55 protein-coding genes (1 of these 55 running past the window's edge) are annotated in these 57,671 nt (G+C 41.7%); 11 read left to right on the top strand and 44 right to left on the bottom strand.

Annotation, left to right across the window (positions count from 1 at the left end; genetic code table 11):
• From ACTNBF_RS09955 to ACTNBF_RS09935, 5 genes are all read right to left on the bottom strand, one after another.
• Window positions 1-1,413: the 5' portion of an N-6 DNA methylase gene (locus tag ACTNBF_RS09955; RefSeq protein WP_441089188.1), read on the bottom strand. The gene continues 444 nt to the left of window position 1, outside the view; the window shows 1,413 of its 1,857 coding nt (coding positions 1-1,413); its start codon is at window positions 1,411-1,413; the stop codon falls past the left edge of the window.
• 84 nt (window positions 1,414-1,497) lie between these two features.
• Window positions 1,498-4,119: a DEAD/DEAH box helicase gene (locus ACTNBF_RS09950; RefSeq protein WP_441089187.1), complete on the bottom strand. Its 2,622-nt coding sequence runs from the start codon at window positions 4,117-4,119 to the stop codon at window positions 1,498-1,500.
• Window positions 4,119-5,042: a HamA C-terminal domain-containing protein gene (locus tag ACTNBF_RS09945; protein ID WP_441044072.1), complete on the bottom strand. Its 924-nt coding sequence runs from the start codon at window positions 5,040-5,042 to the stop codon at window positions 4,119-4,121. The genes ACTNBF_RS09950 and ACTNBF_RS09945 overlap by 1 nt, the downstream gene beginning before the upstream one ends.
• A 21-nt stretch (window positions 5,043-5,063) precedes the next feature.
• A complete protein-coding gene (locus tag ACTNBF_RS09940) occupies window positions 5,064-5,273 on the bottom strand; it encodes a helix-turn-helix domain-containing protein (protein WP_441089186.1) in 210 nt (69 codons plus the stop codon).
• A gap of 2 nt (window positions 5,274-5,275) precedes the next feature.
• Entirely contained in the window at window positions 5,276-6,115 is an 840-nt protein-coding gene (locus ACTNBF_RS09935; RefSeq protein ID WP_441089185.1) for an NBR1-Ig-like domain-containing protein, read from the bottom strand.
• Between the two features lie 263 nt (window positions 6,116-6,378).
• On the opposite strand from ACTNBF_RS09935, the gene ACTNBF_RS09930 reads away from it, so the two are divergent.
• Together ACTNBF_RS09930 and ACTNBF_RS09925 are read left to right on the top strand one after the other, a co-directional pair.
• Window positions 6,379-6,567 carry a hypothetical protein gene (locus ACTNBF_RS09930; RefSeq protein ID WP_441089184.1) on the top strand — a complete coding sequence of 63 codons (189 nt, stop codon included), beginning with the start codon at window positions 6,379-6,381 and terminating at the stop codon, window positions 6,565-6,567.
• Window positions 6,568-6,824: 257 nt separating this feature from the next.
• On the top strand, window positions 6,825-7,433 hold the full coding sequence (locus tag ACTNBF_RS09925; RefSeq protein WP_441089183.1) for a helix-turn-helix domain-containing protein: 609 nt from the start codon (window positions 6,825-6,827) through the stop codon (window positions 7,431-7,433).
• Between the two features lie 340 nt (window positions 7,434-7,773).
• On the opposite strand, the gene ACTNBF_RS09920 is transcribed toward ACTNBF_RS09925, so the two are convergent.
• From ACTNBF_RS09920 to ACTNBF_RS09900, 5 genes are all read right to left on the bottom strand, one after another.
• Window positions 7,774-8,073, bottom strand: coding sequence for a SymE family type I addiction module toxin (locus tag ACTNBF_RS09920; RefSeq protein ID WP_106788984.1), 300 nt, complete (start codon window positions 8,071-8,073; stop codon window positions 7,774-7,776).
• 177 nt (window positions 8,074-8,250) lie between these two features.
• Window positions 8,251-8,442: a hypothetical protein gene (locus ACTNBF_RS09915; protein ID WP_441089182.1), complete on the bottom strand. Its 192-nt coding sequence runs from the start codon at window positions 8,440-8,442 to the stop codon at window positions 8,251-8,253.
• A gap of 56 nt (window positions 8,443-8,498) precedes the next feature.
• Window positions 8,499-10,199: a recombinase family protein gene (locus ACTNBF_RS09910; RefSeq protein WP_441089181.1), complete on the bottom strand. Its 1,701-nt coding sequence runs from the start codon at window positions 10,197-10,199 to the stop codon at window positions 8,499-8,501.
• Between the two features lie 147 nt (window positions 10,200-10,346).
• Window positions 10,347-11,666, bottom strand: a complete 1,320-nt coding sequence (locus tag ACTNBF_RS09905; protein WP_441089180.1) for a caspase family protein — start codon at window positions 11,664-11,666, stop codon at window positions 10,347-10,349.
• Between the two features lie 191 nt (window positions 11,667-11,857).
• Window positions 11,858-12,010, bottom strand: a complete 153-nt coding sequence (locus tag ACTNBF_RS09900; RefSeq protein ID WP_441089179.1) for a hypothetical protein — start codon at window positions 12,008-12,010, stop codon at window positions 11,858-11,860.
• A gap of 430 nt (window positions 12,011-12,440) precedes the next feature.
• Between ACTNBF_RS09900 and ACTNBF_RS09895 the strand changes: the two genes are divergently transcribed.
• Window positions 12,441-14,771 (top strand): tetratricopeptide repeat protein, encoded by a 2,331-nt coding sequence (locus ACTNBF_RS09895; RefSeq protein WP_441089178.1) that lies wholly within the window; start codon window positions 12,441-12,443, stop codon window positions 14,769-14,771.
• A 178-nt stretch (window positions 14,772-14,949) separates the two neighbouring features.
• Window positions 14,950-15,354 (top strand): Abi family protein, encoded by a 405-nt coding sequence (locus ACTNBF_RS09890; protein ID WP_441089177.1) that lies wholly within the window; start codon window positions 14,950-14,952, stop codon window positions 15,352-15,354.
• A gap of 205 nt (window positions 15,355-15,559) precedes the next feature.
• Here ACTNBF_RS09890 and ACTNBF_RS09885 read toward each other — a convergent pair whose 3' ends face one another.
• The 16 genes from ACTNBF_RS09885 to pcrA form a co-directional block, all read right to left on the bottom strand.
• Complete coding sequence (locus tag ACTNBF_RS09885) at window positions 15,560-16,018, bottom strand: hypothetical protein (protein WP_441089176.1); 459 nt, start codon at window positions 16,016-16,018, stop codon at window positions 15,560-15,562.
• A gap of 134 nt (window positions 16,019-16,152) precedes the next feature.
• Window positions 16,153-17,439, bottom strand: coding sequence for a hypothetical protein (locus ACTNBF_RS09880; RefSeq protein ID WP_441089175.1), 1,287 nt, complete (start codon window positions 17,437-17,439; stop codon window positions 16,153-16,155).
• Between the two features lies 1 nt (window position 17,440).
• Window positions 17,441-19,783 carry an ATP-binding cassette domain-containing protein gene (locus tag ACTNBF_RS09875; RefSeq protein WP_441089174.1) on the bottom strand — a complete coding sequence of 781 codons (2,343 nt, stop codon included), beginning with the start codon at window positions 19,781-19,783 and terminating at the stop codon, window positions 17,441-17,443.
• A 55-nt stretch (window positions 19,784-19,838) separates the two neighbouring features.
• The gene (locus tag ACTNBF_RS09870) at window positions 19,839-21,938 is read right to left on the bottom strand and encodes a protein kinase domain-containing protein (RefSeq protein ID WP_441089173.1); all 2,100 of its coding nucleotides are present in this window, start codon (window positions 21,936-21,938) and stop codon (window positions 19,839-19,841) included.
• The gene (locus ACTNBF_RS09865) at window positions 21,928-22,740 is read right to left on the bottom strand and encodes a PP2C family protein-serine/threonine phosphatase (RefSeq protein ID WP_441089171.1); all 813 of its coding nucleotides are present in this window, start codon (window positions 22,738-22,740) and stop codon (window positions 21,928-21,930) included. The genes ACTNBF_RS09870 and ACTNBF_RS09865 overlap by 11 nt, the downstream gene beginning before the upstream one ends.
• Window positions 22,741-22,889: 149 nt before the next feature.
• Entirely contained in the window at window positions 22,890-23,222 is a 333-nt protein-coding gene (locus ACTNBF_RS09860; protein ID WP_441089170.1) for a hypothetical protein, read from the bottom strand.
• 428 nt (window positions 23,223-23,650) lie between these two features.
• Entirely contained in the window at window positions 23,651-24,268 is a 618-nt protein-coding gene (locus tag ACTNBF_RS09855) for a recombinase family protein (RefSeq protein WP_441089169.1), read from the bottom strand.
• A gap of 104 nt (window positions 24,269-24,372) precedes the next feature.
• Window positions 24,373-25,728 carry a relaxase/mobilization nuclease domain-containing protein gene (locus tag ACTNBF_RS09850; RefSeq protein ID WP_441089168.1) on the bottom strand — a complete coding sequence of 452 codons (1,356 nt, stop codon included), beginning with the start codon at window positions 25,726-25,728 and terminating at the stop codon, window positions 24,373-24,375.
• Window positions 25,728-26,081 carry a plasmid mobilization relaxosome protein MobC gene (gene mobC / locus ACTNBF_RS09845; RefSeq protein WP_441089167.1) on the bottom strand — a complete coding sequence of 118 codons (354 nt, stop codon included), beginning with the start codon at window positions 26,079-26,081 and terminating at the stop codon, window positions 25,728-25,730. The genes ACTNBF_RS09850 and mobC overlap by 1 nt, the downstream gene beginning before the upstream one ends.
• 710 nt (window positions 26,082-26,791) lie before the next feature.
• Window positions 26,792-27,256, bottom strand: a complete 465-nt coding sequence (locus ACTNBF_RS09840) for a hypothetical protein (protein WP_441089166.1) — start codon at window positions 27,254-27,256, stop codon at window positions 26,792-26,794.
• A 10-nt stretch (window positions 27,257-27,266) separates the two neighbouring features.
• Window positions 27,267-28,223: a ParM/StbA family protein gene (locus tag ACTNBF_RS09835; RefSeq protein WP_441089165.1), complete on the bottom strand. Its 957-nt coding sequence runs from the start codon at window positions 28,221-28,223 to the stop codon at window positions 27,267-27,269.
• A gap of 15 nt (window positions 28,224-28,238) precedes the next feature.
• Window positions 28,239-28,616, bottom strand: coding sequence for a TnpV protein (locus ACTNBF_RS09830; RefSeq protein WP_441089164.1), 378 nt, complete (start codon window positions 28,614-28,616; stop codon window positions 28,239-28,241).
• Window positions 28,617-28,628: 12 nt separating this feature from the next.
• The gene (locus tag ACTNBF_RS09825; protein WP_441089163.1) at window positions 28,629-29,597 is read right to left on the bottom strand and encodes a ParB/RepB/Spo0J family partition protein; all 969 of its coding nucleotides are present in this window, start codon (window positions 29,595-29,597) and stop codon (window positions 28,629-28,631) included.
• A gap of 425 nt (window positions 29,598-30,022) precedes the next feature.
• Window positions 30,023-31,426: a 23S rRNA (uracil(1939)-C(5))-methyltransferase RlmD gene (rlmD, locus tag ACTNBF_RS09820; RefSeq protein ID WP_441089162.1), complete on the bottom strand. Its 1,404-nt coding sequence runs from the start codon at window positions 31,424-31,426 to the stop codon at window positions 30,023-30,025.
• A gap of 146 nt (window positions 31,427-31,572) precedes the next feature.
• Window positions 31,573-31,821: a DUF4366 domain-containing protein gene (locus tag ACTNBF_RS09815; RefSeq protein ID WP_427808535.1), complete on the bottom strand. Its 249-nt coding sequence runs from the start codon at window positions 31,819-31,821 to the stop codon at window positions 31,573-31,575.
• 135 nt (window positions 31,822-31,956) lie between these two features.
• Entirely contained in the window at window positions 31,957-34,188 is a 2,232-nt protein-coding gene (pcrA, locus tag ACTNBF_RS09810) for a DNA helicase PcrA (RefSeq protein ID WP_441089160.1), read from the bottom strand.
• 219 nt (window positions 34,189-34,407) lie between these two features.
• On the opposite strand from pcrA, the gene ACTNBF_RS09805 reads away from it, so the two are divergent.
• A complete protein-coding gene (locus ACTNBF_RS09805) occupies window positions 34,408-34,716 on the top strand; it encodes a YerC/YecD family TrpR-related protein (protein ID WP_427808531.1) in 309 nt (102 codons plus the stop codon).
• A 41-nt stretch (window positions 34,717-34,757) separates the two neighbouring features.
• Here the strand turns inward: ACTNBF_RS09805 and ACTNBF_RS09800 are convergent, their stop codons facing one another.
• Together ACTNBF_RS09800 and ACTNBF_RS09795 are read right to left on the bottom strand one after the other, a co-directional pair.
• The gene (locus tag ACTNBF_RS09800; protein WP_441089159.1) at window positions 34,758-35,375 is read right to left on the bottom strand and encodes a DUF1836 domain-containing protein; all 618 of its coding nucleotides are present in this window, start codon (window positions 35,373-35,375) and stop codon (window positions 34,758-34,760) included.
• Between the two features lie 39 nt (window positions 35,376-35,414).
• Window positions 35,415-36,128, bottom strand: a complete 714-nt coding sequence (locus ACTNBF_RS09795) for a phosphatase (RefSeq protein WP_427819682.1) — start codon at window positions 36,126-36,128, stop codon at window positions 35,415-35,417.
• 134 nt (window positions 36,129-36,262) lie between these two features.
• Here ACTNBF_RS09795 and ACTNBF_RS09790 point away from each other — a divergent pair, with 134 nt between their 5' ends.
• Window positions 36,263-36,460, top strand: coding sequence for a hypothetical protein (locus tag ACTNBF_RS09790; RefSeq protein WP_427808525.1), 198 nt, complete (start codon window positions 36,263-36,265; stop codon window positions 36,458-36,460).
• Window positions 36,461-36,566: 106 nt separating this feature from the next.
• Window positions 36,567-38,369, top strand: coding sequence for a glycoside hydrolase family 2 protein (locus ACTNBF_RS09785; RefSeq protein ID WP_441089158.1), 1,803 nt, complete (start codon window positions 36,567-36,569; stop codon window positions 38,367-38,369).
• 61 nt (window positions 38,370-38,430) lie between these two features.
• Here the strand turns inward: ACTNBF_RS09785 and glgB are convergent, their stop codons facing one another.
• The 7 genes from glgB to ACTNBF_RS09750 all read right to left on the bottom strand — a co-directional run bounded on the left by glgB (window position 38,431) and on the right by ACTNBF_RS09750 (window position 45,281).
• Complete coding sequence (gene glgB / locus ACTNBF_RS09780; RefSeq protein ID WP_441028068.1) at window positions 38,431-40,218, bottom strand: 1,4-alpha-glucan branching protein GlgB; 1,788 nt, start codon at window positions 40,216-40,218, stop codon at window positions 38,431-38,433.
• A gap of 120 nt (window positions 40,219-40,338) precedes the next feature.
• Complete coding sequence (locus ACTNBF_RS09775) at window positions 40,339-40,968, bottom strand: DUF4317 family protein (protein WP_427819684.1); 630 nt, start codon at window positions 40,966-40,968, stop codon at window positions 40,339-40,341.
• A gap of 212 nt (window positions 40,969-41,180) precedes the next feature.
• Entirely contained in the window at window positions 41,181-41,654 is a 474-nt protein-coding gene (locus ACTNBF_RS09770; protein ID WP_441028066.1) for a DUF6773 family protein, read from the bottom strand.
• A complete protein-coding gene (locus tag ACTNBF_RS09765; protein WP_441024431.1) occupies window positions 41,635-41,856 on the bottom strand; it encodes a helix-turn-helix transcriptional regulator in 222 nt (73 codons plus the stop codon). The genes ACTNBF_RS09770 and ACTNBF_RS09765 overlap by 20 nt, the downstream gene beginning before the upstream one ends.
• A gap of 560 nt (window positions 41,857-42,416) precedes the next feature.
• Window positions 42,417-42,722, bottom strand: coding sequence for a GHKL domain-containing protein (locus tag ACTNBF_RS09760; RefSeq protein ID WP_441089157.1), 306 nt, complete (start codon window positions 42,720-42,722; stop codon window positions 42,417-42,419).
• Complete coding sequence (locus tag ACTNBF_RS09755; RefSeq protein ID WP_441024429.1) at window positions 42,691-43,518, bottom strand: hypothetical protein; 828 nt, start codon at window positions 43,516-43,518, stop codon at window positions 42,691-42,693. Before ACTNBF_RS09755 ends, ACTNBF_RS09760 begins: the two co-directional genes overlap by 32 nt.
• Before the next feature lie 227 nt (window positions 43,519-43,745).
• Window positions 43,746-45,281 carry a sodium:solute symporter family protein gene (locus ACTNBF_RS09750; RefSeq protein ID WP_427808515.1) on the bottom strand — a complete coding sequence of 512 codons (1,536 nt, stop codon included), beginning with the start codon at window positions 45,279-45,281 and terminating at the stop codon, window positions 43,746-43,748.
• Between the two features lie 296 nt (window positions 45,282-45,577).
• On the opposite strand from ACTNBF_RS09750, the gene ACTNBF_RS09745 reads away from it, so the two are divergent.
• Both ACTNBF_RS09745 and ACTNBF_RS09740 read left to right on the top strand, forming a co-directional pair.
• Window positions 45,578-46,768, top strand: coding sequence for a pyridoxal phosphate-dependent aminotransferase (locus ACTNBF_RS09745; RefSeq protein ID WP_427808513.1), 1,191 nt, complete (start codon window positions 45,578-45,580; stop codon window positions 46,766-46,768).
• 43 nt (window positions 46,769-46,811) lie between these two features.
• Window positions 46,812-47,624, top strand: a complete 813-nt coding sequence (locus ACTNBF_RS09740; RefSeq protein WP_441089156.1) for an amidohydrolase family protein — start codon at window positions 46,812-46,814, stop codon at window positions 47,622-47,624.
• Window positions 47,625-47,678: 54 nt separating this feature from the next.
• Here the strand turns inward: ACTNBF_RS09740 and ACTNBF_RS09735 are convergent, their stop codons facing one another.
• The 5 genes from ACTNBF_RS09735 to ACTNBF_RS09715 are packed head-to-tail and all read right to left on the bottom strand — an operon-like array spanning window position 47,679 to window position 52,100.
• A complete protein-coding gene (locus ACTNBF_RS09735) occupies window positions 47,679-48,104 on the bottom strand; it encodes an ACT domain-containing protein (RefSeq protein WP_427805671.1) in 426 nt (141 codons plus the stop codon).
• A gap of 19 nt (window positions 48,105-48,123) precedes the next feature.
• Window positions 48,124-49,431: a phenylacetate--CoA ligase family protein gene (locus ACTNBF_RS09730; protein ID WP_427819687.1), complete on the bottom strand. Its 1,308-nt coding sequence runs from the start codon at window positions 49,429-49,431 to the stop codon at window positions 48,124-48,126.
• A 27-nt stretch (window positions 49,432-49,458) separates the two neighbouring features.
• Entirely contained in the window at window positions 49,459-50,025 is a 567-nt protein-coding gene (locus ACTNBF_RS09725) for an indolepyruvate oxidoreductase subunit beta (protein ID WP_427805669.1), read from the bottom strand.
• A 4-nt stretch (window positions 50,026-50,029) separates the two neighbouring features.
• Complete coding sequence (gene iorA, locus ACTNBF_RS09720; protein ID WP_427805668.1) at window positions 50,030-51,805, bottom strand: indolepyruvate ferredoxin oxidoreductase subunit alpha; 1,776 nt, start codon at window positions 51,803-51,805, stop codon at window positions 50,030-50,032.
• Complete coding sequence (locus ACTNBF_RS09715; RefSeq protein ID WP_427805667.1) at window positions 51,786-52,100, bottom strand: YerC/YecD family TrpR-related protein; 315 nt, start codon at window positions 52,098-52,100, stop codon at window positions 51,786-51,788. The genes iorA and ACTNBF_RS09715 overlap by 20 nt, the downstream gene beginning before the upstream one ends.
• A 222-nt stretch (window positions 52,101-52,322) precedes the next feature.
• Here ACTNBF_RS09715 and ACTNBF_RS09710 point away from each other — a divergent pair, with 222 nt between their 5' ends.
• Window positions 52,323-53,957: a class I adenylate-forming enzyme family protein gene (locus tag ACTNBF_RS09710; protein ID WP_427805666.1), complete on the top strand. Its 1,635-nt coding sequence runs from the start codon at window positions 52,323-52,325 to the stop codon at window positions 53,955-53,957.
• A 97-nt stretch (window positions 53,958-54,054) separates the two neighbouring features.
• Here ACTNBF_RS09710 and ACTNBF_RS09705 read toward each other — a convergent pair whose 3' ends face one another.
• Window positions 54,055-54,477, bottom strand: coding sequence for a hypothetical protein (locus ACTNBF_RS09705; protein ID WP_427819688.1), 423 nt, complete (start codon window positions 54,475-54,477; stop codon window positions 54,055-54,057).
• Window positions 54,474-55,997 (bottom strand): Y-family DNA polymerase, encoded by a 1,524-nt coding sequence (locus ACTNBF_RS09700; protein WP_441089155.1) that lies wholly within the window; start codon window positions 55,995-55,997, stop codon window positions 54,474-54,476. The genes ACTNBF_RS09705 and ACTNBF_RS09700 overlap by 4 nt, the downstream gene beginning before the upstream one ends.
• Window positions 55,998-56,165: 168 nt before the next feature.
• Here ACTNBF_RS09700 and ACTNBF_RS09695 point away from each other — a divergent pair, with 168 nt between their 5' ends.
• Window positions 56,166-56,444: a hypothetical protein gene (locus ACTNBF_RS09695; RefSeq protein ID WP_427805663.1), complete on the top strand. Its 279-nt coding sequence runs from the start codon at window positions 56,166-56,168 to the stop codon at window positions 56,442-56,444.
• A 294-nt stretch (window positions 56,445-56,738) separates the two neighbouring features.
• Here the strand turns inward: ACTNBF_RS09695 and ACTNBF_RS09690 are convergent, their stop codons facing one another.
• Window positions 56,739-56,945 carry a hypothetical protein gene (locus tag ACTNBF_RS09690; RefSeq protein WP_427805662.1) on the bottom strand — a complete coding sequence of 69 codons (207 nt, stop codon included), beginning with the start codon at window positions 56,943-56,945 and terminating at the stop codon, window positions 56,739-56,741.
• On the bottom strand, window positions 56,932-57,324 hold the full coding sequence (locus ACTNBF_RS09685; RefSeq protein WP_427805661.1) for a helix-turn-helix domain-containing protein: 393 nt from the start codon (window positions 57,322-57,324) through the stop codon (window positions 56,932-56,934). Before ACTNBF_RS09685 ends, ACTNBF_RS09690 begins: the two co-directional genes overlap by 14 nt.
• Window positions 57,325-57,671: the final 347 nt, after the last annotated feature.

Here is a 57,671-nt window from a genome sequence, read left to right as displayed (position 1 = left end):
AAGGATCTCCTCAAAATCACCATCTCCCAAAACAGAATGGTATTCCTCAATAAGCTGCTGGTACTTGTCAGTTTCTCCACGATACAGCCACACAATGGCATTCATGTTTTTCAGCTGCCAGTCGCTCCATTCATTAAGGGTACGATCTACAACCGTGAAATAATTTCTGGCATCGATAAACAACACCTTGTCTTTAAGGTCTTCTGCCTTTCCCTTGTCGAAAAACCACAAACTGCAAGGCAGGCTCTTAGTGTAGAAGAAATTATTACCAACGCTGATCATGACATCCACATGACCGGTCTTGACTAGCTGCTCTCTGATATCCTTATCTTTTCCCTGGCTGTCTGTTGCTGAAGAAGCCATAACAAAACCGGCTCTTCCAGTCTCGTTAAGATAGGCATAGAAATAAGAGATCCACAGATAGTTTGCATTGCCGATTTCATTCGCCTTGTTCACGCCCGGCAAACCGAACGGTAATCTTCCCGCATTCTGAGCAGCCTCTGCTTTTACCTTGTCCACATTGAACGGCGGATTTGCCATCACATAATCACAGCATCCCACAAGATTATGGGCATCATTATAGAAAGTGTTGGCTTCATTTCCGGACTTGATCACACCGGTCAACCCATGAACCGCCATATTCATAAGGCAGAGCTGAGCATTATACTCTACCTTTTCCTGTCCATAGAACGTCATAGCTTTATTAGCAGACATTCCCTTACTATTAACGAAATCGCCGGACTGTACGAACATACCACCGCTTCCGCAAGCAATATCCGCCAGCACCCCGGAAGTCGGTTCCAGAATATTTACGATCATCTTTACGAGCGATTTCGGTGTAAAGAACACACCGTCATCAGAAGCTACTGCCGGAGCAAACTTGCTGAGGAAGTATTCATAGATACGTCCAATTACATCGCCGCCCACATCATCAAGAGCATTATTGTTAAAGATACGTAGTAACTCAGCCAGCAGATCATCAGCAAAATTGGTATATTCTTTCGGAAGAACGCCGGCCAACTGTTCAGACTGAGCCTCAACCAGCTCTATCGCATGGTTCACGACCTCTCCCAGGCTGTTCATCTGCTGCCCATTTTCAGCAATGATATTCGCTGCCTTAATATCCTCCGGCAGATTAACAAGATATGAATACTGTGCTTCCTTCGGAAGATACAGTGCACTCTTCTCTGCGAAGTCAGAAGCTTCTACAGGCATCACACGACCATTCCTGACCGGTCTGTCCTTCAGGATCTCTTCCTCCACCTTCTTAAATCTGCTATATGCATATCTCAGGAACAGCAACCCCAGTACCGGCATACAGTACTGCTGAGAAGTCAGCTTTGATCCCTGGCGTAATAGATCCGCAGCTTCCCAAAGGTCTGTCTCCAACTTTTTAATGCTCTTGTTGTCCATTCTCTTTCCTCCAACTGTTTGTCTCTGCGGAGCTTACACTCCTTCATTTTCATTCTATTCTTTATGCTGTCCTAAAAAACGGACTCATTCCTGATTCTTCAGATACAACTCCGGCATACTGATTTCTATCAGCTGTGCCTCTCTCTGTACCGTCGTCTTTTTACAGTCCAGTAAAGATCTTCTCAGTCTTTGACCGTCCAGTGTATCCTTTACATATTTGTTCCTGTTATCAGTAATGTATGTAGCAGCCTCTCTTGAAAAGCCGTTACGCTGCAGCATAATCGTCAGCGGATTAACTGAGCCGTACTCAACATACTCATACCAATCATTCCCAAAAGCCTCTTGCCCTATGAAATCCTTATAGGCTGATGAAAATGCCATAAAGTAATTGGAGAAGCTGAACAGGATCACATCATTTATTTCACTGAGCACATCAGCCGCAATCTGATTATTATGCTCAGGGCAATCCCTGTAATCTTCCCTTGAATGATCCGGCATGTACACCTTCTGTCCACTTGTCTTTTTATACTCTATAGAGTCCTTAATCATTTCCTGAATACTCATTCCTTTGAACCACTTAGACAGTGATACAGCATGCCGTTTCAGGACAGGATGTTCTCCGTTATCATCCTTATTGCCAATCAAGGAACGTTCATATTTCTCCCAGTTAAAGATTTCGCCCAGCTTTTCCAGGAAGCCCATCAGCTCGGCATTGGAAACATATCCATAAGCATTTACTTTTGGATATCGCAGTCCCTCTTTAATTGCCAGATAAAGTCGTTCTGACTGATCAAGCGTAACATTAAGGTCCTCCAGTGATTGTTCCTTCCCTTCAAAAGCTGTCTTGATCTTACTGACCGCTTCTTCTGTAAGATAATCCCCGAACTCTTTTCGGATTCTGCTGTCCTTGTTATTCAGAATACTTCTGAGTAACATGACAGCAATTTTCCTCATCAGGGAATACTCATTCTGGTTCTGAGTGCTTGTCTTATCAAGCTCCATATTCCCTTGAATCAAGCTCTCAACGATTTTCTTTTTCTGATGCTTTGTCAATGCTCTGCTGACGGACAACTCCTGTTCCGGCACAGCCTTCTGAAGCATCTCAACATACTTCTGTGAATCAGCATCTTTTTCCAATGTCATCAGATATACGTTGCCGTACAGGTTGTATTGAATCCTTCCAACACGTCCAAGCAGATTCTTAAACGAAACCTCATCCAGCTCATTTCTGCCGTTCATGTAGTGTGTTACGAACAGATTGTCCGCAGGAAGGTTTACGCCCTCCAAAAGCGTACTGGTGCATACGATGGTGTGGATCTTCTTTTCCTGCCGGAAAAGCTCTTCCACTCTCAGCCTGAGTGCTGCAGGAAGGTATCCCATGTGATAGGCAATACCTTTCTTTATTGTCTTTGCCAGATAATAATCGTCATACACTACATCCTTTATCTCATCGGAAAGTGCATCGAGATCAGGATCATTTAATGGTGGCATCATGTCTGCCAGTCTCTGGGCATACTCTGTCACTCTTGCTTTGGAATGACAATAAATCAGGTTCTTAGATCCTTCACCAAGCTTTCTGATCAGATCATAAAATCCCTCATTTGGGTCCAGCTTCGCAGCATACGTCAGACACCTGCGTATTGAGTCGTAGTATTTGACTTCACCCCTGTTAATATCCACCAGTATTTTCATCTGGCTCACCGGCGTGTAATTGGTGGACAACTTGTTTTTTTCCACTTCTACACTATCCGGGATCAGCTGAAGATATATTTCCGGATTCGGTATATTCGGCGAAGCGAATATAAACTTCGGCTTCGTCTGCCTTGCGCTCAGTTTTTCCACTACGGAATAGTAGAACGCACTTCTCGAATCCTTAGAGGATATCTTATGTGCCTCATCTATAAAAATATAGTCCAGTGGCATATTACTGTATAACGTCAGCAGATATGCCATTCTCTCCGGTGTCATGATGAAAATGAAGTGATGATAATCCTTCAGCACAACTGCACCGGCAGAAGTGACTATTCTATAATCTTTTTCTGTAAAAAAGCCTTTCAGCGCTTTCGTAAGCTCGCTCGTAACCTCATTGATCAGAGCTTTCGTCGGTACTAGTATCGCAAAATTTGATCCCTTGTCAGCCATAACCTGATTCCGGATAAATGTCTGCATCACAAATGATTTTCCCATTGATGTCGGACCCGAATAGCTGAAGCTCTGATCATTAAAATGATCGTATACCTGTTTTTGCGATCTGAAGAAATGCTTTTCCTCATCCCCTGGCACCTCAAGGTATTCCTTCATCAACTCCGAATATAGCCTTTCAAACAAGGAACTTCCCTTGTAATCCGGAGACAAAATATCTCTTCCTCGGAAATTCGCTGTATTCGTAAGTACAGATCCGGCATAAAACGACACATCCTCATCATTAGGAAAAAGAAAATCCAGTATGGTCACTATTTCCTGTGCCAGAGACTTATGGATCTCCGAATCATCTGAGAATACCGATTTTGAAAGAATATCCGCGAATCTCAATGTGTCTATCTTTTCGGTTTCTGTGGGAATGTCCTGCCCTTTGCCAAACCTCCTGATCGTATAGCAACGCAAAATCTTATCGTACAGCTCTTTCAGATAGTCGTTATCTAGGATGTCCTTGTATATAGCATCTGCCAGCCGCAGCGGCTTATCCGCTTCTGTAATATCCGGCATTAGTCGTCACCTCCAAGCAGCCTGTCCATAATCTCTTTCTTGTCTTCCAATGCCTTATTTAATGGCAGCACATACACATAGAAAGAGCTACGGCTCAGGTTTAAGCTGTTAATTTTGTCCACGATATACTGAACATGATTTTGTATATCGAGAACCATCTTATCCTGAACTGCTTTTCGGTACTGATCATTCGTGTATTGATTAGGATCCAGACCTATGGTGTATCCGATAAACATACCATAGGCGTTATCTACTGGTATTCTTGTTTTGCTGGGGAGCAGTATTTCTTTCAACCTCGCAGTAGTATCTTCATCAAAAGAGCGTCCCATCACAGTGCTGTCTACGACCTGCCGTTCTTTTCTCTGGCCATTAGACACTGCTGCAATTTCTTCAAAAGCCTTATCAATAGCATCCTGAATATCATCTATAATACCGGATGCGCCATATACCAGCTGATACGCAGGGGTCCCAGCACTTCCAACGGATAAAAGATGTACCCCTTCGCTTTGTGCTTTGTAGGTACCTCCGGCTGTTACCTGCTCATACTTACTCAAAATCTTTGGAGCTTCCAGAACGTGTTCAAAGAAGCAATAGTCAAGGATTTCTCCAAGTTCACTTCCGGTTCCCTTTTCTCCTGGATTGCCAGTCTTTATCAGTTTTCTTACTGCCTTAAGCGCGACCGTCCTGTCTTTTCCGGCATCGACCAGCTCATCCAGCTCAGCTCTCGAAAATACATACATCCCCAGATTATCTTCCAGGAATTCCACAAGCGGATCGTAATTAAACTGATTTGTTTCAATATCAAGGCAGAACAACTTAAGGTCATTACGATTCAAGAGATTCAGTGTCTCCTGATGGGTGACCTCTTCAAAAACGGTATCAAATTTTTGGTTTAAAGTTCGACTTAAAACCTGATCCGCCATTGCAATTCTCCGCCTTTCACATTAATCTTCTGCACTCGAATTATTATCGGCAGCCTCTCCGGATTTTACCCATTCATCTACTTCCGACAACTTGAATTTCCATAGCCTCCCCATCTTATAAGCAGGCATATTCTTTTTAGCAATCCACTGTAGGATGGTTTCTCTCCCTACGCCCAGATGCTCCTGAACTTCTTTCAGTGTTGACCATTTTTCAATTGTGTTGTCACTCATCACTATGCCTCCGTTGACTCCCGTGACTTATTAGCTACTGTAACTGTAAATTCAAACAACCATTTCTCACTCGGAAAACAATCATTCCCCGATGAATCTTCCATTTTCCACGTACTTGTAAAAGTGTTCTCGTTTCCTCTTGCGTCAACCTGTATTATGACTTCTGCCGTTTCACCAGGATCGGTATCTGGTACATCTATCTCATACACATCTGTCTTAATAGACTGGCTCTCTTTCGTCAGACATACAAGCCGTCGATCCCTCCAAGGTACTTTTCCGTCATTTCTTATCAGCCACACATGATCAAACTTTTCGTAAAACCCCTTGTCATAGTGCCGGGATCTCTGCCCATTCACTATCCACGCTCGGTCTCCTGAATGATACGGTGCTGCTATAACAGTCTTGATGTCAGCTCCATCTCTAAGTTTCCTATATGACGATGCAACAATATCATCCGCCGCATGATCCGCACCTCCGACCTCAACCAAACCGAAAAACTGGGCAGCCAGAGCTTTACACAAGCAGTCCAAATCTATTGATTTGTCAGCAACTTTGAAGGCATTCGCAATGGTTGATACCTTCTTTTTATCTATATGGGTTAAAAAATAATTTGCAAGCTCTTCAATCCGATATGGTCTGGGAAAGCCATCAATCATGTCATCTGTAATAGGCTTCGATCCATTGCATATTTTCTTCGCATAATCCTCATCTGATGAACTTGGAAAACGATCATATCCAGAAGCTTTAAATACCTCTCTCATGAACCGCCCCTGACTCATGGATGACCCAAAGCTCTTTTTTACCGTATCAGAATAGGCTTTTATCACAATCACATTACTCATCTCCGAAAAGTCCCTTTATTTCAAGGCTTTGCCCCGCTGAAAGTCCCTTTTTGGCTTGGTATCCTTAAACCATCAGATGAAAAGAGGAAAGGATAAGCGAAAGGGTACAAAAACTCAAAATATATTTTACCATAATCGCTTCCATAAATCAATGTTTTTGGCGGTCTTTGGTTATAAATCGACTCAAACAGACTTTTCATTTGAAATCGTCTGCTAACGTTGGGCCCAGCAGATTGAGCGGACAGAATTTGGAGGTAAAGTACATGTTCTGTTCTCACGAAGATTTGCTCATCAGCATTCAGGATGCAGCCAATCAAGTCGTAAACGAATACGGAGAAGATGTAGCAAAATCCGTATTCCAAAGATTCGGAGCCACTTGTGCAGAAGATCTTGATCCAAGCGACTATGAAGCAGCTTTCAGCGAACTGTACCTGATGGCAAACGACAACTAAGGCAAACAGGAAGACGTTCCTGCAAGTCATCCGTCCCGAGCATGACAGAATAAAGGCTCTTCACACTGAAAACGCTACCTTTAGCGCTGAAGGAGGTTCTGCCGGTTTCAGTGTGAAGTAACAAGTAAACACCAGCCTTAAGCAGAACAGCTGGCTATTCAAGCAAAACAGGAGGAATACCTGTATGAATGGCCGACTGATTAAGACAACAGAATATCGCCATGCGGTTTCCTCCGCGTCAAACAGGAGGAAATCTCATGACGAACAAAGACAAAGATCAAGTATTAATTCCGATGGTCACCACCATCGAAGCTGCACTGGATTATGGATTCTCCATGAAGGATATCCGCATGTGGAGAATTGGTAACCGCATGTGTACCGTCATTCTCGTTCCCGGAACCAAGGAGCAGTACGATTCGTATCTCAGCTCTTTTTCCAAGGAATTCAAGGCTGAGGATCGCGATAAGCGCTGCCAGATCAGTGACGGCAAAGGACATGCTATCCGCTGCCCTGAAAGCAATAAGTGCAACGACTGCCCTTTCTATCACTCTCTTGACAAGAAAGGCTACGGAACTCTGACCTTTAGCGATCTGACCTGGTCAAATGAAGACGGCGTCGAAGAAGCTTATGAGCCGGTTGCACCCGAAGGTTATGGCAGTGCCGAACGTTACTTGGAACTTCTTCAGGAGCTTATGGGCTATGTCGGAGCAATCTGTCCGGAATATGCCCCGGTAGTTAAACTGCTTTCAGACGGTCTCTCACGCCGCGAAATCGCTAAGGAGCTCGGAGTGCCGAAGTCCACAGTGATCGACTGGGTAAGGAAGATTCAGGTGCTTACACTCAAATTTATGGAGGATATCATCTAAACTCATCCTCTGACAAAAAGACAGGGAGCACATTACCGGCATCGGTAGTGTGCTCCCCTATTTTACTTATGACCTCTTACAGTGATCTGATAGACATCATGATTTTTGATAGACTTGACCGCCTGTCGCAATGTCCGTGCCCGCCCATGCTGATGGTACGGATGCTGATAGCGGTGTTTGTGAAAGATAATGCACGACCCGTCACTCGAATAACCGGTGCTGTGTAAATACCAATAGTGACCGGTACACTTTGACTGGATTGTGAGATCGTATGGATCCATGACAATCATCCTAAAGTATTCAGTGTCGATCGCCTGTAGCTCTTCAGTGGTAAACATCTTCACCACCTCGCTCCCTGTTCTGCCACCATCTGAGCTCGAATTTTGACCTTCTCCGCCTCGTATCTCTTCTGTAAGGCTTTCATCTCCCTGTCCATGAACTCAGCCTCAGCGGCCTTCACAGCAGCTCTCTCGGCATCCTGGGCGATTACTATCTTACCATCCTCGCAGGTGACGGAAATATAATCCCCAACGTCAAAACCAGCCTCCTTCAACCACTTACCCTTCAGCATGATGGTAGGTGTCTCCCGGTACTTGTATCCGCTCTGCCCATAGACCTTAATACTTCTTTTCTTCGACATAATGATTTCCTCCTTCGGTTTACTCTGATTTTCGATTTAATACTCTGTTTACCCGACATATTCAGATCGCTCTCATACGCACCACCGCCTTTCCTGCTCCGGAGAAAAAGAAAAGAGCTACCAATGCTTTTTCGCATCAGTAGCTCTTACTGTTGGTTCCGTATGATATTATGATGGTTATTTCTTGTCCTGCTCTTTCTGGGCATCCTTGATTCTGTAGTAGTCTTCCATCTTCAGATTCAGGTGCACATATGAGTCAGGTTTTCGGTTGCTCAAGAGGCACACAGTCTCCACATGTGTCGTCACTCTCTGGTGAACACATTTCCACCACCACGTCTGCGCCAGATGAACACATTTTTGTGCTATCATTTTTTGTAGTTATTTCATCATTATTATCAACAATCACTGCCAGCTTTTTCTCCATCTTATGACACCATCTTGCCTTTCTCTGAATTCTTTTTCTCTTTAAAATGTTCTTTTGCATTTGGTACAACACCCGACTGATTTCCCTTTAATACAAAAGTCAGTTTATACGGATCTGCTGTTCCATCTTCGTTGTAACCACCGACTAATACTCTGTCTATGATACTTTCAAAGACCACTCTGTCAAATTCATCCAGAATCTCTTCATTTTCCAGTGTCAGACGAAGTTCCGCCATTCGCTTTCCTACATCTTTTTGCTTGTTGATACTCTCGTCTAATAATTGTTTCTTTCCATCAAGTACATGAAGTTTTCGATTAAATTCAATCATTTTATCATCGTAAACTTCTTTTGTTATTGTACCATCAATCAGCATATCTGTCATTCTGCTTTTTTTGCTTTTCAAAGAAGAAATATCTTTATCAAGTTGCTGTCTTCTGCGAACATCCTCTTCATTCGTAAGAGAACTTTCCACCGCTTCCATAACAACTTCTAACACATCTTCAAAATTCCCAGCCAGCAGACCAAAAGCTTCTATAAATGCTCCCTCCAAAATCGCTTCATCAATCGCCTTACAATACGGACAATTCTTGATTCCATTCTTCGTAGCATTCATACATTGCCATACTGGCTTTTCATAATCAGAACGGCTGTGTCTGGTTCGTCTCGTCAGCTTATGCCCACAAAAAGCACATTCACACATACTGCTAAACGCATACTGTCTGGTATATCGTTCCCGATTGCCTGTAGTTTCCACTACGATATTCTTATTTCTTTTCAGACGGATTCTTTCCGCTTCATCCCAAACCTCTCTGGAAACAATGGCTTCGTGATGATTACGAATATAATACTGCTCCTCCTCTCCCTTATTTGCCAGTCTGCGCTTGGAAATCGGATCTGTGGTAAATGTTTTTCCAAGAAGAATATCTCCCTTGTACTTTTCATTTTTAATAATCCCCATCACTCCATGAGTGTGCCAACTGACCTCACCTTTTTTGTTCCTCTTGCCCATTTCCACCAATCTCTTTGCAATGGTCGTAGTTCCATATCCCTGCAAATACATATCATAGATAAAACGAACAATTTCTGCTTCTTCCTCGTTGACCGTTAAGGTCTTATCCTCAGGATGATAATCATAACCAAGACAACCATTAAAACCAATCATCTCTCCTCGCTTCATTTTCATTTTAAGTCCCATCTTCACATTCTGTGATAAGGATTCCACTTCCTGCTGTGCCATCGAACTTAAAATAGTAAGAAGCATCTCTCCGTTCATATCCATTGTATTGATATTTTCCTTTTCAAAGAAAATGGCAATATTACGTTCTCTAAGCATTCGCACATAGGAAAGTGTATCCAGCGTATTTCTTGCAAATCGTGAAATAGATTTTGTCAGAATCAAGTCAATTTCTCCATTCTGGCACTTCTGTATCATTGACTGAAATCCCTCACGCTTATCTACCTTTGTTCCTGTTATCGCCTCATCAGCGAAAATACCAGCATTGACCCAATCCTTGTTGGTACGAATCTTATCTTCGTAATAAAGTTTCTGTGATTCAAAACTTCCAAGCTGATCATCGTCATCTGTCGATACACGACAATACGCAGCCACTCTGATCCTTTCTACTTTTAATGCTTCTCCTCTTACCCTACCCCTACTGTTCGGTGCAGTTCTTGTTGCTTCTAAAACTTCTACTCTACCCATAGGCATCCTCCTTTAAAATCTTCATTCATATAAAAATGTCAGCTATACAAAAGATATTTCCTTTGTACGCTGACATTATATCGTCTTTTTAAATTGTTAACGAATGTGCGAAAAAAATTTAAGTTTCCGCCGTTGTTGCTTCATATATTAAGAATAATTATCCATTATTTTAACAAATTTCCCATCTTGCAAATACACTACAGAATTTTTAATCCCTCTATCATCATACATTCGTTTTATTTTTGTATGTGTATTGATTGTTTTTATCAATTCTTCTTCTCTTCCTTTAGAGATAAGTATCACTTGGTGATATTTATATTCTTTTCCAAATTTTTCATAATATTTTCTTACCTCTCTCAAATTTTTAATAGCATGAATCACACTTGAGTAATTCATTTTCTTCAAAATATTAAGCATTACAATCCATTGTTTTTCGTCAGTATCTTTAGCCATATACACGAAGAATTCTCCAAACGCACGCCATTCTAAATCCGCCTCCATAATATTGACTTCCGACATATCTCCTTGCGTTGATAACCATGACATCATAATAGGATAAAATAAAGAAAATCGTTCCTCTGGTTGTATTTGATTAGGAGTGTCAGTAGTTACACTTACCGAATCATTCAATAGCACTTCCACATTCGTCGCAAACAGCTTTAAAGATTTTGATATGTTCCCCACTATGACCTCTTTATAAGAGTTATTGGAGCTTTGGTTTTCAAACTGATAGAAATTATTGTTATATTCTTTTTTATTTCTAATTGCAATCGAAACATTTCCAACACTCTGACCATTTAATGTAGGCGTTTGTGCTTTACAATTTTCTTCTGCCCATTTTTCTACACTGTTACATACCTTAAATTTTAATTGCTCTATATAAATCGGTGTCCCTGGCTCTGTATTTTTTATTTCTTCACATAAATAGTAGGTAAAAACGCCCTGTCCTTGTTCTGGATAAGGATTACTTTCCTGATTTTCCGAGCACGAAGCAAGAGTAATACAACCTGTATCATTCATTTTATCCATAACAAGCGGCGTAAAAGTATTTCTTGCATTTATTCCCGAATGACACGCATCTAAAATAATTATTCCATTTACCTTTGGGTTGCGTAATATTTTATTAATCGTTCCTAAATTCAAAGCAGTCATTCCATAATCTTTTGCAGAAGAATCAGCTAAAAGCAAATAACCTTTATCCTCTTCTTTTGCACCATGTCCTGCAAAATAGAATAAAACAGTATCTTCCTGCTCAGCTCTTTCGATTATTTCCTCCAACTTCTCATATATGACTTCAGGAGTCTCATCACAACCTTTATATTGCACTATTGTTTCTGTATTTTTATCATTATAGTCACAATATTCTATCAACGTACTTCTCACTAATTCTACATCTGCATGGCAAAAGCAGATATCACTAAAATTTGTATATTCTTCACAGCCAATCAGTATTGCATATCTATTCATCTGTATTCACAACTCCATATTTCTAATTTATCATCCTTAGTAAAAAAACTTTTCTATACCAAGGGGATAGGCATAAATTAATACTTTCTCGTTCACCATAACTCTAACACTTTTCTTTTTAATATTCAATTTTCTAATTAACAAGACTAAATGAATTTAACTGAACTTAGTTTATTTAATAACGTAACATCCTACGCCACCCGATTATCAAAATCCCTAACCACGAGATATTTGTCCATCAATTTATTTCTGACTGCCACATATTCATTTTCTGTAATCAGTTCTAAACGGACAATCTTCCTTAATACCGCCATGCATTTTGCATATTCCATTTCTCTTGTCATAATCTCTCACTCCTCCTTTTTACTATCACCTTCTTCCGGTGCATCCTAAGACAATTTGTGAAAAGCTGATCGTGATTGCTTTGGCTTCCATTTGTATCTCCTGCGTCAACGTTCCAGTTGACCTTTAGCTATCTGCCGATAGCCTGTACGCCTCTCCTTGTCGAGATCCTCTCGTACCCTTGCGGAAGTGTCTTTGTTCGCTCCGTCTTTTGACATTCTGGCAAATCCTGTTACAAAAGAGATACAGCTCATTCACTTTTCAAAGTTCTTATAGGACATCAGTTCTTGATGTGTTATAATTTTTCTGTAGCCAATTCGGAAACATTTTCGCTTCATCCGGCTACGTTTATGAGCCAATGATAACAAGATATTTATGGAAATATAATTGACGGTGACTTGACCAGAAGTTGCCAAAAGAAAGGAAATTGACTTGAAAAACAGATTGACCTTTGCCGATATCATCGGTGTCCTACTGGATAATAAAAAGAAGACCTATCCTCAGTATCGGATGATCCACGATATGTTTTCTCTATATTTTGGTGAACACAAAGTTAAAAGCAGTGATTTAAGCATTGATAATAATATTCTCTACAGCCGCTGGTGTAATGGTGTCCGACCGATTCCTATTGAAATCATCAGAACCTATGACGATGATAATCACTGGGATAAAATGAAAAATGATTTTGACGAAAAGATTCTCCCGAACCTGATCAACGAACCAAATGCCCGTTCACAGGCTGAAATGCTTATTGACCAGAGCGTGGATATGATAGGAACAACAATGGCAAATGAATTGAAGAATACAACAGATAATGCTGCCTTTTTTACAACCCTTATCCGTTATGCCATTTTAAACGACCATTCTCAGAAGAATTTATTTTCCCTGGAACTCTGCGATAAGTTACTGTCCGGGCGAACCCCTTCCTGTACCAAAGCGTTTATTGGCAGAAAAAAAGAACTGTCCGAAGCAGCCACGCTGCTCAAGAACAATTCTCTTCTGTTTGTTACGGGTATCGCCGGAATTGGGAAAAGTGAATTTGCGAAACAATATGCTAAGAAAAACGAGAAGAAATATACCAACATTATTTATATTTACTACACTGGGAATCTGAAAAAATGTATCGCTGGTCTGGAATTCACCACAGATACTGCGGAAATGACGGAAGATGAGCTGTTTCAGTCACATTATCATTATCTTCAACAGTTGTATCAGGATAGTCTCGTGATCATCGACAACTTCAATATTCTGCCAAAAGACGATGATTTCTTCCGAGAATTTATAAAAAACAACTTCCGGATACTCATAACAACCCGTTGTAAGATTACATCCTTTGAAACCTTGGAACTGAAAGAACTGGATAAAGAAAAAGAATTAACTGAACTTTTCTTCCGTCACTGTCCATCTGCGAAGTCAGAAGCCGAAGCAGTATCCGAAATGATAGATGCGCTAAATGCCCACACCCTTACCGTATGCCTCTCTGCCCTAACTTTAGAAGCAAGTGGCATGGACATTGAAGAATTGTTGTATGAATTAAAAACTTCAAGCATTTGCCCCAGTATTTCGGAAGAAGTGGAACTCTATAAAGATGAAACCTTTACCAACGCACGAATGGAAGAACATCTGCAAAAGCTCCTGCAATTAAACAAATTGGATGAAGCAAAACTGGATATTCTTCGGAATTTATCGCTCCTGCCAATATCCGGAATAAGCAAAGTATATCTAAAACAATGGTTACGATTAGAAAATCTGAATGATGTGAACCACCTCATCCGTTATGGATTTATTACAGAAGATACAGAAAATAAAAAAATCAGCCTACATCCAATGATACAGGAAATATCCTTCGCAGAAACATTTCCTTCAGTATCCTCATGTCATACCTTATTAGAGAACCTTCACATAGTCTGTCTGGTACATGGATTGGAAGTGCGAAGACCAGAAATAGTGATTCAGTCACTCATCAGCGTGACGGAACGGATTATTGTAGATAATCCAAGAGATTATCTGGACTTTTTACAGGATCTGTTCCCATATCTGGAAAAATATCTGGTTACAGATTATCTTCCAAAACTGGTGGAGCGAATTTCTTATATGATGGAGCAATACCAATTAAACACCATATGTGACAGAGCATTACTTCTGGATTATAAAGCCGAACTGTTTGTGCTGAGAAAGGAATTTGACAACGCATTAAAGAAACGTAAGAAAGCAATTCAACTTATAGAGAAACTTCATACACCAGATGCAGATGTTTCTTCTGCCAGCCTGCTTTCCAACCTATACAATAATCTTTCCAACACCTATCTCTATCTGAGACAGGGAAAAGAAGCTGCCCAAGCACTCCGTACTGCTTTTGATATACGGATAGAATACGCCCATCTTGGTCTGCTGGAATCACATGATACACTCCAGCAAATGATGAATCTGACCAATATGCTGTTACTTGGAAAAGAATGGGAACAGGCAAGACAGATATTATCCCTATACGAATCACTTGTTCTGGAATATGAAAGTGCAGAGTGTCTGGACTACGGAATCTGCCAGACCATGTATGGCATTCTGGCTCTCGGAGAGCGAAAACCTGCCGAAGCCGAAAAGCATCTGCTGCAAGCGGAACAGATTGTATTCTCCGTTATGGGTGCAGATAATGATTATATGAAAACTGTTTACCGCCATCTATACAGCTTATATGCAAGATGGAACAAACCGGAATTAGCAGAAAAATACAAACAAAAACTACTTCCCATAAAACGCTCATAATTACCAGCAGAAAAGCATACACTATTACTGCCACTTTTGAAAAACCATTTGACAATCAGACTGCCATAAGGTATATTACCGTTAGTGGTTGCGCTGCGGAAACTTGCGATGCCCGCAGCCGAAGGAGTCCATGCGTGGGCTCCTTTTTTACACTTATTCTGCAAAGGAGGAGTCGGGAATGCCTAATAAACCATTTTTCACTTATGAGCAACAAATCGAAAAATTGACAAAAGAAAAACTGCTTGTAATTTCTGATACCGAATTTGCCAAAGAGACTTTACAGAAATTAGGCTATTTTTCTCTGATCGGTGGGTATAAAGATTTATTCAAACACAAACCTTCTGGAAAATATCTGCATGGTGTTACCTTTGAGGTAATTACTGCATTTTACTATTTTGATGAAGAATTGCGAACTCTCTTTCTCAAATACATACTACATGTCGAACGTCAGTTAAAATCCATGCTCTCTTACTACTTCTGTGAAAAGTACGGCGAACAACAAACCGCATATCTGGATGTGAACAATTACAATGTTACACGCAGAACCGTTGGAGATATTACACGATTGGTTAGCATGTTTTAATTTTATTCTTTTATAACGTTCAAAAGCCGTGACTTATATTTCTACAAGTCACGGCTTTTGAGATATGCACTGGATATTTGAAGTTAATTAATAAACTACATTATTGCCACCAAGTGCCCACCAAACGATTTTAAATCCCCATGTCCACTTCCACATACTTGACACCTCCTTCGCTCCGTTTTTATTTTCAAAGACAACAGGTATATCACCAATTTATCTCATCAAATTTCGGAAATTTTAATCCGTCAATTTTCCAACTTCCATTTTCTTTAATCATAGAGCCTTCAATTGTTCCAATTAGACGTTCATCATAATTGAATGATAAAATGACTGTTGCTTTGTCACTACTTTTTAGAATATCTTCGATTTCCCATTCTGTTTCTTGAAGTTTACTTTTCAAAACATCTGCATAATCATTTTCATTTAACAAACCCATAACCATAGTAAAAAGCTTATTATCGGTAATCCCTGATACCGTGTCTAAAGTTTCCTGAGCATTGGATGTAAGATGTGCACTTAACCCCTCCATTCCAGATTCCTTTACATCCTTCATAATTTTCATAAGAGCATAATCTGGAGTATTTACAAAATAAATACCGGCACAGGTAATTGAAATAACTATCAATACAACTATAGAAATAATAATCCATCTGACTTTTTTCATAATCTTCATCCTTTCGTTTTATTCTGTTATCATTATATCTGCTTCTAAATACAAATCTGTAAAATGAATTTTACCATTCCAAAAACATAAAGAGACCACCCCTCTGATATGAATGATCTCTTCCATGATGTTTGTTATTGGTGATATGATAATTCCCATACATCAGCATAAGTGCCCAATGGGTCATCTGAAAGAATACACATCAGCACAAAACACTCGTATGGATTCTGCACATACATCTTTCCAAGAAAACACCGCTCTAGCATTGCATTTGTAGAATCGTAGAACTGTGTGTACCTTGATTCTGCATTTGGATGTGCATCTAATTTCTGAGAGAAAACAAAGAAGTTAAGCGTAATCAAGTCAAACCGGGTGATTTCGGTGTTTCCAGACAAAATATCTCCAACACGCTGACGACTAAACCTCTTTCCGAAAAATTGTGCATTTAACTTTGATGCTTTACTTGGTGTTAAATTTCCATGTCGATCTACTGGAATAGCAGCACAGATAATATGTTCAATATCACTTTCTGTAATATCTTCTCGTCTAAACACTTTTTGTTTAGAACGAAACTGATTTATGCGTTTTTGCTTTTCCAAATCAGACAATCGATTATTATGAGATAATTTTTGAATATACTCACGAACTGCCTCACAATGTTTTTCGCTTTCTTGTGTATTATACAATTTAGCAATAAGATCCCGTGCTTCATCATACAGCGTATCAAAACATTTTCTGGTTGTCAGGCTCATAACGGACACATCTCCCTTTGTCTTAAGTCTCGAAAGATGTGCTATTAGGGCAGCGTCATCATGAATTGATAGCATTGAATTTCGTACACTGATGGTATATTCGCCATGAATACGTCCTATATCAAGCGTATTAGCCGGAGTATCCTTGTAAATATCCCATAGTTGCTCAAATTTAAGATAATTGAAACGCTTCTTATAACAATACCAGCAAATCACCTCAAATGGATTCTTGGGATTGATTTCCGGCTCACGCAGTGCCTTAGTCAAAAACATATTTACGTCATCCACATTCATATTCAAACCAAATCCCAAAAGAAAAACAACATTACGTTTCACAGTTTGCTGTGTTAACCAATTTTTTGATAACGCACTTAATTTTGCTGTTGTTTGGTTGAAAGATGATGGTGTATGATTATCAGAAAACGTACTTCGGATAATCAGCTGATATTCTTTTAATGGTATATTTTCAAATGGTTCTGTCAATTCTGCCTTTAAATATATGTATCTTTTTAGATAATCCCCGAAAGACCTGATTTTCAAATGATGCCTGAGAGAATCATAGATTACCTGTGCATCTTTTTCTGAAAACTCGACATCATCAACAACATCATATAATGACTCCCAAGCCGCATCTGTAAAATCATAGTCTCGTATATCATAACCATCCATATTATGATTTTTCCTTTCCAATCTTTGACAGAACAATTCTGGCAAGAATCAAGAAAACAACGGTATAGAATATAAGGATGCCCCAAGTTGCAACTAAATGAGAAGATGTAAATTCAAAAAACGATTCCACTTCATGAGGAATCATAATTCCTTCTTGCTGCAATCTTAGTGGCAAATCATTGAGATTAGCGGTTGTTCCATATCCCTCCATGCTCCAGCGGCAAACAGCAAGCCATGAAATAATTTCGGTAGCACCGCTCAGCTTAAAAATCAGCCCAGAAAACAGAATCTGAGGCATAAGCAGAATAGGCGCAACGGTCATTGCTCTGTCTGCATTGGTAAATAATGAGGATACAAACAATCCCATTGCCGTGGAGGATGCAGCAGTGATGAAAGTAGTGACCAACAGCTCTAAAAATGGATGCGTTAGTATTCCATCTTTCGGGAGACCAACCATCAGGCTAAAAACTCCTGTAATTAACACACTCTGAATCAAGCAAAGTACTCCGAGAACGATAATTTTAGAGGACACATATGCACTCAATGATAACCCGGTCATATATTCCCGCTTCATGATAGTACGTTCCTTACAGATTTCCTGAATTGCGTTAAGCATTCCAACCCAAAATGCCGAACAGGACAGTGCAAACAGCAGACTTTTTGTCATTTCATATTGTTCGAACTGCTTACCATCGGCAACAAGAGAAATCAGTAGCGCAAGTAATGGTGCTTGTACTAAAAGCAACAGAAGTCTCTGTCTATCGTTAGCAACCAATTTCAAGTAACGAACGCTTAAAACTCGAAGTTGTCTAAAACGACTTTTCTTAGCCTTACCAGAAGCTGCAGAGGCTTGACGAATTTTGCTGGGAGCCACTCTTGACCTTTCAAATTTAGCACTCCAGTGCTTCGCTTCATCCGTAATCATGTTGTACACATCTACTACATCAGAAACATCGAAAAACGCCAATGCCTCGTCATAAGAACCGTAGAAACAGAGATTACCACCTTTACCCATAAATACAATTTTATCGCACATTTTAAGCTGAAGTGTGCTGTGAGTAACCAGCATAATCGTTTTCCCAGCATCCGCCATTTTTCGAAGTGACTGCATCAAGTTGCGTTCTGTTCCTGGATCTAATCCCGATGCTGGTTCATCCAAGAACAACAGGTTCGGATCAGACAAAAGCTCAACCGCTATGCTTGCTCTTTTACGTTGTCCACCACTAAGAGAACGGATAAGACTATCCCTTTTATCCGGCAATTCAACCATATCAATCGCACGAGTAATTGCATCTTCACACTCAATAGGAGTTGTATCCTTAGGAAGACGCAATTTAGCGGTATACAACAGCATATCGTGTAATGTAAGATTATCATATACGATATCAGACTGTGGAACATATCCGACCAGCTTTTTTAATGAATCGAAATGCTGATAAAGGTTCACGCCGTTAATGAACACATCTCCCTGTGTCGGCTTCAGATAACCACACATACAATTCAATATTGTGGATTTACCTGCACCAGAACCACCAATGATTGCAACTAATTCGCCCGGTTTTATGTTTAAGCTCACATGATTGCTGGTGATAAAAGATTTTTTTCCTTTTCCTCGCTTGATAACAATATCAGAAGCATCTACAGAAATTCCGCTCTTGTAACAGCAATAGTAAATTCCATTTTCGGTAAAAATCAGTTTGGAGTTCGTTATAGCAATAACATCTTTCTCATGCAGTCTTTCTTTTCCAGAAATACATTTGTTGTTAACAATGACGCCATTTGTACTGCCACAGTCAGCAATACAATAACCTCTGTTTTCACGGCTAATCTTTGCGTGACATTTGGACACGGAAACATGCGGCAGCACGATATCACAGCTTTTGTCACGACCGATGGTAAGTTCCTGTTCTCCGGCAAGTGGCTTAAACTGCCACTTGCTTTCTGAATCAGCGGAAGAAAATACAAATAGAACACCTTCAACAACAGTCTCAACACCGTCATCAATTCGAATGAAATCACCATCACTGACACTTCGTGAAATAATGGAAGCATTGTTGTATATCAAACCATTAGTACTGCCTTGGTCATTGCCTTTATATGCCGCCTTATCTTCCATGTACCAAGCACTGCCTTTGTAGACGAAACGACCGTGTTCTGCCGAAACAAGGTGCGACGTCAGCACAATATCATTTTTCGGGTCACGACCGAAGTATATAAAATTTTTTCCAAATTCATTGAGTCTGATAGTGCAGGGAGCAGAGCTTCCGTCAAAAATCGTTACCAGCGAACTGGATGTTTGATTCCCTGCGCCGATAAAATGAGTTGTTTTATCTAAATCTTGCATGAAACATTAACCTCCTCATTTAAATCTTGTTTGTTCATAAACTCTTAGGCAATCTTTAGTTAACAGTAATATTGGCTATACCATAATTTCCATCATAAAATGCTGTACCCTGATTACTATATACAGAGAAAACAAGTTGGTTTCCTTGTGGAATAGTAATTGTACGATCAACTGGTAAATCTCCTTCTTTCATTTCAAAGCTATCTACTACATTACCATCAATTGCAACACTAAACACGATTGTCTCGCCGTTAACTGGAGCATGTTCGTCAACAATTCCAGCTGTAAAAGACAATTCTGTATATTTCCCACCAAGATTAAAATATGTAAGATTTCCAAGATTGCGATCACCATATCCCATACAAGTAAAACCATGCGTAAATGATTGTCCACCCATTGAGAAAGGTACTGTATTATGATCTTCATAATGATACGGCTTTTCATAAGGAGCAATAACATCCAGCAAATATTTTGGTCGGCATTCATCTATTTCTTGTATCTTTTGTTTTAAAATTGTATTATCTGGGAACTTTCCTAAAGCAGTTTCAAGCAATTTGTCTGCCGCATCAAAATCCTTATTTTCAACAAATGTGTTAGCTTGTTCTAAAGTCTCAGATACATACGAATTTTCATATTCTTTTGCTTTAGCATTAAGTTCTGCATCCTCGCCAATAGTATTAGTTGCTGCTTCAATAGTTTGAATTGCTGCAAGATAATCGCCAGATTTTACAAGAGTATCCGCATCATCAAGAGCCTTTTCTTTAATCTGTGTATTAAGCATAGTTGTATATTCATCCGATTTATTTTGTAATTCCTCTGATTTTGGATAAGTAACAAGACCAGCCTTTACTTTAGTAAGTGCACCCTCATAGTCTTCCTTAGTAGCTAACGCTTCTGCATCTGCAATAATATTGGCAATCTGTTCCTCATCACCTTTGGAATATTGGCCATTTTCTGAGCCAGTATTGTCTGATGTTATGGCAGTTTCATCGTTATCGATGATTTTAGGAACTGCAAATATACCCACGCCTACAAGAACAATAACCGCTAATACAGCAGGAATTATTTTAGGTAAATTACTCTTTTTGCTCGGTTTATTCCCGAAAGAACCTACAACCTGACCTGACTGATAATTGGTAGCAGGTGCTTTACGTACAGAACGGGTTTTGTCATAACTATCTGTCGCCTTGCGAACAGATTTTGTTTTATCCAGATCATTGACTGCCAACATCTGATAAGTACCATTAGCAACACTCATAAGTGCCTGCTTCATTTCTGTAGCAGAAGCAAAACGCATATTAGGGTCATAAGCACAAGCACGAAGGAGCAAGTCTGCCATAGCCGGAGAAGCCTCACACGGTGCCGGTAACTGTTCTCCACGAATTCTACGATCCCATGCGATTTTTCTTTCGCTTGGACTCAGAAGTTGTTTCTCAGTATCCAAAAATGGCGGTCTGTTGCAATTAAGCAAACGATAAAGTACAATTCCTAGTGAATAAATATCAACCCGAGAATCATAATCACTATTGTTTGCCACTTCGGGTGCCATGTAATCTGGAGTCCCTTTCTGAGAGAGACCACCGGACATATTTTCCAATTTACGAGCAATACCAAAATCACCCAATTTAAAATCCCCGAAATCATTCACAAAAATATTCGCAGGTTTTATATCACGATGAATAATGTTTCGTTTTCCACAAATCTCAAGAGCTGTACAAATATCACACCCTAATTTGATAATATCCTCTTCTGTTATGCTTTTATCGCATTTATACTTGTCAAATGGCGTGAGTAATTCCATTCGAATATAGATATCCCAGCCAACCTCGTCAGCTTTTTCTACAACTTTATAGTCTTCAACGCTGACAATATTTTGAACTCCTTTCAACGACTCCATAAGCTGAATTTCGCTGACAAAATCTTTTACGATACCTTGCAGATAAGTTCTGGTTGCATTCATATCCAATCCTTCAGAATGTAGCGAGTCCACCTCTGATGGGTCGGTTGGAATAGAAATCACCTTAATTGCTGCGTAACTTTCCACATTGTGATCTCTGCGAACTGCCTTATAAACTACACCATACGATCCCTTTCCGAGAGGTTTTCCCTCAACTTGCCATTCCGGCCATATTTGTTTTAACACATTAATTTCCATTAGTATTTCCTTCCTTTTTCTTCAGTTTTGATTTAAACAGGCGATTAAAAACGCCATTATTTTCCCGTTCAATTTTGCAAAGAATAATTGTGATATTATCCTTCCCTCCTTTTGCCAGTGCTTGTTCCAACAGCTGATTTACTGCGTTATTGAGAGGTGACGTGAGAAGAACATTTACAATCTCCTCTTGTGTCAACATATCTGTCAATCCGTCTGAGCAAATCAGATATATATCACCGATATTGTATTGCCCCATTGCGATATACGGTTCAATAATCATCTCTGACGGAGGAATACCAAGATTTTGTGATAACGGTGGTTTTATTCCATGAGCCGCAACAGTAACATGATCTATAGAAAGCTGTTCCAGTTTTTCATTCGCAAAACGAAATATTTTGCTGTCGCCAATATTGCACAAACCTATTTCCTTTTTTGTGAATAAAAGAAGAGCTGCCGTCGTTCCCATGGCAGAAATTTCGTTTTCAGCGGCATAGTTGCAAATGCTCTCGTTGGCTTTTTTACAAAGCTCTAATAAAGTTTCAATCACCTTTTCTGTTGGTGTAATTGAAGCTGCTTCCTTTACCGCCAAAAACGATGCAACTTCCCCGCATTCTTCACCGCCCATCCCGTCAAAAATCCCTATAATTGAAGAATGGTCTCGGGGCAGATATCCAGTCAGCGGAAATTTTATTTTATCGCTTTCTTCATTCAAATAATTACCATTGCATATGAAGTTGTCTTGATTGATGCTTCTATAATTTCCAACATGACTAACGCAAGAATATTGAATTTTATATTTCATGCTTTTCCCCCTGTTATGAATACGTTTTAATAAAAGTTTAGTAAAATCTGTGATGAATACTATGTAACAAATGTCACAATCATTATCATATTAAGTGAATGGATGATGGATGAATTTTATTTCCTACCTTTTCTTAAAAATGTTAGATATTACTCTTCAACTTTGTGATAAATGACTTCTGTATCACCATCCAGCAGAATCATCTTCTCAGATGTAATAGAAGATATGGTATAAATAGGAGTATCAAGGTCTAACTTCAATTTATTGTCATTTACAATTGCCCAATCACAGCTACTTCCTGTATTATCACTATATATGCAAGTACCATCATCAAAAAAAGTCAAATCGTAATAACCTTTACTTTCTTCGTCGAGAGACCATTTTCCTAAAATATTTTTCTCGTAATTATTTCCTGAACTACATGCTGATAGCAAAAAACAAAATACTGTAACTAAGGCGAATACTTTAAAAATTCTCTTCATTTCTCTTCCTCTTTTCTTTGTCTAAATTTTGTAATTTAACCACGTTGCTTTTAAGACTAACATTTCCAATCGAAGCCTAAATACTGCCCCAAAATTCATCCATCCACTTAATATGATAATGATTGTGAACGTAGGCCTAAAACTCCGTGTTCTGTTTTATATCGATTTAAATTATATACAACTTCAGAAATTATTCTGTAAAATGAATTTTACCAACGGGATATTTCATTACTTATAACGATTCAAATACACAATTATCAAAAGGTTTACCTTTTGATAGCCGTCTATACAATAAAAATTTTACTACGATAAAGTCAAAATGACAAGGATTTTGCAATTTTTTTAAATAAAATCAAAAAGATTTTGATGAGAAATATTTTCATAATAGTTTTATCAAAAGGTAACCTTTTGATAGCCGCATTTACTTTCTACCCACTTTTCCTGAGCCTGTATTCACGTAATTTCCTATAAAAAGTCGCTTCGCTCATATCACATAATTCCAATGTTTTTTCAAAAGAAACCTTTTTCTTTTCCCAATCCGACACGATCTTCCCAAAATTATCCGGCACAGGCTTTTCCGGTCTACCAAAACGGACACCTCTTGCTTTCGCAGCTGCAATTCCCTGTTCCTGTCGTTTACGGATATTTTCACGCTCACTTTGTGCCACGAAAGACAGGATCTGCAACACAAGGTCTGCAATAAAAGTTCCCATCAAATCTTTTCCCTGCCTTGTATCCAGAAGTGGCATATCCAGCACACAAATATCAGCTCCTTTTTCCTTCGTAATGATACGCCACTGGTTTTGGATTTCCTCATAATTTCTTCCCAAGCGGTCAATACTGAGAATATATAGCAGATCCCCAGCCTTTAACTTTTTTACCAACTTCTTATACTGTGGTCTGTCAAAACTTTTGCCCGACAACTTATCCTTAAAAATATTCTTTTCCGATACACCTGCTTCGGAAAGAGCAATCATTTGTCTATCTTCATTCTGATCCATGCTGGATACTCGAACATATCCATAAATATTGTTTTCATTTTTCATTTGTTCCCTCCATATCCTTCTTTCACCAAGTTTCTTTGATGAAAAAAAGCCAAACAACAAAATCATATAAAATATGACTTCATTGCTTGGCTGGTAAATATTGGCTATCTGCTATAATCTCTTTGTTTCTTTTTCGCAGGTTTTGGCTGCACTCTGTCCATACCTTTGATTTTCTTACGATAATCATATTCCCTTAAGAAATCATCGTACACACTCATGCGGTATCGAACAGATTTCAACTTCTCCTGATTGTACCCCATACGAACTTTATACTGCTCAAATTCCTCCATCGTATTATCTGTAGGTGGTGGAAGAAGCTCTGCTCGTTCTTTCATAGAAAACTTCGTGTAATCAACAGGTTCTTCTGGCATTGACTTTTCCTCAATCCCTTGCCACTGTTTATGAAACTCCTGAAATGCACCGCCATAGAACACGTCTGTATCATTTTCTGGAATATTCTCTTTCTCCAGAAATTCATCAAAACCTTGATAAACAGATTTATCCTCTGTAGGCTGTTCTTCCCAATCAAAATAGTCATCTACTCGCAGCTTTGATTCTTCGATTTCCCAGTCTGTTCGCTGATACTCCAGATTTTTGCGTGCCTTTTCCTGTAGATACTGTTCCATTCCCTCTACGGTAAACCGTTTACCAAGCTTACTTCCACGCACAGCTTTTGTCCTGCCACCTTTATTCAGATTATAGGGCAGAGCATAGCTAATGGTCTTTCCTTTCCATCGGATATCCATTCCATAAACATCCTTGAGCATATCCACAACGTCCTGTACGGTCTTTGTCTGGCTATCATTCATTGCAAGACGGATATAGGTTTTGATTTCATCCTTAAATGACAACTTTTCACGCTTCTTCATCTGATGTTCTGCAAACGTGATTTCTTCCCTCTCTTTCTCTTTACTGTAATAAGAATCACGAATGGAATTGACAAGTCCTCTTTCCTGACATTGATTCCCAAAATACTTTGACATTTCCACCAGTTCCTTCGGTCCTCTGCGGAAAGAAGAACCATCCTTCTGATTGCAGTTACTCACAAGAAAGTGGGCGTGAATATGGTCTGTATCCGTATGCACCGCAAATAGTACCTCATATCCCTTGCTCCAGAAGAACTCCCTTGCAAATTGCTCTGCCATTTTATTTGCTTCATCATAAGTCAGTTTATCGTTATCATCAGGATGAAAGGAAATGGACAACTTCTGTGCCAGAATCTCCTTCGGCTTGTATCTGGAATACTTTTTCTGATGCATTTTTCTGGTCATAAGCAGACTATTTGCAAAATTGTCCCGATTACATCCAAATGCGTTATAAAGTTCTGGTCTTGTTTTCTCAATCCCTTCTGCAATCTGCTCTTTTCTTTTTCCCAAAATATAATCCGCAGCACTCTTTAACTGTGCGATGGATTTACAAGGATTATATTTCACATTTACATTTCCAAATACCTCTGCCATTATGCTACCCTCTCCAATAATTCTAATACCTTATCTTCCAGATTCTTGTATGCCCGTTCATAAAAGCGAAAAGATGTTGCTGTAGCAAGGTCTGGATATTGGTTGATGTACCTTGCCATCTGGTTGATGTTCACCCCTTGCTTTTTCAGCTCATGAGCCACCTCTTTCATCACATCTGTAAATTCCTTTAATGTTACTCCGTCTATCTGTTTTCCTTTATTGACACGCAGAAGATATTCCATAAAATCGGAAGAATTTTTATATCCGCTATCCGCCATCTGTCGGTCAAACTCTTGCTTCGTTTTCCCATACACACGGGAATAAATAATTTCATCTTTTGCTCGAAATCCCATATAATTCATCTCCTCCCATAAATGCAAAAAAGCCACACAACCCTGTTTTAGAACTGTATGACTTTCTCTTTCCCTTTTTCTGTTTTATTCAGTTGTATTATCTCGGCTACATTTTCTATCAAAAATGACTATATGACTGGTGGAATAGAAGTAATAACAATCGAAGCAGTTGCAAATCTATCCAGTCATACTGCAAAAGTGCTGTATTTCCAAAGATATATGCAACCTATCCTTATCCCATCCGTTCCAATCCATATCCATTTTTTAACATTCTGATATTTCTCCGTAGCCATTTGGGAAGATGTTCCATCTTCCTATCAGAGCCGTCCTCCGTAAGCAATGCACATCATCCCCCTTATATCTGTCTGTCAATAAAACTTCTCCAGACAGACGAAATATGCTTTTCGCTCCACGCTCAAAACATATTTCCCACATCGTTTTCCAGCTGAAGAAACGTATCGGATGTTCCCGATGTGGTGGGGATGATATAGGCAGGTAGTACCTCTGGCTTGCCAAATCGTCAAAAAAAATGGAACTGCCACTTACGTGACACTTCTATTTTCTTCTCCTCATTGTCGTACGCCTCTGGTTCTACCTGCTTATGGGGCTTCGCCCCCTAAGAACCCCCGACCGAACAACATCAGCCCATTCGCAAGGGTGGGCTGATATTTTCGGTCTTTTGGCAACCGTTCCACCTAAAAGTGTATCCACTACACACCGAAGGAATAATCCAGAAATTCATTCTCTTCGGGTTCGTTGCTGTCACTTTTTGTGGATGGTTGTTCTGCTTTGACAGGTGCTGTAGGAACTACACTCATCGGTTGTGGGTAAATATTTCCCACTCCTTGCCCAGTTCCTATCAGTCCTGCCATCAGCATACTCTGTTGCATCTGGTACATTCCAGCAAGTGCCGGAAGATTCGCAAGTACCTTTTGCTCTACCATCTGCACCATTCGTTTTGCGAAGGCATCTTCTTTTTCTCTTGTCTCGAAATAAGAATCTGCCTTGATCTGCAAGTGTCTCTCATAGTAGTCATTGATTGCAGTGATCACAAAGGCATTTAAGGACTTAAAATCCGTTTCCACTTCTTTGGAATGGAGATTCTCCCAAGCCTTTCTTGCTTCTTCATTTTCCAGATTGAAGCGGATATTATGATTCCTCTGTCTTTTTTCCATCTGTCATCACCTACTTTCTCTGATTCTGATGACGGAGCAGCATATAACAGTAATACTCATATCCTTTTGCGTTTGCCCGAATATCGTGATTGAAAACAGTTCTTTCTGGATTATATTTCCCAAACTGTTCTACAAGCCTTGCACCACCACCCATAAAATATACTCTCATCAGTTCTGCATTAAATTCATGGTCTTTCAGCTTCTGCATGATTTCTTCCGTATATGCAATGGTTGCCTGTTTCATAAGCTCAGCATATTTTTCCGGCAAGTCCGTTTCTCCAGTACGGAGAAATGATTCAATCACTTCTGCCATCAGGCATTCCCCTGTATTGTCCTGCACCAGATTATGAATCTTCTGATAGCACTGGAACACGCCCAGTTTTTCTGTCCATGCTTTACTCTCCATCGGTCTGCCGTTATTCAGATACATCAGGTTCATTGTGCCGTTTCCAATGTCTGCAAGAAGGGTAATCCCTTTAAAGTCTTTCAGATTTTCTGCTACCGCAGAATAACACTGTGGCATAACTGTACATCCAACAAATTCCAAACGATATAATCTGCCTTTGTATCTGACCTCCACCATACGATTTTTCATCAGATACTGACGAAACGTTTCTCGCTGTGTCTGCACCCATTTCAGCGGAAGTCCGACAGCAAGATGAACTCTTGCTGTATTGACTGCCTGCTTAAAACCTCTCGCTTCCAGTTCCTTTGTGATCGCAGCCAATGTCAAAATATAATTATCTTCATCCGACTGCTTATCAGCCACAAAGCCCTTGTGTCCCTCGCCGATCACATAAAATTTACCATCATACTCCAGATAGTCTCTGCTAAGAACTGGTTCAGAATCATATTTTACCAACGCTGTTTTAAAGCATCTTCTGGCTGTTTTCATATTCCCATAACCATTGTCTACGCCAATGATCATTGCACCATTTACACTATAATCTCTTAATTTTTCTGTCATACTCACATCTCCTCCTTAATGAAATCTACAAACAATATCTTCTAAAATAAATTCTTCTGCTATGGCTCTTGCCTGTTCCCTTAATCTCCACATCTCCATTGTGGAATTCGGATTCTTTGGTTTGTGCTTCTTTAAATACGCCTGCACCATCGTATTCAGTACACTCATGGCTTCCTCATTCACTTCTGCTGCCTTTTGTCTTAATTCTCCAGCGGAATGCAGTTCTACATATCGCATTGGATAATTTTCCTCCAGATAACTCATCCAGATAGTCCCGTACTTCCCTACAAAAACATTCTTTTCCGGCTTCAGTATCAGATTCGGATAAAAAATCCCGTCTATTTCTGTATAAGTTCCACCCATCTGTTCAAAAATTGATAATTCTTTCTTCATCGTCCATTCCTCCTATCGTTCTCGCCCTGTTTTCTTTAATTTCTGTTGCACCGATGGTTTTGTTTGCACCATCTGCTTTGCGTGCCACTCTTTTACTAATGATTCAATCAACTCTACTTTCTGTTTTGGTGTAAAATCCTTTGGAAAATAATCTGCTAAAGTATCAGCACGAATCTTGATCTGCTCTCTCTGATTTGGTTTCTCCTGCTCCAAAATTGAATACATTTCATCCATATCCAAAGTTCCTGCTTGACTCATACGCTTCATTCGATTTGCCTGTGATAAGGATGGTGTACACTGTTCCAAATCCATCACAGCATGAAGTTCATACTGTTCTTCTTCCGTCAGATAGGAAAGTTCCACTCCAATGGTAAATGCAATCTTTCCTTCGTCTACCATATCCAAAATCTTCGGAACAAGATTCGTAAGACGGATATATCTCGCTATCTGATTTCGGCTTTCTCCGACTTCCTTTGCCAGTCTGTCATCTGCCCGAAGAATTGTCTTTCCCTCTTTCGTCTGCTCCTTTTCCAACTTTGTCCCAACTTGGGACACAAACAGATCATTTCGTTTACCCTGTGATTTCATTGCCTCCAGCTTCATCTTATAGGCATAAGCTTTTTCACTGGGTTTGATATGCGCTCGTTGTAAATTGCTATCAATCATCGCTATCACTGCATCTGCATCATCCAGCTCTCGAATAATTACAGGCACTTCCTCAATTCCTGCCCACGCACACGCTGCCTTTCTTCTGTGTCCGGCAATGATTTCATAACCCTCGCCATAGGGATTGCTTCTTACAATCAAAGGAACTAACACGCCTTTATCTTCAATGCTCCGCATCAGTTCAAACAACTGAATATCATTTTCCACCTTAAAGGGATGTCCTTTAAATTCGTGCAATTCACTGATTTTGACGATTCCCGTTTGTAAACCATACTCGTCTGTCCCAAAGGAACATATTTCATTTGTTCTCTCCATTTTCTGCCTCCTCATAACTTTTTCAGAGGTATCACAGGAAAGCTGGCAGTTTACTCCAAACAAAAAGACCACCTGCTCTCCACAAAAAATGTAGAAAACAAGCGGTCTATCGCTTTGTTTCAATATTTGATTGTTGATAATAATGGTATTCGCCATGTACCTCGATTCCGCTACGCTTCATCTCGGTCACGAGCATTCGCCCTATAAGTCCTTTCACATTGATACACTTATGCGAGCAAGCTCCCAACGTGTATCATGCTCAGTCCTTGCATGGCTCATTTGTTACGTGTACATTTTTGTGTCCACTCATACCAGTTCCATAACTACCGAGACTTTTATTTCGTTAAAAATCTCTTTTTTTCGTCCGATTTCCGAAGTCTTATTGAACTTGAAAACCCTCGAAAAGTGCGTAAATTCAAGGATTTCTACGAATTCACCCTTTGTAGACATGTGACGACTTCCACATGAACCGTTCCCGGGAATAAATCCACGCACCCAATCCGTTCCACCTGATACCCTCTCCCCTGCAGCATTTCCAGATCTCTCGCCACACTGGTCGGCTTACATGCGATATAAACCATCTTCTCCACGCCAAAATCAATGATCTTCTCCAGCGCCTTCGGGTGCACGCCGTCTCTGGGCGGATCCAGCACGATCAGATCCGGCACTTCCCCGAGGTCATCGATCACCTTCAGCACATCGCCTGCCCAGAAGGTACAGTTATCGAGCCCGTTCATTTTCGCATTTTCCTTTGCCGCTTCCACTGCTTCTTCCACGATCTCCACACCAACAACTTTTTTTGCAACCGGCGCAAGGATCTGGGCAATGGTGCCGGTTCCGCTGTAGAGGTCGAAAATCACCTTATCTTTCGTCTCACCGATATAATCTCTTACCTTTTCATACAGCACTTCCGCTCCCAGGGAGTTGGTCTGGAAGAAGGAAAATGGTGTGATCTTGAACTTAAGTCCCAGGAGTTCTTCGTAAAAATAATCCTGCCCATACAATATTTCCGTTCCTTCATCTTTCACGACATCCGCCAGGCTGTCATTTTTCGTATGAAGAATTCCGGCTATCGTCCCGTCCAGTTCAAGGGCTGTCAGGCAATTCACCAGTCCCCTTTTATCCAGTTCATACTCTGTCGTTGTCACAAGATCGATCAGGATTTCCCCTGTCTTTACCGCTTTTCTGACCAGTAGGTGGCGATAGAATCCTACATGACGCATGCGGTGGTAGTATGGAAGGCCTGTCCCTGCGGCAAATTCCAGCACGGCGGCAAGGATTTTCCGGTAATCTTCATCTACGATCCGGCATCCGGTCACAGGGACAATGTCATGAAAGCTTCCCCGTTTATGCATTCCAAGTGCAAGCGGACCGTCTTTGTACTCATCTCCGAAGGAGAATTCCATCTTGTTCCGGTATGCTTCCCGCACCGGGCTTTCTGCGACGCCTTCCCAGATATAGTCTCCATTTACCGCTGAATCCATCATGTTTTTAATCTGTGTCGCTTTTAAGCGGATCTGTTCTTCGTAGGGGAGATTCTGATACGTGCAGCCTCCGCAGCCTTTTTGAAAATCGTCTCCTTCTGCAGATGGCATCTGGCAGAAATGTGGGCACATCGGTTCTATCTCAATCGGGGACGGTTCCAGTACCTGAAGGAGTCTTCCTTCTGCCTGCCCTTTGCGGATTTTATTCACTGCAAAGCTCACCTTCTGCCCTGGCAATGTGTTTTTAACAATCACGTTTTTCTCTTCCCCATCTATTCTTGCAATCCCTTTATTTGGAAATTCTACTTTTTCAATCATTCCTTCCAGAATCTGTCCTTTTTTCATCGTACACCTCTAAAAATACTATTCTATTCTAATATACTTGTTCTAATCAACAATGCAAATTTCTTGGCATAAGCAAAGCTCAGGCATGGCAAAAAACAAGACAGGAACCTTTCTCTCAATTCCTGCCTCGCTTTACTCTTTTCAACTTACTGTACTTCATCCTCGTCACTGAAGAAATCTTCATCGAAGTCATCGTCGAAATCTTCATCGAAATCTTCAAGATAATCCGGAGTAAAGAAACAATATACTGCATATGCGATTGCTGCAACTGCTGCGACTGCTCCTACAATAGCCAGAACCCAGAGAATCGTCTTCTGAGCCTTATCCTCTTCCTCTTTCTTGTGGATTAAGTCATTCAATTTTGTTGTAGCAAGCATTTCTTCTATTCTGCTCATGCCTTCACATCCTTTCTGCCATTCACTCAGAGTTCTTACACTGAGTATCATACGCTCATCAATATGAAATTATTATATCATTCCCGTTACTAAATTTCTACCAAATTATATCATTTTTAGAAATTCTTTATCGTTCTATTCGACTTTTTCCAGTTTTGCAAACATAGCAAACATCTTCTTTACACCGGCCGTATCGAACTGAACCGTCACCTCGTAATCACGTCCGCCTTCGGTGATCTGTGTCACCGTTCCTTCACCGAATTTCATATGACGCACCCTGTCTCCTACACCGTAAGAAAGTCCCTCACTCTTCTTGACCTGGAACTGTTTCGGTGCGGCATAGGCATTCTTGTGGAAATTCATCACAGCCTGCTGATATGCTGTCCGCTTTGCCTCTTCTGCCTTTTTCTCTTCTTTGTGGAAGATTTCTCCGGTAGATAAAAGTTCCGGTGGGATTTCCTGCATAAAACGGGACATCCTGTTATATTGTGTCTCGCCCCGGACCATCCGCCGTCTTGCGCAGGTGAGGGTCAGTTCTTCCTTCGCCCGGGTGATTCCCACATAACAGAGTCTTCTTTCTTCTTCGATATCGGACGGATCATCCGAGGTAACAGACATATAACTTGGGAAAAGTCCATCCTCCATGCCTGCCAGATAGACATGCGGAAATTCCAATCCTTTCGCACTATGCAGGGTCATAAGAACCACGTAATCGGTATCCTCGTCAAGACTGTCAATATCGGCTACCAGTGCGACTTCTTCGAGAAATCCGGACAAAGTAACTTTCGTTCCCTCTGCTTCACATAATTCCTCGTATGCTATGATTTTATTCTTGAATTCTTCGATATTTTCAATACGACTTTGTGCCTCTTCATCAGTATCAGCCTGCAGTTCTTCCACGTACCCGGTCAGCTCGATGATCTCATCCATAAGCTTGGAAATGCTCATGTTTGCGCTTTCGGCTTTCAGCTGTTCGATCAGCGCCACAAAGGATTCCAGCTTCCCTGCGCTTCGCCCAATCGCCGGAATACTGTGTGCGCCAACCAGCGCATCATAAAAGCCGATCTCACGCTCTGCGGCATACTCCTGCACGCGGTTGATCGTGGTCAGGCCGATTCCCCTCTTCGGCACATTAATGATCCTCCGCACAGCCAGGTCATCTCTTCCGTTATCAATGGTTTTCAGATATGCAAGAAGATCCTTGATCTCCCGTCTGGCATAGAAATTGATGCCGCCCACAATCCGATAGGGCACATTGGATACAACCAGCTTTTCTTCAAACATACGGGACTGGGCATTGGTACGATAGAGAACCGCAAAGTCATGATAGCTTCGTTTTCCTGAATTTACTTCATTTTTTATATTGTTTACTATGTATTCCGCCTCATCAAATGCCGTATCAAACTGGCGGAACTGAATCGGCGTTCCCAGACCGTTCTGGGTCCAGAGCGCCTTCGCCTTACGTCCTTTGTTGTTGCGGATCACTGCATTTGCCGCATCCAGGATCGTCGTCGTGGATCGATAGTTCTGTTCCAGCTTGATGACCTTCGTATTCGGAAATACCTGTTCGAAATTCAGAATATTCTTAATATTTGCCCCACGGAATTTGTAAATGGACTGATCATCGTCTCCGACTACACAGAGATTCTTGTATTTCCCCGCAAGGATACTCACAAGCATGAACTGTACTGTATTGGTATCCTGATACTCATCCACCATAATATAGCGGAATCGTTCCTGATAGCTCTCAAGAACATCCGGCTGTGTCTGGAAAAGCTGAACCGTCTTTAGCAGCAGATCATCAAAATCCAGCGCATTGTTTGCCCGCAGCTGTTTCTCATACTCGGTGTAAGCCTGCGCGATCTTCTTCTGCATATAATCGCCCTCTGCCCTCAGTGCAAATTCCTCCGGTGTGACCATCTCATCCTTTGCCGATGAGATTGCCCCGAGAATGGTTCTTTCTTTCAGCATCTTGGTGTCGATCTTCAAATATTTACACACATCTTTCATCAGAGTCTTCTGATCATCTGCGTCATAGATCGTAAAGTTGGTATCATATCCCAGACGCTCAATGTATCTTCTCAGAATCCGGACGCACATGGAATGAAAGGTGCTCACCCAGATGCTCTCTGCCCCGAATCCTACGATGGAATCCACTCGCTCCCGCATTTCTCCTGCCGCTTTGTTGGTAAATGTAATCGCCAGTATATTCCAGGGATTCACTCCTTTTTCTTCAATGAGATATGCGATTCGATGTGTCAGCACTCTCGTTTTTCCCGAACCTGCTCCCGCAAGGATCAGAAGCGGTCCTTCTGTATGGCAAACAGCCTCTTTCTGCTGTTCGTTTAATGAATCATAAATACTCATATTCTACATCCTTTTCTGCAGCCGCTTGTCACAGCCTGTCTTTTCCCGTCTAATCTCTGCCTTCGCAGACGTACTTTTTATTATAATATAAAATCCTTCAATTGTCTCTTGTTTTTTCAAGAATCCCTACATACAAATGGAACTTAAGAAAATATTTATAGACTTTAAAAATTTACTGTGTTAAAATGGTATGGTCAATAAAGATACGGAGGGATCATCATGAGCCGGAAAATTAGAACTGAAGCTGTTGATTTTTTATTTGATGCTGTTTTAAGTCTGAAAAACCGCGAAGAATGTTATACTTTTTTTGAAGATGTCTGCACGGTAAATGAACTGTTATCACTCTCACAGCGCTTCGAAGTAGCGAAGATGCTGAGAGAACAGAAGACTTATCTGGAAATCGCAGAAAAGACAGGAGCTTCTACAGCGACGATCAGCCGTGTAAACCGTTCACTGAATTATGGAAATGACGGATATGACATGGTTTTCGCCCGCCTTAGCAAGGACCCGGAGGCAACTGAAGAATAAAAGAGAGAAGGAACAGGACGCCTGGGGAAAGCGTCCTGTTCTTATTTTTTATACTTTTTCTTATTTTCTTCATGTTCCGGAAATCCGTCAATGAGCTTTTCAATCAGCTGCTTTTTAATATATACGTCAAAACTCAGATTACAGATAAAGGCGAACATCTGGAGATACTCCCTTTCTTCTTCCGGTGCATCTTTGAAAGAATCTTCAGCGATCTTGTACAGCTCGCCGACACTTTCCTGCGTCTGTCCGACCCTGCCCTTCTCCATCTGACAGATTTCATCATAAACGCGCTCCATATCCAACTCGGATTCCGAGCCGAAATATCGGCTGATCATGGGTTCGAGCAGAGTTACGATATCCTTGATGGATAAAATACTCTTAAAATAATAAATAAAGATCAATACCAGCAGATGTTCCTTGGTGTATTTCTTCTTCACCGGCGGAGGAAGGAGGTCATTTTTCGCATAATTATTGATCATTGTCTTCGTCAGGATCTTGTCATCCGGATACCGCTTCGTCGTCTTAAGCTGTTCCTCCATGAAGGTCGTTACCTGATCCATATAGAGATCAATATTCGGGATATCAGCAGGTTTGATATAATCGATCCTTCCGATACTCTCCATAATACTGTTCAGTAAATCTTCCGTGTCAATTGTCATATTTCTCACCTCAATATATTCATTATATAGTAATGAAAACTAGATGGCAAGTATTTTTTCCAGCCTCTCAAGGGATGTATTTACCACCAGTTCTTCTGGGAATTCGCATTCTTTCAAAACTTCCATCGCCAGATCAAATCCTGCCAGATCCACATCCACGTGGGCGTCGCTTCCAATGGAGATCGGCACCTCATATTTTTTACAGAGACGCAGCATTTCCAGATCATTTTCCCTGGTATTCACACGGAATCCTCCCGGACGGAGGGAACTGTTATTCAGTTCCAGAAGCGTGTGCGTCTCTTTCGCCTTCTTTACGATTGCTTCATAATCTACCATAAATCTACCATCATCCGGATGCCCGATAATATCGATATGCGGGTTCTCCATTGCTGCAAGATATGCGTTTGTAATATCCTTTTTCGTCTTTGCCCCTTTATAGCACGGCGGATGAATACTGGCAATGACCAGATCCATTTCCGCAAGAACCGAATCCGGGAGATCCACACTTCCGTTCTCATCCAGTATATTGGCTTCCGTTCCAAGGAAGAGCTTTACGCCGCATTGATTTCTTGGAACGACACGCAGATTCTGAAAATAGAACAAATGGCAGCTTCCGGGCATGTCCGGCGCATGATCCGTCAGTGCGATCGCCTCCAGTCCTTTATCCGCAGCCGCCTTTGCCATTTCTCTTATCGTATTATATGCATGTCCACTTGCCAATGTATGTGCATGTGTATCTAAAACAATCTTCATTTTTCGCTATTTACTCCTCTTTTATAACTTGTTTCCTTACATTATCATAAACTCTTTATAAAGTTTTTACAATGAATTTTACATAGTTTTTCCCCTGATGCAGAAAATATCATAAAAAAAGGAAGGTTATTTTCATGAACAAAAAAGAAAAACAGCAAAACAATCGTATCATTGATTCCTATGATTATCTTGCCAATGCAGCCTCCTCCCAGGATTGTACAGGACTGATTCCCTCTCTCCCCATATCCCGTGCGGAGCTGGATTCCTATGAGGATGTTTATCACTACCAGCCTCCCAAAGTTCCGGTCAAAAAAGATGAGCGGGAATTGTAAAAATTCTATAAAATTGCAGAAGCGTCTGCCGGTCTATGGTATACTAATAAAAAGCGAATTGTGCAGACTACTCCTGCACAAGAATTTACAAAAGAGAGGAATTGATATGGATCTTTTATCTGCTCTCAAAAGTGCACATTTTTTCAATCACAAAAGGCGTCTTCTTCCCCTTACAACAACGTGGGGCGAGTCGCTGGATCCCGAGCACGTTCTGGAAGAGTATCCGCGCCCCCAGATGGTACGCGAACATTTTATGATTCTGAACGGTTACTGGGATTATACCATCATTTCCAAAAAGAAACGCCATGCTCCTATTTCAGGGAAGATTCTGGTTCCTTTTTCACCGGAAGCTCCTCTGTCGGGCGTGCAGCAGCAGATTTTCCCGGATGATACTCTGATCTGCGAACGGACACTCCCCGATGAGATTCTTCCGCCATACGGCAAGAGATGTATTCTTCATTTTGGTGCCGTGGACCAGCAGGCCAGTGTCCGGATCAACGGCCGGACCGTCATCGAACACACCGGAGGTTATCTTCCGTTTTCCGTAGATATCACCGACGCACTGACCGAACGTTCCAACATTCTGTCAGTATCTGTCAGAGACCAGTCGGACCGCTCCTTCCACAGCACCGGCAAACAGAAGCTGAAACGCGGCGGAATGTTCTATACAGCCCAAAGCGGCATCTGGCAGGCAGTCTGGGCGGAATGGGTTCCGGATATCTATATCACGGAACTGCATCTGACTCCTCAGTATGACAAGGAAACGGTGCATGTCTCTTTAAAATTGAACCGTCCGGTACCGGCATGCCGTGATCAGGATGCGGTCGTCTGCCATGTTCTTGATGCCGACGGCAACATCATTTCCAAAGGAATCTGCACCAATTATTCCGATTCTCTTTGTGAATATTCCTGCTACTGCGATGTGGACCAGATGGAGCCGTGGACTCCGGATCATCCTTATCTGTACCGCCTGCGTGTCCGTGCCGGCAAGGATGAGGTGACCGGATATTTCGCCATGCGCACCTATACTATTGAAAAGGATTCAAAAGGGATCTCCCGTTTCTGCCTGAATCACAAGCCCTTCTTTCTGAATGGAATCCTGGATCAGGGCTACTGGCCGGACGGACTCTATACCGCCCCTTCCGACGATGCTCTGATCTATGACATTACCAAGATGAAAGAACTTGGATTCAATATGCTGCGCAAGCATGTGAAGATTGAGACCGCCAGGTGGTACTATCACTGTGACCGCCTCGGTATGATCGTATGGCAGGACATGGTAAATGGCGGCGCCTATCATGCCCCCATTATGACCTGGATCCCGGCTCTGTTCCCGAAATTCAAGGTACGTATGAGTGACAAGCTGCACCTTCCTCTTGGCCGCAGGAGTATCCGGGGCAGAGAAGAATTCATTCAGGAATGCCGCGATACAGTCCAGGCACTTGGCTGTTTCCCGTGTATCAGCACCTGGGTCATCTTCAATGAAGGCTGGGGACAATTTGACTCCAAGAAGCTCACACGGCTATTGCGGGAACTGGATTCTGACCGACTGATCGACTCCGCCAGCGGATGGTTCGACCGCGGACAGGGGGATTTCAAGAGTGAGCATAATTACTTTGATAAACAGTTTGTAAATCCGGAACGACGCGCTTTCGTCATTTCCGAATATGGCGGGTACGCCTGTCAGATCAAAGATCATGTCAGCACGCGCGGTGTTTACGGGTATAAGGTTTTTCCGGCCGTCAGCGATTTCAGAGGCGCTTTCTACCGCCTGATGAGTGAAGAGATCGATCCGCTGATCGAGAAGGGGCTTTGCGGAGCCATCTACACCCAGGTTTCTGACATCGAAGAAGAAGTAAACGGTCTTCTCACCTATGACCGGAAAGTCTGCAAATTGGACAGGAATTAGACCGAAATATCAAAATTTTAAACGCAGGGGCACCTCTTATAAATGAAGTGCCCCTTTTTCTTTATTCTGATTCCAACAATATTCCGGAAAACGGCGGAAGATTTAGAATGACCTTTCCATTTTTGTACTCATTTCGGGCAAGAGATGTCTTTTTTGCGGTACTGCCACCGAATTCTTCCCAGTCTGAGTGCAATGCCACTCTGATTTTTGCATCTTCCTCAACCTTAAATTCATACGCTTCCTGCAATACATTCGAAAAATTAAAGACAGCTATATATTTTCTTTTGGTTCCAACGCGTTCCATCGCATAAATGCACCGCTCCTCCTGATGGCAGTCCACCCACCGGAAATTCTCAGGATCATAGTCCCTATGGAACGCATCATTTTCCCGGTAAATACGGTTCAGTTCTATCATATACCGGTGAAGCGCATCATGATTCGGATACTTCAGCATATCCCAGTCCTGCTCCCGCTTCTCATCCCACTCACGGAGCTGGCCGAATTCATTTCCCATAAAATTCAGTTTCTTACCCGGATGCACCATCATATACATGTACATCGCTCTGGCCTGCGGAAATTTTCCATCGTAATCCCCGTTCATTTTCTGAAGGATCGTCGCTTTCCCGTGTACCACTTCGTCATGACAGAATTCCAGCATATAATTTTCATGATAGAAATACATCATAGAAAATGTCAGTTTATGATAATCCCGCGCTCGATACTCCGGAGCCGTCTGGAAATACTCCAGCGTGTCATGCATGAATCCCAGATCCCATTTATAGTCAAATCCGAGGCCGCCCTTCTCTACCGGCTTTGTCACCCCCGGGTAGGAAGTCGAGTCCTCTGCGATGAGCATCGCCGTCGGATGGCGCTGTTTCAGCCCCTGATTCATGGTCTTCAGGAAATCCAGCGTCGTTCCGTTCACACCGCGTCGTTCATCTCCCTGCCAGTAGATCAACCGGCTGACCGCGTCCATCCGAAGCCCGTCAAAATGAAATTCCTCCAGCCAGTAATTCGCCGCCGACTGCAGGAAACAGCGCACCTCTCCCCGGGAATGCATGAAATTACAGCTTCCCCACTCACTTTCTCCTACTGCAGCATTTGGGTACTCATACAGACATGTTCCGTCGAATTCCTTCAAGCCATAATAATCCACCGCAAAATGCACCGGAACAAAATCCATAATCACTCCGATTCCTGCCTGATGGCATTTATCAACCAGCTTTTTCAGCTGATCCGGTGTCCCATACCGTGAAGTCGGCGCAAAAAATCCGGTATTCTGATACCCCCAGGAACCGTCAAACGGGTGCTCAGAAAGAGGCATGAATTCCAGATGTGTATAATGATTTTCCTTGATATATGGGATAAGAAGCTCCGCCAGTTCCTCGTAATCATACCAGTCCGTCTCTTCTTCCCCTTTCTTTTTCCAGGATCCTGCGTGCAGCTCGTAAATATTCAACGCCTCATCGTGCCTTACCGTGCGCGACTGCATCCATTCCTCGTCCTGAAACTGATAGGAATCCAACTCCGTCAGGATCGAACAGTTTGCCGGACGCAGCTCCATCTGAAATCCATAAGGATCCGCATGCTCTACCCGCCAGCCCTTTCCCGTGTAAATGCAATATTTATACATTTGTCCCAACTTTGCCGCAATCGGCTCCGATATATATACACCACTCTGGTTCTCCTGATACATCGGAATCTCCCGCCAGCTACTAAATTCTCCCATGACCGTAACGCCTCTCGCTCCCGGTGCAAATACACGGAAAATAAAATGATCCCCTTCTTTATGTGCTCCAAAATACCGGTAAACATCAAACAAATGACCTGTATAGAATTCTTTCTGCATTTCTCCTGGTTCCCCTTTCTCCTCATCGTATATCAGCTACGCCTATTATACAAAATGCAGAAAATAACCGTCAATAAAGCGGAAGACTACAATTTCTTGAAATTGTAGTCTTCCCATCATTTACGTTTCAAACCCTGCATACTGTGTCATATACAGTTCATAATATTTTCCTTTCTGTTCTTCAAATATATTGATGTATCTGTTATCTGTTGTCCTGTCACGAAAAGCCGGATATAAGAATCCAAATTCCGGTTTCCCCGGTTCGTACTCGCCGATAAGCGGACTGATTGTGCATAAAAGGTATGTATAAACCTCTTCCGATCCTTCCATCCACTCCTTATCACTGCCTTTTACGGGAACATCATATTGTCCGAAATAAAGATAACAAGCATACGGATATCCCGGATGAACTCTCTCTTGAATCAATTCATACAAAATATCCAGAAATGCATCATTCTTAAGTTCGGACTCTTTAATCCCATCCAATAACTGCCAGATGCTCCCCGGCTTTCTCGCAGAATCCGGGATTAGGTAGTCCTTCATTTGGTCATTGGTCCTGGAAATCAGAATCGTCTTCGCCATATTCAGATTCTTTGTCCGGTCCGGTACCGACAATTTCAGAAAATGCGTATTAAAAGTCCCGTCAACATAACCTTCCTCATCAAAATACGCCCCTGCAATCCTCGACACCGAAGACCTGGCCGGGGTCATACGTCTGGTCAGTTCCAGCATATCTTCCCTGTTAATCATACTCACTACTCCCGCCTTTTCCTGTCATTATAAAATCAATTCCGGTTTGCGAGTGACCAGGGGACAGGTACCTAGTCACATTCAAATTAGTATTATTATAAACACAACATCGCATTAAGTCAATTAAGATGACTTTGGGAACGGATACATAATAAACGGTGCTTCGAATTCTAATTCCCGAAGCACCGCTCATCCCATTCATATCATATATTCTATTCGTCACACATAGAATCCTCATCCACCTTTTCCAGTTTTTCAACTCTTTTTTTGTATATCAGTGAGGATACTACTAATGCAGCCAAACATAAACCTCCCGTACAAACGAACATAAAAACACCGGTCATAATAGATCCGATAAAATTATGATAATTTTGATAGGAAATCACAAACCAAATGACACCTAATGCAGTACCTGCAATTACACTGGCAATTACGTTTGTTTTAAAATTTGGTTTTAATTTTCTGTCCCAAATTCCATTTTTCATACAGGCAGCCGATAGATAAATTGCAAGGCACATAAATACGATCCATTCTCCTGCAAGATTTTTCGGACTGCCATTGCCCAAAAACATCTGAATCAACATTGCTGCCAGCAGTCCCCAAAAAGCAAACCAGCAGCCATTGTGTTCAATTTTCAAAAGTTTCAGTTCCTGTCTCTCGTCAAGATTATTCTTCTCTTTCTTCATCTTCCTCATCCTCCCAGAATAAATCATCTAAGCTCTTGTTTAATACACGGCAAATCTTTCGGCATAGTTTTATTGTTGGATTGTATTCACCCTTTTCAATGGCATTCATGGTCTGCCGCGAAACTCCGACCGCTTCAGCCAGGGCTTTTTGTGTCATATCTTTCTCAGCTCTCGCTACCTTTATAGCAATGTTTTTTGCCACTTGCTCTTCACCTCCTTGTTCCTTCCAACCATAGATTATCACTTATATGACAATATGTCAAATATATTTTACTTTTAATCGCATATAAACAACTATTTAATTTATTTCTCATTCAGACGTCCTTTTCTTCTATACCGTTTTCAGAATTCTTCGAATTAATCAGAACCATTATTTGCAAAACATGTTATAATCAAAAAGGCAGGTGTGTTTTATTCAGATAAATTCACTGCGGAAAAAGTCGGGAAACTCCATGGTGCTCCGATTATTTTTAAGTTCAGAACACAGGATATGTCTGACGCCGGTCATAAGTTATCTTGTCGCCAAATGGTGTGTGGCTTATAAAAAGCGTACCGACAGTATCTTGAAATAGAAAACATTGAAAAAATATAAACTGTTCAAATTCAACAAGACATAAAAGCAGCAAAAGGCTTCTTTCCTTCTGCTGCTTTTATGTCTAATCCATCATTATTTCGGAACCACGGTTCCAATAATATCCATAGTTTGAATAATACAGGCAAATCCGGCACTCATTGCAGATAGAATCATACGCAACACTGCCATTAGATTTCAATATTGATGTTTTGCACGATTACATTTTCCTGAATCTCAAAACAATAATCCATATCTTCATTATCCAAAATGATTTCGCGTGCATAATACATTCCATAGCCTCTATTTTCTCCTTTTGTCGAATAACCCTTATCATAGAGATGCGCTAACTCAGGCTTTGTGCCATATGTATTCTCTATGATGATCCGATATCCGTTTTCTGCATTTGCCATACGAATATCTACGTATTTCTTTTCAGATTTTTCTGCCGCTTCGATGGCGTTGTCAATCAGGAGCCCCAGCAGGCGGCTCGACATCTTTTAAGGACTGCCACGCTTTTCCCTTTTTATCTAAAGCCACCCAGGTATCCCGGATATTCGTATCAAAATACTCTTTCAAATGCGGCATGTCATCCTCTTCGATGAAACCGGAGATCGTTGCGATCAGGTTTTTGTAATCATGGCGAAGCTCTCTGGATTCATCAATCAATTGTTCCAAACCGGATACGTAATTTTCCGTCATTTTCAAACGTTCCTGGTCTGCTTTCTTTTCTTCTTCGGAACGGATGGTCTTTGTAAAATAAATCAGTACAATGCTTGTACTTAGAAAACAGAGACCAAAAAGAACGCTATTCATTAAGAGTACGGATTGATTATAATTGACTGTTTGTCCCATTACTACATTAGCTACGAAAATAGCAACAAAACATATCAAATTTATTAATATCCCCGAATTAAATTTGTTACTGCTATTAATATATTTTAGAATATTTATCTTATTATACATTATTTTTCTGATCAAAATGATGAGTAAAGCAAATATTCCAGTATATATAATATCGAATATAACTACATAAGAACTACCAACTACTATTATTCCAAAAAATTTATTCAAAATATATAATACAATTTGATTAAAAATAACATCTATCATATATCCAAGACATGCAAAACATAAATTTATTATTTTATGTTCTTTTTCACCCAGTGCTATAATAATCAGAATGAAGCTAATAACAGGTATTGTAGTTCTTTGTCCCCAAGGCATTATCAAACTAATGATTCCAACAATGAAAGTAGTTATAAAAAGAATTTCGTAATACTTCTTTTCCATGTTTTTTGTCAGCAGACCACATCTACACTCATTTTTCATTTTACGGTGCGTACGTACATAAATAAATTAATCCACACCCACTCCGATCCATCCCTATGTCTATAAATGTTAACACAATTCAAAATAGTTTACAATACAATCAAAAATCCCTAATACTTATTTAAAATCAAAAAATAGCTAAGACCAGTCCCATCCCGATCTTAGCTATTTTTTAACATCTACATTCTTTATTTTCCAAGTGCCGTTTTCTGTGAAACTACAGTTGATTTTTCATAGCAGGCAAATGCCTCGTCTACCAGTTTCTTATCCGGCTTCGGTGTAACAAGGCTGACAAGCGGAACGATAATCAGACCGCCGAGCATTGCGATTGCACCCGTATTGATCGGAGACTGCATGATCACCGGAAGGCTTGATCTTGCAAACATATTGATAAACGTAAGACCGCAGCCCCAGATGAAGGATACCCAGCAGGATGCTACCGTTGTCTTCTTCCAGTACAGCGAATACAGGAACGGAGCCAGGAAGGAACCTGCAAGTGCTCCCCATGACACACCCATCAGCTGTGCGATGAAGGTTACGGAACTCTTATACTGAATCAGTGCAAGTACTGCAGAAATCGCGATAAATACGACGATAAATCCACGGATTACAGTTACCTGCTTTTTGTCATCCATATCTTTTACCACGTTATCTTTAATAAAATCGATCGTCAGTGTGGAACTGGACGCGATTACCAGTGAGGACAGTGTAGACATAGATGCGGAAAGTACCAGGATTACTACCAGTGCGATCAGCATCGGGCTTAAACTCTCCAACATGGTCGGGATAACAGAATCATATCCATTTGCGGCAATATCAATTTTATCGGAGAACAGACGTCCGAAACCGCCAAGGAAATAACATCCGCCGGCTACAACCAGAGCAAACAGCGTGGAAATAATAGTTCCTTTCTGAATCGCGTTCTCATCTTTGATCGCATAAAATTTCTGAACCATCTGTGGAAGTCCCCATGTACCAAGAGAAGTAAGGATAACCACAAACATCAGGTTCAGTGGATCAGGTCCAAAGAAAGATGCGAATACACCGGGCGCGGTAGAAACCGTTTCATCCGAAATCTGTGCAAGTCCCTGGTATGCTTCCATAAATCCGCCTTTGCTTGCAAGGACTGCCGCGATCACTGCAACAATACCTACCAGCATAACCATACCCTGAATGAAATCATTGATCGCAGTAGCCATATAACCTCCGGCAATTACATAGATACCGGTGAGAACTGCCATCAATACAATACATACGGAATAATCAATGTTAAATGCCATTCCGAATAATCTGGAAAGACCATTATAAAGCGATGCTGTATATGGGATCAGGAACACGAAGATAATCAGGGAAGCACACAATTTCAGTGCTTTACTGTTGTATCTCTGTCCGAAAAACTGCGGCATCGTCGCTGAATCAAGATGCTGTGTCATGATTCTGGTTCTTCTTCCCAGAACTACCCATGCAAGAAGTGAGCCAATAATGGCATTTCCAATACCGGCCCAGGTCGCTGCGATACCATATTTCCATCCAAACTGTCCCGCGTATCCTACAAATACGACCGCGGAAAAATAAGAAGTACCGTATGCGAAAGCGGTAAGCCACGGTCCAACCGAGCGGCCGCCCAATACAAAACCATTTACATCTGTTGCTGTTTTGCGGCAATACAGACCGATTGCGATCATCAGTGCAAAGTATGCCAGGAGTACAATTACTTTTAACATTTTCTTTCCTCTTCCCTCTCAACTAACTCATTGAGTTTGTGCTTTTTCTTTAGTACCTTAAAGTTTTAATCTTTAAATCGTTAAAGTAATAAAATTGTAGCATACGCCATTTGATCTGTCAATCAGATTACGGATACGTCCGCTTGTTTTTTTCCTTTTTTCATACAATAAGATGCTTTTTCATCGGGATTCTTTCATTGACAAATAAAATATTATGCTCTATCATTATTACAGCAACGCGTTAATATACAACTACAATCCAATCATAAATAAACAAAAACAACGAGGTAATCATCATGGCGAATTTAAATGAAAGAATGGTGGCATTGGGAACTTCCCGTTCCGTGATCCGTGAACTTTTCGAATTTGGTAAACAAAGAGCTGCAGAAATCGGCGCTGAGAATGTATTTGATTTCTCCATCGGAAATCCAAGTGTTCCGGCTCCGGATGCAGTCAATGAAACTGCAATCAAACTGCTTCAGGATACAGATCCTGTAGTTATTCATGGTTATACCAGCGCTCAGGGAGACATCGAAGTCAGAAAGCTCCTTGCCGATTCCGTAAACAGACGGTTCGATACATCTTTCGGACCGGATAACTTTTATGTATCCGTCGGTGCCGCCGCTGCACTTTGCTGCTGTCTGAATGGTCTTTGCAACAAGGATGACGAGGTCATTGTATTTGCACCATACTTCCCGGAATACAAAGTATTTATCGAAGGTGCCGGCGCAAAAATGAATCTGATCCCTGCCGATACCGAAGCTTTCCAGATCGACTTTGAAAAGTTTGAAGCAGCAATCAACGAGAACACAAAAGCAGTCATTGTAAACTCTCCGAATAACCCCTGCGGTGTTGTATATTCACATGAGACCTGCACAAAACTTGCGGAGATCCTCAACGCAAAATCTGCTGAATTGGGCCATCCGATCTACTTGATCGCGGATGAGCCTTATCGCGAGATCGTGTTCGATGGTATTGAGGTTCCGTACCTTCCTAAATACTACAACAATACTCTGGTGTGCTATTCCTGGTCCAAGTCCCTCTCCCTTCCGGGAGAACGTCTGGGATACGTTCTTGTTCCGGATGAAGTCGAGGAACACGGACTGGTGTACGCAGCTGTTGCAGGTGCAGGCCGTTCCCTTGGATATGTCAATGCACCCGGACTTTTCCAGCGCGTATGTGCCATGTGTGCAGATATGACTGCCGACATCACCATCTATGAGACCAACCGCAATCTCCTTTACAATGGGCTACGCGAGATTGGTTTTGATGTAGTAAAACCGGACGGAACCTTCTACATCTTCCCGAAGACACTGGAAGAAGATGACGTTGCTTTCTGTGAAAGAGCAAAACAGTTTAATATCCTCATCGTTCCGGGATCCGGTTTCGGCTGTCCGGGACATGCACGTATTTCCTACTGCGTACCTACAGAAAGAATCGAACGCGCGCTTGATGCGTTCAAAAAACTGGCAGATTCTTATAAATAACACATAAAAATCTGTCAAATAAATACTAGAAGAGAAAACACCCATGATTATTGATTTTCATACTCATATATTTCCAGAGAAAATCGCAGAACGAGCGATTTCCAATCTGGCAGCAGTCATAAGACAAAAGCCCACCACCAACGGTTGTGCAGACGGCTTGCGTTCTTCCATGAAACAGGCCGGTATCGACATCAGTGTTGTGCTTCCTGTCGTAACCGATGTGAAGCAATTTGATTCCATCCTTCGTTTTGCGGTTTATATCAACGAGACGTATGCTTCCGTTCATGAGCAACGGCTGATTTCCCTTGCGGGTATCCATCCGGACGATCCTGACTGCAAAGCTCATCTGGCGCTGATTAAACGAGAAGGATTCGCCGGAGTCAAAGTCCACCCACATTATCAGAATGTAGAATTCAATGATATCCGCATGAAAAATCTGATCTATGCCGCATCCGAGATCGGTCTTCCGGTTATCACTCATGCCGGATATGATCCCTATACGCCGGATCATGAGTTCTGCACTCCCGATATGGTTCTCGACGTTTTGAAAGATGTTGCTCCGGAAAATCTGATTCTTGCACATTTAGGAAGCAACGAAAATTACGATGAGGCCGAAGAAAAACTCTGCGGTCAGAACATCTTTCTCGACACTGCTTACTCTATCACTCGTGTGAGTGAAGCCCAGTTTATCCACATGGTGCGCAAACATGGCGCGGATAAGATTCTTTTTGCTACCGACTGTCCATGGGCAGACCAAAGAACCTGTGCTGAAATTCTGAAGGAAAGCGCACTCACTGATCGGGAAAAAGAATTGATTCTATCAGAAAATGCTATAAAATTATTAGGCATTCAATAAAAGTAAAACCCACTGAAGAATTCTCCGGTGGGTTTTGCTTTTCTCTCTATCCAATTACTTCATTGCGTCCATACCTACAATACGGAATCCTTTCGCATCCAGAATCTTTGCAGCTTGTGCATCATCATTCGTACGAATGATCATATATGCAACATCGTTCTTCTTTCCCAAAATCGTGTACATATACTCAATATTGATTCCTTCTGTCCCAAGTACAGCAATCATATTTGCAAGCATACCGGGCTCATCCTGAACTTCCACAGCGATGACATCGGTAATAGAGCAAATATAATTTTCATTTTTCAGAATGGTAACTGCGTTGAAAACATCATCCACGATGATACGGGCAATACCGAAATCAGAAGCTTCTGCTACTGAAATTGCACGAAGGTTGATTTTCTGAGCGGAAAGAACCGCTGCAACCTCAGCAAGTTTCCCCGGCTGGTTTTCAAGAAATACGGAAATCTGTTTAACTGTCATGAATTTTCCCTCCTATTCATTAACCCTGATACAGGTTTCGTTTATCAATCACTCGAACTGCTTTGCCTTCACTTCTTACAATGCTCTTAGGTGCAACCAGCTTAACCTTAGCGTAAATTCCAAGCATCGCTTTCAGTCCGTTTACAAGCTCTTTCTCTTTTTCGGATACAACACTCAAGTTGTCGGAGAACATCTCAGGTGTCATTTCTACCTGAACTTCGATGGTGTCACTGTTGTTTACACGATCAACGATGATCTGATAGTTCGCCGGATATCCCTGGTTCATAAGTACGGTCTCGATCTGGGACGGGAATACATTTACACCCTTAACGATCAGCATATCATCACTTCTTCCAAGCGGTTTACTCATCTTCACATGCGTTCTTCCGCAAGAACATTTTTTCCTGCTTAAGATACAGATATCACGGGTACGATATCTCATGAGCGGGAATGCTTCTTTCGAAATGCTGGTAAATACAAGCTCGCCCTTCTCGCCGTCCGGAAGCACCTCTCCCGTGATCGGGTTGATGATTTCCGGAATAAAATGGTCTTCATTTACATGCATACCGGTCTGCTCTTCGCATTCGAAGGCTACACCCGGACCGGAAATTTCTGTAAGTCCATAAATATCATACGCTTTAATGCCAAGCTGTTCTTCGATATCATGGCGCATTTCTTCTGTCCATGCTTCTGCTCCGAAAATACCTGCTTTTAATTTGATCTGATCGCGTACCCCTTTTTCATGAATGCTCTCCGCTAGGTAGGCAGCATAAGATGGAGTACAGCAAAGAATCGTAGATCCCAGGTCTGTCATAAACTGAATCTGTCTCTCCGTATTTCCGGAAGACATCGGGAGCGTCAGACATCCTACTTTGTGGGAACCACCATTTAATCCCGGGCCGCCGGTAAACAAACCATAACCATAACTTACATGGCAGACATCTTCTTTGGTTCCGCCTGCGGCTACGATTGCTCTGGCGCAGCAATCCTCCCAGAGATCAATGTCATGCTGAGTATAGAAGGCAACCACACGTCTTCCGGTAGTACCACTGGTTGACTGAATGCGAACACATTCTGAAAGCGGACGTGCAAGCAATCCATATGGGTACTCGTCTCTTAAATCATCTTTTTCAATGAAAGGCAATTTCGGCAGATCATCCACAGACTTGATATCTTCCGGAGTCAGTCCTTTTTTCTCCATTTTCTTTCTGTACATTGGCACATTGTCCCAAACATTCCGGACCTGTTTTACAAGTCTCTCACTCTGGATCTTATGAATCTCATCCCTGGATGCGCATTCGATCTCTGGCTGAAAATATCTTTTCATCTCTTTTTCTCCTTCTTATTGTATTGTTTAACCTCTCCCGAGGGCAAACGCTCTTTTGTTCATTTCGACAAATTTTTCCGGAACACACTTCTCAATAGCACTGATCCATTTTTCTTCCGGAATATCAAAATATCTGGAAAGTCTTCCCATCAGGACCAGATTTACCGCTTTGGCAGAGCCAGCCTGCTCTGCAAGGGAAAGGCAGTCCATTGCATCAACTGCGATTCCTTCTGCTTCCATCTTATCGATCAGGTTCTCCGGATAAGAAGCTGCACCGGTGATGACCGGCATTGGATCGATCTCCTGGGTATTGACCACGATGCGTCCGCCTTTTTTCAAATATTCCACATAACGTGCCGCTTCCAGCTTTTCAAAGGATACGATAAAGTCTGCCTCACCCTTGTCAATGACCGGTGAATACACCTTCTCTCCAAATCTTACATATGTAACCACGCTTCCACCGCGTTGACTCATACCATGTACCTCAGATACTTTTACATCATATCCTTCATTCAGAAGGAGATATCCTAAAAGTTTGCTGGCAAGGAGAGATCCCTGTCCTCCTACACCGACAATCATTACATTCTTTGTCATTTCTTTATTCCTCCCCGCTCTGTAATGCATCAAACTTACACATCTGCTGGCAAACTCCGCAGCCAACGCACAATGTTGTATCGATCACAGCTTTTTTGTCTTTTACACTGATTGCAGGACATCCAAGACGCATACAGGATTTACATCCTACACAGTTATCCACAGCAACTTTCAAAGGAGCTTTATGTTTTACATATTTAAGAAGTGCACATGGGCGGCGGCTGATGATGACAGACGGCTCATCTGCTGCAAGTTCTTCTTTCAATACTTTATCGCACTCTTCCAGATTGTATGGATCCACGACAGCTACGCGGTTGAAGCCCATCGCTCTGCACAATGCCTCCAGATCAATCTTTCCTGCCGGATCACCTTTGATGTTGTATCCGGTCGTCGGATTCTGCTGATGACCGGTCATACCGGTAATGGAATTATCCAGAATGATAATGGTGGAATTACTCTGGTTATAGGCAACATTTGCCAAACCGGTCATACCGGAATGCATAAAGGTGGAATCACCGATCACGGCTACTGTCTTTCCTTCACTTTCTTCGCCGCTGGCTTTGTTAAATCCGTGAACGGCACTGATGGATGCACCCATGCAAAGAGTCATATCCATAGCGGCAAGGGGAGCTACCGCGCCAAGGGTATAGCAGCCGATGTCTCCAAGAACCGTGCATTTATTCTTGGAAAGAGTATAGAACAGTCCTCTGTGCGGGCATCCTGCACACATAACAGGCGGTCTTCCCGGAAGCTGTTCGCCAAGAGAATAACAGTCTGCACATTTTCCTTCTATTTTTTCCGCAATGAGATTCTGAGAAAACTCGCCGCAGATCGGAAGCAGATCTTTTCCTGATAAAGTCAGGCCAAGTTGCTTACAATGATTTTCAATGATCGGATCCAGCTCTTCGATCACGATCAGCTTTTCAACCTTTGCCGCAAAATCCCGAATCAGTTTTACCGGCAGCGGATTTACCATACCAAGCTTCAAGATACTTGCATTTTCTCCGTAAACTTCCTTCGCATACTGATAGCAGGTGGACGAAGTGATGATACCCAGTGCGGTTCCTCCCATCTCCACACGATTCAGCGGGCTGGTCTCCGCGTATTCGATCAGTTTTCTGGTCCGTTCTTCTACAAATGGATGACGGCGGATCGCATTACCCGGCATCATTACATATTTCTGAATCTTCTTTTCATATGGCTTCTGCTTAGGAACCACACGCTCGCCCGGAACGACAACGCTCTGGGAATGTGCTACTCTGGTACACATTTTTATAATGACCGGAGTATCAAATGTCTCCGAAATCTCATATGCGGTCTTTACAAATTCCAGTGCTTCTGCAGAGTCAGACGGCTCCAACATAGGTACCTTCGCTGCGATTGCATGATGGCGGGAATCCTGCTCATTCTGGGAAGAATGCATGCCCGGATCATCCGCCACGCAAATCACCATCCCTGCATTTACACCTGTATAGGAGCAGGTATAGAGCGGATCGGCCGCTACATTAAGTCCGACATGCTTCATGCCGCAAAAGCTTCTTTTTCCGGCAAGACAGGCTCCAAAAGCAACTTCCATGGCCACCTTTTCATTCGGAGCCCATTCACAATAGACCTCATCATATTTTGCAATTTCTTCTGTGACTTCTGTACTTGGCGTCCCCGGATAACTGGACACCACGCTGCATCCTGCCTCGTATAAACCTCTGGCAAATGCCTTATTACCTAGCATCAACTGTTTCATCGGTATCGTAACTCTCCTTTCAACTTTCACTTTCTGCATTTACTTCGCTCTCTTCCAAACGAATCAACGTCTTCTCCAGCATACCCGTACCGCCATTCAACACACGGCTCACACGGCTGATAGTTGCTGTGCTGGCACTTGTTGTACTCATAATATCTGAATAGATTTTTCCCTTTGAGAGCATTCTCGCCACATCAAAACGCTGTTCTATAGCGCGAAGCTCTGTCTCTGCACAGATATCCTCAAAAAAATCCATACATTCTTCTATTGATTCCAGCTGAAGAATTGCCTTATACATATCTTCGTTTCTGGTTCTCTGAAAATTCTTTTTCATATAAACCTCTCTTTTCTGCACAATGAGTACACTTTATTACTGTATTGTATTATTGTATCATTTTTATCGGAATTGGTAAACAGTATTTTTATATCGGCAGAAGCTCCTCCGACGTTAAACAAATCGTACCTTTCAAAGTATCCTGCCAGATTATTGACTTTATCTTTCAAATATGCTATCTTGATTTAAAGTATTAAAGTTTGAATTGAGAGGAAATCCATCATGCCTGTTACTGATTTACTTGAGAGAAATCACAAATTATATGGGGACGAAGTGGCTCTTGTGGAACTGAACCCATCTGTGAAAGACACCAAAAGAACCAGCTGGAGAGAATACAGTCTGGTACAGCCTACTTCTTTTGAACCGTACAGAAGAGAAATCACATGGAGTGTCTTTGATGAAAAAGCAAACCGCGTTGCAAATATGCTTCTGGAACGTGGAATTAAGAAAGGGGACCGCGTTGCAATTCTGATGTTTAACTGTCTGGAATGGCTGCCGATTTATTTCGGAATTTTGAAAACCGGTGCGATCGCCGTTCCTTTTAACTTCCGTTTTGATTCTTCTGAAATTAAATATTGTGCAGATCTGGCCGAAGTACATGTCTTATTCTTTGGGCCGGAATTTATCGGCCGAATTGAAGCGATTGTTGATGAGCTGACCAAGGGACGGCTTCTTATTTATGTAGGAGACACCTGTCCCACCTTTGCCGAAAGCTATCGTGAAATGGTAGCCGACTGTTCCAGCCAGCCTCCGATGATCCATCTGGAAGAAAGCGATGATGCCGCTATCTACTTTTCTTCCGGAACCACCGGATTCCCGAAAGCAATTTTACATAATCATGAAAGTCTGACCCAGGCTGCAGAGATGGAACAGAAACATCACCTGACAGACCGGAACGATACCTTCCTTTGTATCCCGCCGCTTTATCATACCGGAGCAAAATTCCACTGGATGGGAAGTCTCTGCGCAGGAAGCAAAGCAGTTCTTCTGAAGGGCACGACTCCGGAAATCATTCTGGATGCTATTTCAAGAGAAAAATGTACTATCGTATGGCTTCTGGTTCCGTGGGCTCAGGATATCCTGAATGCTCTGGACCGAGGTGATGTGAAGCTCGAAGATTATGAGCTGAGTCAGTGGAGACTGATGCACATTGGTGCGCAGCCTGTTCCGCCATCTCTGATCAAACACTGGAAAGAATACTTCCCGAACCATCTCTACGATACCAACTACGGACTTTCCGAGTCCACTGGTCCCGGATGTGTTCACCTTGGTGTAGAGAATATTCATAAAGTCGGTGCTATCGGTGTTCCCGGATATCGCTGGGAATGCAAGATCGTAGACGAGAATCTGAAAGAAGTTCCGTTTGGAGAAGTTGGAGAGCTCTGTGTCAAGGGTCCCGGTGTTATGACCTGTTATTACAATGATCCGAAGGCTACCGCAGAGACGATCGTAGACGGCTGGCTCCGTACCGGTGATATGGCCATGCAGGATGAAGACGGCTTCTACTTCCTCGTAGACCGTAAGAAAGATGTCATCGTCAGCGGTGGAGAAAACATTTATCCGGTACAGATTGAAAACTTCCTGAGCACCTTCGATAAGGTCAATGACGTTGCCGTTATCGGTCTTCCGGATCCACGTCTCGGCGAGATCACAGGTGCGATTATCTCGATCAAACCGGGCATGACCTGCACAGAGGAAGAAATCGAAGAATTCTGCAAAGGACTTCCAAGATATAAGAGACCGAAGAAAATTATCTTCGCAGACGTTCCGAGAAATGCCACCGGCAAAATTGAAAAACCTGCCCTCCGCAAGAAGTACGGCGCAGATCAGCTGGTTGCACAGCAGAACCGGGGTTAATTTCGGGGACATAAAAATAAGTTTACAATGATATGTTTTAAGGAGAGTACTCAATGTACTCTCCTCATTTCATTCCCGTTGATTCCAACATTTATCTCTACACTTCTTCTATCTCTATAATCTGCTCCATTGCTATCTTCATTCCACTATCCATGAGAATGACTTTTTCCACCTCATCCATCTTTTTGACCGTTCCCACATCCGTAAGATATGCCCCGCCGCATTTTTGAGTATCCGGCCTGAAATATGTGATAGACACATTTCTTTTTTCAGACAAATGCTGAGAGATATCGTAAAGCTTCTCATTGATCTTCTCGATCGCAGTCTCATCAAGCATGATCTTCTCATCTGTAAGTCTTGCGGTTTCTTCGATGGCTTCCTCATGTCCGGCAAGGGCCGCAAAAGGCGCAAACTGCGCTGCCCTGTCGTGGAGTGACATGTGTGTCCGCTCTTTAGACTGGTGGTGTGGCAGGTCCATAATATCATCATATCTGTGCTCGTCTTTATAATATCCACTCACGCTTTATGGCCTCCTATCTGTCCATTTCTTTCTCTGGTCATAGCGCCCTCTTCCAAATTCATTCCCTTAAGGACCGCGTTCTTACCGTATTTTTTCTGAATATCCAGAACCGCCCGCTGAAGCTTTTTCTCCTTCTCGCGCTCTTTGTTCTCCTGCTCTCTTTCTCGTTCGAGCGCTGCATAATCCGTAAATAAATCAAGCTGTTCAAAAGTCTGCTTCTTAGGAACTTCACTCTCAGGGATCACCCTTGACGCCACAACATTCACCCTTCGCACAAGTAAATCCGGATTGACGATCCTGTCAAACAGTTCTTCCACTGCTTTCATAATAATCCTGGTAGAAGAAGTCTGACAAGGCAGATTCATGGTTCCATGCGCATGCTTCGGAACTCGTCTGCCATAATGGTCTGTAGTAACCTCTCCATGATATTTATTCCTGATTGCAGGATCCGTCAGATTCTCTATGTCATATCCGATCGTAAGTACCATCTGATCTGTGACAAGCTTCTTATCCACCAGATCGAGCACCAGTAAATCCGTCATTTCCTTTACGATCAGCCTTGCTTTTTCTGCCGTGTACGCGCAATGAAGCACCTGACCGGAGCCCAGGCTGTTCTTCTGCGGTCTATAAGCCTTGATCTCCGCAATGGTCGTAGGCTCCCATCCCCACGCATGGTCGATTAAAAGCTCCGCATTCACTCCAAACAGCTTATATAAAAATGCCTCATTATAATACTCATTCGGCTTTCCGATCGAACAACGCGCAATATCTCCCATAGTATATAAGCCATTTGCCATAAGCTTCTTTGCGTATCCCGGGCCGACTCGCCAGAAATCCGTAAGCGGGACATGATTCCACAAAAGCTTTCTATAGGACATCTCATCAAGTTCTGCGATCCGGACTCCGTCCGCGTCCGCAGGGATCTTCTTGGCTACAATATCCATAGCAACCTTACAAAGGTACATATTGGTACCGATTCCCGCTGTTGCTGTCACTCCCGTTTCCCGCAGCACATCCCGAATCATTTTAAGCGCAAGCTCACGGGCACTCATCCCATAAGTATTCAGATAAGTCGTAGCATCAATGAATACCTCATCAATAGAATATACATGCATATCCTCAGGTGCAATATATCTTAAATAAATATCAAAAATCCTCGTACTGTATTCCATGTAATATGCCATTCTCGGAGTTGCTGCTATATAAGCCACCTCCAGATCTGGAGACTTTGCAAGCTCTACTGCATGAAAAGACGCTCCTGTAAATTCTCCGCCCGGTATCTTTGATCTTCTCTCTCTATTTACTTCCTTGATCTTTTGAACCACCTCAAATAATCTTGGCCTTCCCGGAATACCGTAGCTCTTCATGGAAGGGGATACCGCAAGGCATATGGTCTTCTCTGTCCTGGATGCATCCGCAACGACCAGATTCGTAGTAAGCGGATCAAGACCTCTTTCGATACATTCTACAGAGGCATAAAAAGATTTCAAATCAATTGCAATATATGTTCTGTCTGTCACATCTAAGCCTCCTCTCAGGTTTCTATGGTCTCATTACCAATCATTCCCCTATATCTTGTTGTTGAAATCGAATGTATGTTCGTGTATAATTATATCAGATCCTTTCAATATTTTCAACCAGGAGATGATAGACATGAACAAAATGTTTCGAGCGAGGAGTGATGCTTTATGAGTCAAATCCTATCCTCCAACTCCCATGATTATCTGCCCATGCAGATTGTCCCGGTCATCGCTTCCTTTAACGATGACGGGCAGATCAAGCCTCTTTATGTCGGCATCAACGGCGAGCGGTACAAGGTGGATTCCTATTGGGTAAGGCGCAGTTTCTCGAATCAGATAGAATTCCATTGTAAACTCATCATCGAAAATATGCGAAAACCGGTTATTATGACCTATTACCTGAATGAGTGTATCTGGACGATCCCGAATATCCCGGAGCGTAATTAGAGCCGATGGACCTTGCCCATCGGCTCTGATGATCTGCAATTATTTTCGGCTCTCTTTTTTCTTCTGCGCCATGTTCAGGAAAATTGCTATGCAGTTCAGCACCAAAGCCATAGGCAGGTACCAATTAGGTTCTCCCTTCGGAATAATACGGCACATGGATTGCACAAGAAAGAAAACCGCACCAAGTTCTGTATGTTTTTTAAAAAACAACCGATGTTTCGTTTACTTCTGAAAAACCTTATTAATATGGGATTCTACGAATCATTTACTTCACAATTTTCTTGTGAATGTTGCTCAATTCAAGAATATGTGCATCATAAACCCGATTAAAAAGCAAACCGCCGCCGTAACAACAGCACTGATGATAACTTTTAATTCATTTTGGTATGGACGCTTTCCTACTTCCATCGCTTTGTGAAGTTCATCCAGCTTCTTCCCTTCTGTAAAGGCGACTATCTCCTTGTATGTCTGAATATCATTTTCTTTCTTAATTTTTTTCAACTTTCAATGCCCAAAACATGGTTATGGCAAATAACAGCCAGAAAGGTATAAACGTATAGTATTCTAACCAGATAAACAGCGGGGCCGCTGAGATAATCAAAATCAAAAACTGAATACTGAAAATGTTTCCGTAATAATTAAACTTCTTAACTTCCTGCTCGTTGATCATTTCTTTCATTGTCTCTATATCTCCTTTAATTAGTTGGTCGAGAGATACATTAAACAATGAACTGAGAAGCAACAGGCTTTGAATATCGGGGTAGCTTTTTCCGTTCTCCAAATTTGAAATCGTCTGTCTTGTCACATATACCTTTTCAGCCAGTTCCTCTTGGGACAGCGAATGGTATTTTCTCAACTCCATCAAATTATCCGCAAACATTATTTTCCACCTCCAATTTCGCAGGCGCACCATCTGATATTATCAATGTAAGTTTTCCTCTTATTATTACCACCTATGCTATTATTCTTAACATCATGGTAGCATGAACGGGGCAGTAATTCTACCAACGAAAGCAAACAATTCTGCATGTTTCTTGTAAAAAAAGTGGCATCCGGATTATATCGTTCATGTCTACACTTCCACTACATTCGTAAGGATATTGAAAAAATAAAGACTTAATAACTCAAACTTCCCACACCGATAAGGTGTTCTGTACCTTGAAAATTCAATATTTCAGCCAATAAAAAGGGCATAAATAACGCTCTTTTGATATAATGGAATTGTCC

Source organism: Bariatricus sp. HCP28S3_A4, assembly GCF_052066395.1.
GTDB lineage: Bacteria > Bacillota > Clostridia > Lachnospirales > Lachnospiraceae > Allocoprococcus.
Note: the sequence above shows the minus strand (reverse complement) of the source record. Positions and strands in the feature narration are given on the sequence as shown.

Excerpts from the sequence above, each read along its gene's own strand:
- ACTNBF_RS09855 (WP_441089169.1), bottom strand. The coding sequence starts at position 24,268 with ATGAAAAATGAAAACAATATTTATGGATATGTTCGAGTATCCAGCATG.
- ACTNBF_RS09715 (WP_427805667.1), bottom strand. The coding sequence starts at position 52,100 with ATGAAAAAGAATTTTCAGAGAACCAGAAACGAAGATATGTATAAGGCA.
- ACTNBF_RS09920 (WP_106788984.1), bottom strand. The coding sequence starts at position 8,073 with ATGTCGAAGAAAAGAAGTATTAAGGTCTATGGGCAGAGCGGATACAAG.
- ACTNBF_RS09730 (WP_427819687.1), bottom strand. The coding sequence starts at position 49,431 with ATGAAAAGATATTTTCAGCCAGAGATCGAATGCGCATCCAGGGATGAG.
- ACTNBF_RS09825 (WP_441089163.1), bottom strand. The coding sequence starts at position 29,597 with ATGGAGAGAACAAATGAAATATGTTCCTTTGGGACAGACGAGTATGGT.
- ACTNBF_RS09795 (WP_427819682.1), bottom strand. The coding sequence starts at position 36,128 with ATGAAGATTGTTTTAGATACACATGCACATACATTGGCAAGTGGACAT.
- iorA (WP_427805668.1), bottom strand. The coding sequence starts at position 51,805 with ATGCAGAAAGTGAAAGTTGAAAGGAGAGTTACGATACCGATGAAACAG.
- ACTNBF_RS09770 (WP_441028066.1), bottom strand. The coding sequence starts at position 41,654 with ATGAAGAAAGAGAAGAATAATCTTGACGAGAGACAGGAACTGAAACTT.
- ACTNBF_RS09945 (WP_441044072.1), bottom strand. The coding sequence starts at position 5,042 with ATGGCGGATCAGGTTTTAAGTCGAACTTTAAACCAAAAATTTGATACC.
- ACTNBF_RS09910 (WP_441089181.1), bottom strand. The coding sequence starts at position 10,199 with ATGGGTAGAGTAGAAGTTTTAGAAGCAACAAGAACTGCACCGAACAGT.
- ACTNBF_RS09805 (WP_427808531.1), top strand. The coding sequence starts at position 34,408 with ATGAGCCGGAAAATTAGAACTGAAGCTGTTGATTTTTTATTTGATGCT.
- ACTNBF_RS09885 (WP_441089176.1), bottom strand. The coding sequence starts at position 16,018 with ATGAAAAAAGTCAGATGGATTATTATTTCTATAGTTGTATTGATAGTT.
- ACTNBF_RS09735 (WP_427805671.1), bottom strand. The coding sequence starts at position 48,104 with ATGACAGTTAAACAGATTTCCGTATTTCTTGAAAACCAGCCGGGGAAA.
- ACTNBF_RS09695 (WP_427805663.1), top strand. The coding sequence starts at position 56,166 with ATGAGTCAAATCCTATCCTCCAACTCCCATGATTATCTGCCCATGCAG.
- ACTNBF_RS09950 (WP_441089187.1), bottom strand. The coding sequence starts at position 4,119 with ATGCCGGATATTACAGAAGCGGATAAGCCGCTGCGGCTGGCAGATGCT.
- ACTNBF_RS09785 (WP_441089158.1), top strand. The coding sequence starts at position 36,567 with ATGGATCTTTTATCTGCTCTCAAAAGTGCACATTTTTTCAATCACAAA.
- ACTNBF_RS09935 (WP_441089185.1), bottom strand. The coding sequence starts at position 6,115 with ATGAGTAATGTGATTGTGATAAAAGCCTATTCTGATACGGTAAAAAAG.
- ACTNBF_RS09800 (WP_441089159.1), bottom strand. The coding sequence starts at position 35,375 with ATGACAATTGACACGGAAGATTTACTGAACAGTATTATGGAGAGTATC.
- ACTNBF_RS09875 (WP_441089174.1), bottom strand. The coding sequence starts at position 19,783 with ATGCAAGATTTAGATAAAACAACTCATTTTATCGGCGCAGGGAATCAA.
- ACTNBF_RS09900 (WP_441089179.1), bottom strand. The coding sequence starts at position 12,010 with ATGACAAGAGAAATGGAATATGCAAAATGCATGGCGGTATTAAGGAAG.
- ACTNBF_RS09830 (WP_441089164.1), bottom strand. The coding sequence starts at position 28,616 with ATGAAGAAAGAATTATCAATTTTTGAACAGATGGGTGGAACTTATACA.
- pcrA (WP_441089160.1), bottom strand. The coding sequence starts at position 34,188 with ATGAGTATTTATGATTCATTAAACGAACAGCAGAAAGAGGCTGTTTGC.
- ACTNBF_RS09840 (WP_441089166.1), bottom strand. The coding sequence starts at position 27,256 with ATGGAAAAAAGACAGAGGAATCATAATATCCGCTTCAATCTGGAAAAT.
- ACTNBF_RS09860 (WP_441089170.1), bottom strand. The coding sequence starts at position 23,222 with ATGAAGAGAATTTTTAAAGTATTCGCCTTAGTTACAGTATTTTGTTTT.
- ACTNBF_RS09750 (WP_427808515.1), bottom strand. The coding sequence starts at position 45,281 with ATGTTAAAAGTAATTGTACTCCTGGCATACTTTGCACTGATGATCGCA.
- ACTNBF_RS09905 (WP_441089180.1), bottom strand. The coding sequence starts at position 11,666 with ATGAATAGATATGCAATACTGATTGGCTGTGAAGAATATACAAATTTT.
- ACTNBF_RS09710 (WP_427805666.1), top strand. The coding sequence starts at position 52,323 with ATGCCTGTTACTGATTTACTTGAGAGAAATCACAAATTATATGGGGAC.
- ACTNBF_RS09870 (WP_441089173.1), bottom strand. The coding sequence starts at position 21,938 with ATGGAAATTAATGTGTTAAAACAAATATGGCCGGAATGGCAAGTTGAG.
- ACTNBF_RS09850 (WP_441089168.1), bottom strand. The coding sequence starts at position 25,728 with ATGGCAGAGGTATTTGGAAATGTAAATGTGAAATATAATCCTTGTAAA.
- ACTNBF_RS09755 (WP_441024429.1), bottom strand. The coding sequence starts at position 43,518 with ATGGAAAAGAAGTATTACGAAATTCTTTTTATAACTACTTTCATTGTT.
- rlmD (WP_441089162.1), bottom strand. The coding sequence starts at position 31,426 with ATGAAAAAAGGACAGATTCTGGAAGGAATGATTGAAAAAGTAGAATTT.
- ACTNBF_RS09890 (WP_441089177.1), top strand. The coding sequence starts at position 14,950 with ATGCCTAATAAACCATTTTTCACTTATGAGCAACAAATCGAAAAATTG.
- ACTNBF_RS09740 (WP_441089156.1), top strand. The coding sequence starts at position 46,812 with ATGATTATTGATTTTCATACTCATATATTTCCAGAGAAAATCGCAGAA.
- ACTNBF_RS09745 (WP_427808513.1), top strand. The coding sequence starts at position 45,578 with ATGGCGAATTTAAATGAAAGAATGGTGGCATTGGGAACTTCCCGTTCC.
- ACTNBF_RS09815 (WP_427808535.1), bottom strand. The coding sequence starts at position 31,821 with ATGAGCAGAATAGAAGAAATGCTTGCTACAACAAAATTGAATGACTTA.
- ACTNBF_RS09880 (WP_441089175.1), bottom strand. The coding sequence starts at position 17,439 with ATGGATGGTTATGATATACGAGACTATGATTTTACAGATGCGGCTTGG.
- ACTNBF_RS09685 (WP_427805661.1), bottom strand. The coding sequence starts at position 57,324 with ATGTTTGCGGATAATTTGATGGAGTTGAGAAAATACCATTCGCTGTCC.
- ACTNBF_RS09725 (WP_427805669.1), bottom strand. The coding sequence starts at position 50,025 with ATGACAAAGAATGTAATGATTGTCGGTGTAGGAGGACAGGGATCTCTC.
- glgB (WP_441028068.1), bottom strand. The coding sequence starts at position 40,218 with ATGCAGAAAGAATTCTATACAGGTCATTTGTTTGATGTTTACCGGTAT.
- ACTNBF_RS09930 (WP_441089184.1), top strand. The coding sequence starts at position 6,379 with ATGTTCTGTTCTCACGAAGATTTGCTCATCAGCATTCAGGATGCAGCC.
- ACTNBF_RS09760 (WP_441089157.1), bottom strand. The coding sequence starts at position 42,722 with ATGTCGAGCCGCCTGCTGGGGCTCCTGATTGACAACGCCATCGAAGCG.
- mobC (WP_441089167.1), bottom strand. The coding sequence starts at position 26,081 with ATGGGATTTCGAGCAAAAGATGAAATTATTTATTCCCGTGTGTATGGG.
- ACTNBF_RS09865 (WP_441089171.1), bottom strand. The coding sequence starts at position 22,740 with ATGAAATATAAAATTCAATATTCTTGCGTTAGTCATGTTGGAAATTAT.
- ACTNBF_RS09790 (WP_427808525.1), top strand. The coding sequence starts at position 36,263 with ATGAACAAAAAAGAAAAACAGCAAAACAATCGTATCATTGATTCCTAT.
- ACTNBF_RS09835 (WP_441089165.1), bottom strand. The coding sequence starts at position 28,223 with ATGACAGAAAAATTAAGAGATTATAGTGTAAATGGTGCAATGATCATT.
- ACTNBF_RS09775 (WP_427819684.1), bottom strand. The coding sequence starts at position 40,968 with ATGATTAACAGGGAAGATATGCTGGAACTGACCAGACGTATGACCCCG.
- ACTNBF_RS09925 (WP_441089183.1), top strand. The coding sequence starts at position 6,825 with ATGACGAACAAAGACAAAGATCAAGTATTAATTCCGATGGTCACCACC.
- ACTNBF_RS09940 (WP_441089186.1), bottom strand. The coding sequence starts at position 5,273 with ATGAGTGACAACACAATTGAAAAATGGTCAACACTGAAAGAAGTTCAG.
- ACTNBF_RS09915 (WP_441089182.1), bottom strand. The coding sequence starts at position 8,442 with ATGATAGCACAAAAATGTGTTCATCTGGCGCAGACGTGGTGGTGGAAA.